Annotated in this window: 56 protein-coding genes (1 of these 56 cut by a window edge); 22 read left to right on the top strand and 34 right to left on the bottom strand. The window is 68.6% G+C overall.

Translation table 11 applies throughout. The features are described 5' to 3' along the window. On the top strand, positions 1-3,497 hold a 3,497-nt coding region (locus F3J18_RS09745), incomplete at its 5' end, for a cellulose synthase subunit BcsC-related outer membrane protein (protein WP_166912683.1). A 15-nt stretch (positions 3,498-3,512) separates the two neighbouring features. Here F3J18_RS09745 and F3J18_RS09750 read toward each other — a convergent pair. Further along, complete coding sequence (locus F3J18_RS09750) at positions 3,513-4,460, bottom strand: LysR family transcriptional regulator (protein ID WP_166912684.1); 948 nt, start codon at positions 4,458-4,460, stop codon at positions 3,513-3,515. Between the two features lie 126 nt (positions 4,461-4,586). On the opposite strand from F3J18_RS09750, the gene F3J18_RS09755 reads away from it, so the two are divergent. Then, entirely contained in the window at positions 4,587-5,804 is a 1,218-nt protein-coding gene (locus tag F3J18_RS09755; protein ID WP_166912685.1) for an L-dopachrome tautomerase-related protein, read from the top strand. Positions 5,805-5,846: 42 nt separating this feature from the next. On the opposite strand, the gene F3J18_RS09760 is transcribed toward F3J18_RS09755, so the two are convergent. The 8 genes from F3J18_RS09760 to F3J18_RS09795 form a co-directional block, all read right to left on the bottom strand. Next, positions 5,847-7,082, bottom strand: coding sequence for an MFS transporter (locus F3J18_RS09760; protein WP_025099172.1), 1,236 nt, complete (start codon positions 7,080-7,082; stop codon positions 5,847-5,849). Between the two features lie 345 nt (positions 7,083-7,427). Next, positions 7,428-8,087, bottom strand: a complete 660-nt coding sequence (locus tag F3J18_RS09765) for an FMN-binding negative transcriptional regulator (RefSeq protein WP_166912686.1) — start codon at positions 8,085-8,087, stop codon at positions 7,428-7,430. A gap of 88 nt (positions 8,088-8,175) precedes the next feature. Continuing rightward, a complete protein-coding gene (locus F3J18_RS09770; protein ID WP_166912687.1) occupies positions 8,176-9,045 on the bottom strand; it encodes a TauD/TfdA family dioxygenase in 870 nt (289 codons plus the stop codon). Positions 9,046-9,070: 25 nt separating this feature from the next. Next, on the bottom strand, positions 9,071-10,105 hold the full coding sequence (locus F3J18_RS09775) for a TauD/TfdA family dioxygenase (protein WP_166912688.1): 1,035 nt from the start codon (positions 10,103-10,105) through the stop codon (positions 9,071-9,073). A gap of 87 nt (positions 10,106-10,192) precedes the next feature. Continuing rightward, complete coding sequence (locus F3J18_RS09780; protein ID WP_166912689.1) at positions 10,193-10,753, bottom strand: FcoT family thioesterase; 561 nt, start codon at positions 10,751-10,753, stop codon at positions 10,193-10,195. 246 nt (positions 10,754-10,999) lie between these two features. Next, on the bottom strand, positions 11,000-12,130 hold the full coding sequence (locus F3J18_RS09785; protein WP_166912690.1) for a branched-chain amino acid ABC transporter substrate-binding protein: 1,131 nt from the start codon (positions 12,128-12,130) through the stop codon (positions 11,000-11,002). 23 nt (positions 12,131-12,153) lie between these two features. Beyond that, a complete protein-coding gene (locus F3J18_RS09790; protein WP_166912691.1) occupies positions 12,154-13,257 on the bottom strand; it encodes an ornithine cyclodeaminase in 1,104 nt (367 codons plus the stop codon). Positions 13,258-13,352: 95 nt separating this feature from the next. Next, positions 13,353-14,390, bottom strand: coding sequence for a histone deacetylase family protein (locus tag F3J18_RS09795; protein WP_105858696.1), 1,038 nt, complete (start codon positions 14,388-14,390; stop codon positions 13,353-13,355). A gap of 117 nt (positions 14,391-14,507) precedes the next feature. On the opposite strand from F3J18_RS09795, the gene F3J18_RS09800 reads away from it, so the two are divergent. Together F3J18_RS09800 and F3J18_RS09805 are read left to right on the top strand one after the other, a co-directional pair. Beyond that, entirely contained in the window at positions 14,508-14,996 is a 489-nt protein-coding gene (locus F3J18_RS09800) for an Lrp/AsnC family transcriptional regulator (protein ID WP_017918479.1), read from the top strand. 65 nt (positions 14,997-15,061) lie between these two features. Continuing rightward, positions 15,062-15,607: an ureidoglycolate lyase gene (locus F3J18_RS09805; protein ID WP_166912692.1), complete on the top strand. Its 546-nt coding sequence runs from the start codon at positions 15,062-15,064 to the stop codon at positions 15,605-15,607. A gap of 36 nt (positions 15,608-15,643) precedes the next feature. Here F3J18_RS09805 and F3J18_RS09810 read toward each other — a convergent pair whose 3' ends face one another. Further along, positions 15,644-16,684 carry a catalase family peroxidase gene (locus F3J18_RS09810; RefSeq protein ID WP_166912693.1) on the bottom strand — a complete coding sequence of 347 codons (1,041 nt, stop codon included), beginning with the start codon at positions 16,682-16,684 and terminating at the stop codon, positions 15,644-15,646. 183 nt (positions 16,685-16,867) lie between these two features. On the opposite strand from F3J18_RS09810, the gene F3J18_RS09815 reads away from it, so the two are divergent. Next, the gene (locus F3J18_RS09815) at positions 16,868-17,512 is read left to right on the top strand and encodes a MarR family transcriptional regulator (RefSeq protein ID WP_166912694.1); all 645 of its coding nucleotides are present in this window, start codon (positions 16,868-16,870) and stop codon (positions 17,510-17,512) included. Between the two features lie 99 nt (positions 17,513-17,611). Here the strand turns inward: F3J18_RS09815 and F3J18_RS09820 are convergent, their stop codons facing one another. The 3 genes from F3J18_RS09820 to F3J18_RS09830 form a co-directional block, all read right to left on the bottom strand. Beyond that, entirely contained in the window at positions 17,612-18,367 is a 756-nt protein-coding gene (locus F3J18_RS09820) for an SDR family oxidoreductase (RefSeq protein WP_166912695.1), read from the bottom strand. 86 nt (positions 18,368-18,453) lie between these two features. After that, complete coding sequence (locus F3J18_RS09825) at positions 18,454-19,230, bottom strand: SDR family oxidoreductase (protein ID WP_166912696.1); 777 nt, start codon at positions 19,228-19,230, stop codon at positions 18,454-18,456. Between the two features lie 18 nt (positions 19,231-19,248). Next, positions 19,249-19,866 carry an NAD(P)-binding domain-containing protein gene (locus F3J18_RS09830; protein WP_025099335.1) on the bottom strand — a complete coding sequence of 206 codons (618 nt, stop codon included), beginning with the start codon at positions 19,864-19,866 and terminating at the stop codon, positions 19,249-19,251. 164 nt (positions 19,867-20,030) lie between these two features. Here F3J18_RS09830 and F3J18_RS09835 point away from each other — a divergent pair, with 164 nt between their 5' ends. Next, positions 20,031-20,618 carry a TetR/AcrR family transcriptional regulator gene (locus F3J18_RS09835; protein WP_025099336.1) on the top strand — a complete coding sequence of 196 codons (588 nt, stop codon included), beginning with the start codon at positions 20,031-20,033 and terminating at the stop codon, positions 20,616-20,618. 49 nt (positions 20,619-20,667) lie between these two features. Here F3J18_RS09835 and F3J18_RS09840 read toward each other — a convergent pair whose 3' ends face one another. From F3J18_RS09840 to F3J18_RS09850, 3 genes are all read right to left on the bottom strand, one after another. After that, entirely contained in the window at positions 20,668-21,108 is a 441-nt protein-coding gene (locus F3J18_RS09840) for a hypothetical protein (protein ID WP_166912697.1), read from the bottom strand. Positions 21,109-21,269: 161 nt separating this feature from the next. Further along, complete coding sequence (locus tag F3J18_RS09845; protein ID WP_025099337.1) at positions 21,270-21,569, bottom strand: AzlD family protein; 300 nt, start codon at positions 21,567-21,569, stop codon at positions 21,270-21,272. Further along, entirely contained in the window at positions 21,562-22,308 is a 747-nt protein-coding gene (locus F3J18_RS09850; protein WP_166912698.1) for an AzlC family ABC transporter permease, read from the bottom strand. Before F3J18_RS09850 ends, F3J18_RS09845 begins: the two co-directional genes overlap by 8 nt. A 115-nt stretch (positions 22,309-22,423) precedes the next feature. On the opposite strand from F3J18_RS09850, the gene F3J18_RS09855 reads away from it, so the two are divergent. Further along, the gene (locus F3J18_RS09855; RefSeq protein ID WP_025099339.1) at positions 22,424-22,894 is read left to right on the top strand and encodes an Lrp/AsnC family transcriptional regulator; all 471 of its coding nucleotides are present in this window, start codon (positions 22,424-22,426) and stop codon (positions 22,892-22,894) included. Positions 22,895-22,933: 39 nt separating this feature from the next. Here F3J18_RS09855 and tam read toward each other — a convergent pair whose 3' ends face one another. Further along, positions 22,934-23,713, bottom strand: coding sequence for a trans-aconitate 2-methyltransferase (tam, locus tag F3J18_RS09860; RefSeq protein WP_166912699.1), 780 nt, complete (start codon positions 23,711-23,713; stop codon positions 22,934-22,936). A 249-nt stretch (positions 23,714-23,962) separates the two neighbouring features. Here tam and F3J18_RS09865 point away from each other — a divergent pair, with 249 nt between their 5' ends. Further along, a complete protein-coding gene (locus tag F3J18_RS09865) occupies positions 23,963-24,862 on the top strand; it encodes a LysR family transcriptional regulator (RefSeq protein WP_025099341.1) in 900 nt (299 codons plus the stop codon). Positions 24,863-24,939: 77 nt separating this feature from the next. Here the strand turns inward: F3J18_RS09865 and F3J18_RS09870 are convergent, their stop codons facing one another. Both F3J18_RS09870 and F3J18_RS09875 read right to left on the bottom strand, forming a co-directional pair. Continuing rightward, positions 24,940-26,592 (bottom strand): NRAMP family divalent metal transporter, encoded by a 1,653-nt coding sequence (locus F3J18_RS09870; protein ID WP_105850834.1) that lies wholly within the window; start codon positions 26,590-26,592, stop codon positions 24,940-24,942. A 534-nt stretch (positions 26,593-27,126) separates the two neighbouring features. After that, positions 27,127-27,375 (bottom strand): hypothetical protein, encoded by a 249-nt coding sequence (locus tag F3J18_RS09875; protein ID WP_166912700.1) that lies wholly within the window; start codon positions 27,373-27,375, stop codon positions 27,127-27,129. Between the two features lie 247 nt (positions 27,376-27,622). Here F3J18_RS09875 and F3J18_RS09880 point away from each other — a divergent pair, with 247 nt between their 5' ends. Beyond that, positions 27,623-27,844, top strand: a complete 222-nt coding sequence (locus F3J18_RS09880; protein WP_166912701.1) for a hypothetical protein — start codon at positions 27,623-27,625, stop codon at positions 27,842-27,844. A gap of 95 nt (positions 27,845-27,939) precedes the next feature. Next, the gene (locus F3J18_RS09885) at positions 27,940-29,424 is read left to right on the top strand and encodes a carbohydrate porin (RefSeq protein ID WP_029950616.1); all 1,485 of its coding nucleotides are present in this window, start codon (positions 27,940-27,942) and stop codon (positions 29,422-29,424) included. Positions 29,425-29,461: 37 nt separating this feature from the next. Here the strand turns inward: F3J18_RS09885 and F3J18_RS09890 are convergent, their stop codons facing one another. Continuing rightward, positions 29,462-30,637: an SGNH/GDSL hydrolase family protein gene (locus tag F3J18_RS09890; RefSeq protein ID WP_166912702.1), complete on the bottom strand. Its 1,176-nt coding sequence runs from the start codon at positions 30,635-30,637 to the stop codon at positions 29,462-29,464. 133 nt (positions 30,638-30,770) lie between these two features. Then, on the bottom strand, positions 30,771-32,909 hold the full coding sequence (gene katG / locus F3J18_RS09895) for a catalase/peroxidase HPI (protein ID WP_166912703.1): 2,139 nt from the start codon (positions 32,907-32,909) through the stop codon (positions 30,771-30,773). 552 nt (positions 32,910-33,461) lie between these two features. Between katG and F3J18_RS09900 the strand changes: the two genes are divergently transcribed. The 3 genes from F3J18_RS09900 to F3J18_RS09910 all read left to right on the top strand — a co-directional run bounded on the left by F3J18_RS09900 (position 33,462) and on the right by F3J18_RS09910 (position 36,782). Continuing rightward, complete coding sequence (locus F3J18_RS09900; protein ID WP_166912704.1) at positions 33,462-34,382, top strand: LysR substrate-binding domain-containing protein; 921 nt, start codon at positions 33,462-33,464, stop codon at positions 34,380-34,382. 301 nt (positions 34,383-34,683) lie between these two features. After that, complete coding sequence (locus F3J18_RS09905) at positions 34,684-35,466, top strand: ABC transporter substrate-binding protein (RefSeq protein WP_166912705.1); 783 nt, start codon at positions 34,684-34,686, stop codon at positions 35,464-35,466. Between the two features lie 200 nt (positions 35,467-35,666). Continuing rightward, positions 35,667-36,782, top strand: coding sequence for a succinylglutamate desuccinylase/aspartoacylase family protein (locus F3J18_RS09910; protein ID WP_013691574.1), 1,116 nt, complete (start codon positions 35,667-35,669; stop codon positions 36,780-36,782). A gap of 176 nt (positions 36,783-36,958) precedes the next feature. Here F3J18_RS09910 and F3J18_RS09915 read toward each other — a convergent pair whose 3' ends face one another. After that, on the bottom strand, positions 36,959-37,819 hold the full coding sequence (locus tag F3J18_RS09915) for a MetQ/NlpA family ABC transporter substrate-binding protein (RefSeq protein WP_084152529.1): 861 nt from the start codon (positions 37,817-37,819) through the stop codon (positions 36,959-36,961). Positions 37,820-38,078: 259 nt separating this feature from the next. On the opposite strand from F3J18_RS09915, the gene F3J18_RS09920 reads away from it, so the two are divergent. The 6 genes from F3J18_RS09920 to F3J18_RS09945 all read left to right on the top strand — a co-directional run bounded on the left by F3J18_RS09920 (position 38,079) and on the right by F3J18_RS09945 (position 42,801). Then, positions 38,079-39,236 carry a porin gene (locus F3J18_RS09920; protein ID WP_025099350.1) on the top strand — a complete coding sequence of 386 codons (1,158 nt, stop codon included), beginning with the start codon at positions 38,079-38,081 and terminating at the stop codon, positions 39,234-39,236. Positions 39,237-39,441: 205 nt separating this feature from the next. Next, positions 39,442-39,702, top strand: coding sequence for a DUF2866 domain-containing protein (locus F3J18_RS09925; RefSeq protein WP_025099351.1), 261 nt, complete (start codon positions 39,442-39,444; stop codon positions 39,700-39,702). 124 nt (positions 39,703-39,826) lie between these two features. Continuing rightward, a complete protein-coding gene (locus F3J18_RS09930) occupies positions 39,827-40,228 on the top strand; it encodes a DUF6232 family protein (RefSeq protein ID WP_025099352.1) in 402 nt (133 codons plus the stop codon). 409 nt (positions 40,229-40,637) lie between these two features. Further along, positions 40,638-40,862, top strand: a complete 225-nt coding sequence (locus tag F3J18_RS09935; protein ID WP_166912706.1) for a hypothetical protein — start codon at positions 40,638-40,640, stop codon at positions 40,860-40,862. Further along, on the top strand, positions 40,862-41,950 hold the full coding sequence (locus tag F3J18_RS09940; protein ID WP_166912707.1) for an iron ABC transporter permease: 1,089 nt from the start codon (positions 40,862-40,864) through the stop codon (positions 41,948-41,950). Before F3J18_RS09935 ends, F3J18_RS09940 begins: the two co-directional genes overlap by 1 nt. Before the next feature lie 23 nt (positions 41,951-41,973). Next, positions 41,974-42,801 (top strand): heme ABC transporter ATP-binding protein, encoded by an 828-nt coding sequence (locus F3J18_RS09945; RefSeq protein ID WP_025099354.1) that lies wholly within the window; start codon positions 41,974-41,976, stop codon positions 42,799-42,801. A gap of 44 nt (positions 42,802-42,845) precedes the next feature. On the opposite strand, the gene F3J18_RS09950 is transcribed toward F3J18_RS09945, so the two are convergent. The 6 genes from F3J18_RS09950 to F3J18_RS09980 all read right to left on the bottom strand — a co-directional run bounded on the left by F3J18_RS09950 (position 42,846) and on the right by F3J18_RS09980 (position 47,250). Then, positions 42,846-43,037, bottom strand: coding sequence for a type II toxin-antitoxin system RelE/ParE family toxin (locus F3J18_RS09950; RefSeq protein WP_166912708.1), 192 nt, complete (start codon positions 43,035-43,037; stop codon positions 42,846-42,848). Positions 43,038-43,137: 100 nt separating this feature from the next. Beyond that, a complete protein-coding gene (locus tag F3J18_RS09960; RefSeq protein WP_036028673.1) occupies positions 43,138-43,422 on the bottom strand; it encodes a type II toxin-antitoxin system ParD family antitoxin in 285 nt (94 codons plus the stop codon). A 236-nt stretch (positions 43,423-43,658) separates the two neighbouring features. Further along, positions 43,659-44,675, bottom strand: a complete 1,017-nt coding sequence (gene ltaE, locus F3J18_RS09965; protein WP_013691581.1) for a low-specificity L-threonine aldolase — start codon at positions 44,673-44,675, stop codon at positions 43,659-43,661. A gap of 167 nt (positions 44,676-44,842) precedes the next feature. After that, positions 44,843-45,301 carry a MarR family transcriptional regulator gene (locus F3J18_RS09970; RefSeq protein WP_227742705.1) on the bottom strand — a complete coding sequence of 153 codons (459 nt, stop codon included), beginning with the start codon at positions 45,299-45,301 and terminating at the stop codon, positions 44,843-44,845. A gap of 969 nt (positions 45,302-46,270) precedes the next feature. Next, positions 46,271-46,867 carry a YMGG-like glycine zipper-containing protein gene (locus F3J18_RS09975; RefSeq protein WP_166912709.1) on the bottom strand — a complete coding sequence of 199 codons (597 nt, stop codon included), beginning with the start codon at positions 46,865-46,867 and terminating at the stop codon, positions 46,271-46,273. A gap of 14 nt (positions 46,868-46,881) precedes the next feature. Continuing rightward, the gene (locus tag F3J18_RS09980) at positions 46,882-47,250 is read right to left on the bottom strand and encodes a hypothetical protein (RefSeq protein WP_013691584.1); all 369 of its coding nucleotides are present in this window, start codon (positions 47,248-47,250) and stop codon (positions 46,882-46,884) included. Between the two features lie 622 nt (positions 47,251-47,872). Here F3J18_RS09980 and F3J18_RS09985 point away from each other — a divergent pair. Genes F3J18_RS09985 through F3J18_RS09995 form a run of 3 tightly spaced genes read left to right on the top strand, consistent with a single transcriptional unit; the run spans position 47,873 to position 50,494 of the window. Further along, on the top strand, positions 47,873-49,297 hold the full coding sequence (locus F3J18_RS09985; RefSeq protein WP_013691585.1) for a cytochrome ubiquinol oxidase subunit I: 1,425 nt from the start codon (positions 47,873-47,875) through the stop codon (positions 49,295-49,297). A 38-nt stretch (positions 49,298-49,335) separates the two neighbouring features. After that, complete coding sequence (gene cydB / locus F3J18_RS09990; RefSeq protein ID WP_013691586.1) at positions 49,336-50,343, top strand: cytochrome d ubiquinol oxidase subunit II; 1,008 nt, start codon at positions 49,336-49,338, stop codon at positions 50,341-50,343. After that, the gene (locus F3J18_RS09995; protein WP_025099359.1) at positions 50,315-50,494 is read left to right on the top strand and encodes a hypothetical protein; all 180 of its coding nucleotides are present in this window, start codon (positions 50,315-50,317) and stop codon (positions 50,492-50,494) included. The genes cydB and F3J18_RS09995 overlap by 29 nt, the downstream gene beginning before the upstream one ends. A gap of 37 nt (positions 50,495-50,531) precedes the next feature. On the opposite strand, the gene F3J18_RS10000 is transcribed toward F3J18_RS09995, so the two are convergent. The 6 genes from F3J18_RS10000 to F3J18_RS10025 all read right to left on the bottom strand — a co-directional run. Further along, positions 50,532-51,455 (bottom strand): LysR family transcriptional regulator, encoded by a 924-nt coding sequence (locus F3J18_RS10000; protein WP_166912710.1) that lies wholly within the window; start codon positions 51,453-51,455, stop codon positions 50,532-50,534. A 187-nt stretch (positions 51,456-51,642) separates the two neighbouring features. After that, a complete protein-coding gene (locus F3J18_RS10005) occupies positions 51,643-52,353 on the bottom strand; it encodes an SDR family oxidoreductase (RefSeq protein WP_029950627.1) in 711 nt (236 codons plus the stop codon). 67 nt (positions 52,354-52,420) lie between these two features. Continuing rightward, on the bottom strand, positions 52,421-52,987 hold the full coding sequence (locus tag F3J18_RS10010) for an ester cyclase (RefSeq protein ID WP_166912711.1): 567 nt from the start codon (positions 52,985-52,987) through the stop codon (positions 52,421-52,423). Between the two features lie 67 nt (positions 52,988-53,054). After that, positions 53,055-54,155 carry an alkene reductase gene (locus tag F3J18_RS10015; protein ID WP_025099363.1) on the bottom strand — a complete coding sequence of 367 codons (1,101 nt, stop codon included), beginning with the start codon at positions 54,153-54,155 and terminating at the stop codon, positions 53,055-53,057. Positions 54,156-54,230: 75 nt separating this feature from the next. Then, on the bottom strand, positions 54,231-54,617 hold the full coding sequence (locus tag F3J18_RS10020; protein WP_166912712.1) for a VOC family protein: 387 nt from the start codon (positions 54,615-54,617) through the stop codon (positions 54,231-54,233). Positions 54,618-54,895: 278 nt separating this feature from the next. Then, positions 54,896-55,138 carry the final stretch of a phytoene/squalene synthase family protein gene (locus F3J18_RS10025; RefSeq protein WP_025099365.1) on the bottom strand. Its footprint extends 828 nt past the window's final position, so the window shows 243 of its 1,071 coding nt (coding positions 829-1,071); its start codon lies off the right edge, out of view; its stop codon occupies positions 54,896-54,898.

The following is a 55,138-nucleotide window of genomic DNA, read 5'->3' on the forward strand; positions in this document are numbered from 1 at the left end:
AGCGCCTGCGCGGCACCGCCGAGGCGGCCCAGGCGCGCGCCGCCGAGGCGCAGGGCGACCTGGGCCGCGCGCGCAGCCTGTTCGAGGATGCCCTGGTTGGCAGTCCGGACGATCCCTGGCTGCGCCTGGACCTGGCGCGCATCTACGTGCGCCAGGGCGCGGTGGCCTCGGCGCGCAGCATGATGGACGGCCTGCTCGCCGCGCATCCCGACATGCCCGACGCGCTCTACGCGGGCGCGCTGCTGGCCGAGCAGACCCACGATTACGGCGACGGCCTGCGCATGCTGGATCGCGTCGCGCCAGCCCGGCGCACCGCCGCGATGGGCGAGCTGCAGCGCCGCCTGTGGCTGGCCCAGCAATCGGCGCTGGCCGGGCAGATGGCCCAACGCGGCCAGAATGCCCAGGCGCTGGCGATGCTGCGCGCGGCCGAGCCGATGGCGCAGGCGGACCCGGCGATGATGGGCCAACTGGCCGGCGGCTACCTGGCGGCCGGCGATCCGGCGCACGCCATGCAACTGGTGCAGGGCGCGATGGCGGCCGCGCCGGCCGACCTCGGCCTGCGCCTGCAATACGCCAACCTGCTGCTGGCCAATCACCAGGACGGCCTGCTCGGCGACGAGATGCGCCGCCTGCAGGCCACGCCGATGAGCGCCGCGCAGCACGCCGAGTTCGATCGCATCAACCTCGCCATCGTGGTGCGCCGCGCCGACCTGGTGCGCCAGGGCGGCGACCTGGCCGGCGCCTACGCGGTGATGGCGCCCTGGCTCGCGGCGATGCCCGAGGACCCCGACCTGCAGGGCGCGCTGGCGCGGCTCTATACCTCGGCGGGCGACCCGGCCAATGCGCTGACCTGTTATCGCATCGCGCTCAGGCGCAACCCCGGCGATGCCGGCCTGAGGCTGGCCGCGCTCTACGCGGCCTCGGGCGCGCGCGCCTGGAGCGAGGCCGAGCAGCTCGCGCAGGCCGCCCTCGCCGCCGCGCCCGACGATCCCGTCACGCTGGCCGCGGTGGGCCGCATGTACCGCGCCGAAGGCAAGCTGCCGCTGGCCGCGCAATACCTGAAGCGCTCGCTGGTGGCGAGCTCGACGCCGGTCGGCGCGCGCGCGGCGACCGTCACGCTGCCGGGCGGGCTGCCCGTGCCGCGCGGCTGGGAGGCGCTGAGCCGGCCGATCGGCGCGAATCCGCTGCCCGGCACCAATCCGTTCGAGGGCAAGACCGCCGTCGACGTGGCACGCGACCCCGATGCGCCCAGCGGCAGCGCCGTGAATTTCTTCGCGCCGGCCGGCCCGGCGCTTCCCTCCTCGTTCAATCCTTCGTCATCCGTTCCGACCGTGCCTGCCTACCTGCCCCCGGCGCAACCCGCGCCCTACGTCGCGCCCGCCCCGGCGCCGCGCCCGCGCGCGAGCGTCGATACGGGCAGCGGTTATGGTCCCGACGGTTATGGCGGCGGCGAATCGGGCGGCCCGGCGCGGCCGCTGCAGCCCTATGCGCAGTACGCGCCCGAGGCACCGAACGCGGCGGCGGCGCCGGCTTATGCACAGGCAGGGTATGCGCAGCAGGGCTATGCATCGCAGCCGTATGCGCCGCAACCGGCTTATGCACAGCCGCAGGGCTATTCGCAGCAAGCCTATGCGCAGCCGCAGGGCTATCCGCAGCAAGGCTATGCGCCGCAGCCGTATCCGCAGCAGGGATATGCCCCGCAGGGCTACGCGCAGCAGCAGCCGTATCCGCAGCAAGCCGGCTACGCGCCTCAGGCTTATCCGCAGCAGGGCTACGCGCCGCAAGGCTATGCCCAGCAGCAGCAGGGCTATGCACCGCCGGCCCCGGCCTACACGCAGCAGCCCTACGGCACCACGCCCTGGCCGATGTCGCCGGCCGCGCAGGCGGCTTCGTCCGGTTATGCGCCGGGTTATGACGCCCCGGCCGCGCCGGCCCGCCCGCAGCCGGCACGACGCGGCACCGCGCGCAAGAACACCACGCGCGCCGCCGCGCAACCGGTCTACGCACAGCAGCAGCCCTATTACGGCCAGGCCCCGTATCCGCAGCAGCAAGCCTATGCGTCGCAGCCCTATGCACCGGGCGCCTATCCGCCACCGGCCTACCAGCCGCAGCCCTATACGCCGCAGCCGCCCTATCCGCAGCAGCAGGCAGGCGCCTACGCGGCACCCGCCTACATCCCGCCGCCACCCGCCGGCTACGCGCAGCCCTACGCGGCGGCGGCCGTGGCCGCGAACGGCGCGGGCGGCGTGCCGCCGGCCGCAGCCAACCCGCAGACGCTCGGCGTGGCCGACGAACTCGCGGCGATCAACCGCGACGAGGCCAGCACCGTGTCGAGCGGCCTGGTGTTCCGCAATCGCGCCGGCGAGGAAGGCCTGTCGAGCCTGACCGACATCGAGGCGCCGATCGAAGGCCGCATCAAGGCCGGCAATGGCCACGTGGTGGTGACGGCGACGCCCGTCACGCTCGACGCCGGCTCGGCCACCAACGACGTGCAGACCCACGCGCGCTTCGGCGCGGGCCTGGCCAACAACCTCGCACGCAGCGGCACCAGCTTCGGCTCGCAGACCGATACCGGCGTGGGCCTGTCGATCGGCTACGAGACGCCTTCGCTGAAGGCCAGCGTGGGCACCACGCCGGTCGGCTTCCGCTACCAGAACGTGATCGGCGATCTGCGCTACACCGGCCAGGCCAGCGACAAGGTCTCGTATTCGCTGGCGGTCACGCGCCAGGCGGTGACCGACAGCCTGGCCTCCTATGCCGGCGCGCACGACCTGAGCACGGGCCTGGACTGGGGCGGGGTGGTGAAGAGCGGCGCGCGCTCGGCGCTGGCCTGGGACGACGGCACCAACGGCCTCTACGTGAACGGCGAGCTGATGTACTACAACGGCCACCACGTGCGCAGCAACATCGAGGGCAAGGTGGGCGGCGGCTTCTACACGCGACTCTACAAGGACGCGCAGCAGACGCTGACGGCCGGCATCAACGGCACCTGGATGAGCTTCGCGCGCAACCAGTCGTACTTCACCTACGGCCAGGGCGGCTACTTCAGCCCGCAGCAGTACGTGATCCTGAATATCCCGCTCGAATACGCGGGCCGCAACGGGCCCTTCTCCTACGACGTGAAGGGCTCGATCGGCATGCAGCACTATCGCCAGAACTCGGTGCCCTACTTCCCGCTCGACGCGGGCCTGCAGGGCAGCGCGGCGGCCAACATGAACGCGGCGGTGGCCAATTCGACCACCTCCCTGGTGCTCGACCAGAACGCGATCTACCCGGGCCAGAGCAAGACCGGCGTGGCCTACTCGCTGTTCGCCAGCGGCGAGTACCAGCTCGCCCCGCAGCTCGCGGTGGGCGCGATGGCCTCCTACGGCAACGCCTACCAGTATCGCGAGTGGCTGGGGGCCGTCTACCTGCGCTACAGCTTCACCTCGCAGACGGGCACGCCGAGCTTCCCGCCCAGGACGCTCAAGTCGCCCTTCCTGGCCGACCTGCAATAAGGCGCGCGGCGGCGCTCAGGGCGCGCGCCGCGCCGGCTCCTGGTAGCCGACGTGGGCGCGCTGCGCCTCGGCCATCGGCGCGATGCGCTCGCGCAGCATCGCGTGCAGGTAGCGCACCGCGGGCGAGAACTGCCGGCGATGCGGGCAGACCAGGTTGAGCGGCGCGGGTTCGCCAGGCTGGTTCGGCACCAGCACCTCCAGGCGGCCGGCCCGCACGTCGTGATGCACGTCGAGCCAGGACTTGTAGGCCACGCCGAAGCCGTCGACGGCCCAGCGGCGCGCCAGGTCGGCGTCGTCGCAATGCAGGCCGCCGCCCACCGCCACCAGCCGCCGCCCCTCGCCCTCCGGAAACACCCAGCGGTCGTAGACGCGCCCGCCGCGCACGAACAGCAGGCAGCGATGCGCGCCCAGCTCGTCGAGCGAGGCGGGCCGGCCATGTCGCGCGAGATAGTCGGGCGAGGCCACCAGCACGCGCCGGTTGTGCTCGGCCAGCGGCAGCGCGACGAAGCTGCCGTGCTCGGCCACGCCGTAGCGCAGCGCCACGTCGACAGGATCGCGGAACACGTCGGCCAGCTCGTCCGACAGCGACAGCTTCAGCACCAGCCCCGGATGCGCCTCGCGAAACTCGCCGAGCCAGCGCGGCAGCACGTTGCGCCCGAGGTCGGACGGCGCCGAGATGCGCAGGCTGCCGCGCAGCACCTGGCGCTCGCCGTGCAGGCGGTCGCGGCCCTCGCTGAGCGTGGCGAGCACCTCCTGCGCATAGGGCAGGTACTGCTCGCCCTCGGCGCTCAGCTTCAGGCTGCGCGTCGAGCGCGCGAACAGGCGGATGTCGAGTTCGCGCTCGAGCCGCTGGATCGCCGCGCTGACCTGCCCCGGCAGCAGCCCGGCCTCGCGCGCCGCGTTCGAGAAGCTGCCCAGCGCCGCGGTGCGCACGAACAGGCCAAGGTCGTCGATCCGGATCATTTTCATTGCCACAGTGAAAGTGCTGCCCGATTTTCCCCGTTTTTGAGGAAAGCGGCACGACGGACAATGCGTTCCGTCTTGCTTCCCCGCTTCATGCATCCCTCGATTTCGACCCGGAGAATCCTCGTGCCAGCCATGCCTTCGACCTTCCCCCGCCTGCGCCACGGCCTGGGCGCCCTCGCATTCGCCTGCGCGACCGCGTTCGGCGCGCTGCCGGCCGCGGCGCTTGCGGCGACTCCCGCGGCACCGGCCGCCGCCTCGCTGGCCGTCGAGCGCAGCTACGGCGCGCTCGAGACGGTCGCCACCGTCCACGACGCGATGCCGACCGGCGTGACCGTCACCGAGACCGGCCGCATCTTCGTCAACTACCCGCGCTGGGGCGACGAGGTGCCGTTCACGGTCGGTGAGCTGAAGGACGGCAAGGTCGTGCCCTACCCCGACGCCGAGATCAATCGCGCCGATCCGCATCGCCCCGCCGACAGCTTCCTCAGCGTGCAGAGCGTGGTGGCCGACGGCCAGGGCAAGCTCTGGGTGCTCGACACGGCCGCGCCGAATTTCGCCAACCCGCTGGCCGGCGGCGCGAAGCTGGTCGCGATCGACCTGAAGACCAATCGCATCGCGAAGACCATCGTGTTCCCGGCCGAGGTGATGCGCGCGCGCACCTACGTGAACGACGTGCGCTTCGACTTCCGCGTCGGCCGTGCGGGGGTGGCCTATGTGACGGATTCCTCGTTGAGCGGCACGGGCGGCATCATCGTGGTCGATCTCGCCAGCGGCAGCGCGCTGCGCCGTCTCACGGGCGACCCTTCGACCTCGGCCGATCCGACATTCTCGCCGGTGTTCGACGGCGAGACCATAAAGCTGCGCCAGGCCGACGGCAGCAGCACGCCGCTGGCGATCGCCTCGGACGGCATCGCCCTGTCGCCCGACGGCAAGACGCTCTACTACTGCGCGCTGTCGAGCCGGCGCCTGTACGCGGTGCCCACTGCGCTGCTGCGCGATCCCGCGACGAGCGAGGCGCAGGTCGCGGCGGCGGTGGTCGATCTCGGGGAAAAGGGTGCCTCGGACGGGCTGGCCGTCGATGCGAACGGTGTGATCTACGCGGGCGACTACGAGCACGATTCGATCCGCAAGCTCGCGCCCGGCGGCGAGTGGACCACCATCGTGCACGACCCGCGCGTGCTGTGGCCCGACACGCTGTCGGTCGGCCCGGACGGCTACCTGTACTTCACGGCCAACCAGCTGGCGCGGCAGCCCGGCTTCCATGGCGGCCAGGACCAGCGGCAGAAGCCCTACGTGCTGTTGCGCACGCGCATCGGCGCGGGGCCGGCGCCGACGCGCTGAAGCCCGCGCGAGGGGCGCGCCGCGGCCGGCGCGCCCCTTGTCTCACATCGGCGGGGCCGGATGATGCTCGGGATGCCGGCGCATGTCGACCACCGCCCAGTGATGCACGGCCAGCCCGCAGATCGCCAGCAGCGCGCCGACCCAGCCCGTCGAGGACCAGCCCATGCCGGCGTCGATGGCGAGGCCGCCGAGCCAGGCGCCCAGCGCGTTGGCGATATTGAAGGCCGAATGGTTGAGCGCGGCGGCCAGCGTCTGCGCGTCGCCGGCCACGTCCATCAGGCGCGTCTGCAGGATCGCGCCGAGCGCCATCACGGTGCCCACCAGCAGCACGTTGATCGAGCCCGCCACCGCGTAGTGCGCGGTGAACCAGAACGCGCCGGTGACCAGCACGGTCCAGACCAGCACGTAGCGCGCGGTGCGATCGAGCGCGCGATCGGCGAAGCGCGCGCCGAGCAGGTTGCCGGCCACGGTGCCGATCCCGAACAGCGCCAGCACGATCGGCACGGCGGCCACCGGCAGGTGGGCGAGCTCGGTCATGGTGGGCTTGACGTAGCTGAACACCGAGAACAGCCCGCCGAAGCCGATCGCGCCGGTGGCGAGCGTGAGCAGCACCTGCTTGCGCCGCAGCGCGCCCAGCTCGCGCAGCGGGTTGGCGGCCGCGTCGCCGGGCATGAAGGGCACCCAGCAGCGCACCAGCACGGCGGTCAGCGCGCCGATCGCGCCGACGATCGCGAAGGCTGCGCGCCAGCCCAGCCATTCGCCGATCGCCGCCACCAACGGCACGCCGAGCAGGGTCGCGATGGTCAGCCCGAGGAACACGCTGGCCACCGCCTGCGCGCGCTTCTCGCGCGGCACCAGCCCGGCCGCCACCAGCGCCGCGACGCCGAAATAGGTGCCGTGCGGCAGCCCGCTCAGGAAGCGCGCCGCGGCCACGCCGGCGAAACCCGGCACGATCGCGCTGGCGAGATTGCCGAGCGCGAAGAACAGCATCAGCGCGATCAGCAGCGAGCGGCGCGGCCAGCGCGCGCCGAGCACGGCGAACACCGGCGCGCCGATCACCACGCCGAGCGCGTAGATGCTGATCAGGTAGCCGGCGCTCGGGATCGACACGCCCAGGTCGCTGGCCGCGTTGGGCAGCAGGCCCATGATCACGAATTCGCCGGTACCGATACCAAAACCGCCCACGCCGAGCGCGAACAGGGCGCGACGCGTGTGCCGCGGGGAAAGCTCGGCGGAAACGGAAATGACGTCGCCGGCGACGTCGGAACTGCCAGACATAGGGAATCCAGGACTGAAACTCGGGGTTGAAGAAGGACGCGCGGGCGGGACGGACACGCCGGGGCGCAGCGATGCGCGAGGTCGGCACTGTACACGAGGCGGGTGAGATCCGCGTGTCAGGCGGCCGGGCTCGAAGGGAGGACACGCATCAGGTGCCGGGGCTCGCGGCGGCTGCACCTTGCCGGTGCAGCGACGGCGGCAGTGCGCTCCCGACGTTTGGTCATCGAGCGTCACACTCTGCCAGCGGCGTGGCGGGGAAGGAAATGCTTTTTATCGATGGATCAATCTGTGGGATCGATCAATCGATGCAAGGCAGGCCGCCCCAAAGGCGGCCCGCGCTCCGGCTCAGCTCAACACCACCGGCTCGCCTTGCGGCGGCTGCTCGGCCATGATGCCGGCCACCGCCCGGCCCGCCGCCGACCCGGCCTCGCGCAGCCCGACCATGGCGCCGGCATGGTCCTGCAGCGAGGCGTACTGGCTCATCTTGCGCTTGCACTCGATGCGCTCGACATGCAGGTCGAAGCCGACGATGTGCTTGAGCATGGTATCGACATGATCGGGCGGCGCCTGCTCGACCGACCAGGGCTGCGCGCGCCCGGCTTCCTGCAGCTCGGTCATGCGCGTGATCACGTCGAGCACGCGCTCGCGATCCTCGTAGAACTCGAGCCGGCCATAGGCATGCACGGCCAGGTAGTTCCAGGTCGGCACCACGCGCCCGGTGGTGGCCGCGCTGGGATACCAGCTCGGCGAGATGTAGCTGTGCGGCCCGAGGAACACCGCCAGCGCCTGGCTGCTACCGGTATGGCGCCGCCATTGCGCGTTGTTGCGCGATACGTGTCCGCGCAGCGTGCCGTGCCCGGTCGGGCCGGGCGCGAGGAACAGCGGCACGTGGTTGGCATCGATGCCGTCGGCCTCGACGGTCACCAGGGTCGCGAGCCCGACTTCGCGGATCGTCGCGTGGATGGTGTCGAGATTGCGTTCTTCGAAAAGCGGAGGGAGGTACATGGCGATTCCATGGCAAACCGTTCTCGGAAAGCGGCGCGCGCCAGGCGGGCGCGCGCCGCGCTTCAGGTGCGATGCGATGACCGCCGCCTCAGGCGGCGGCGAGCCCCGGGTAGAACGCCAGGCCGTCGTAGACGCCGATCCGGTAGCTCACGCTGCTCTCGCCCTTCGGCGTCTCGGAAGCCTGGTGGATCAGCGTGCGGTTGTCCCACACCAGCATGTCGCCATGGCTCCAGAAGTGCTCGTGGATATGTTCCGGCTGCTCCACGAAGGCGAACAACTGCTCCAGCGCGTCGCGGCCTTCCTCGTGCGACATGCCCTCGAGCCCGGTGGTGAAACCGCGGCTGACGTAGAGCGCCTTCGCGCCCGTCACCGGATGCGTGATGACGGCCGGGTGGCGCACCGGCGGGGCGAGCCTGGACTTCTCCTCCAGGATGTCGATCACGGCGCGGTCGATGTCCTCGGCCTGGATCTTGTAGCGCCACTTGCCCTCGTGGATCGCGTCGCGTGCGTCGACCAGCGAACGCAGATGCGCCGGCAGCGCCTCGTAGACGCGCACCATGTCGATGTACTTGGTCGCGCGGATGCCCTTGGCCAGCACCTGCGGCAGCAGCGTGGTCAGCGGCAGCGGATCGGTCAGGAACTGGCAGTCGGTGTGCCAGTAGCGGCCGGTGCCGGCCACGCCGACCTTCTTGCCGTCCTCGGGCACGTTCGAGGACACGAAGATTTCCGGAAACTCGGGATGATGGTAGTTGCTCTGCAGGTAGACCTGCGGACGGCCGAGCGCGCGCGTGAAATCGACGTATTGCTGCTTGTCGAGATGCTGGCCGCGCAGGATCACGAGCTTGTGGCGATAGACGAGCTCGCGCAGGGTCTGGATGTCCTGGGCCGAAGGGGCGACGCCGTTGAAATCGTCGACCACGGCGCCGATTCGCTGCTCGGCGGGATGCTGGATTTGCATGAGGGGATGGATCTCGTGAAAGGGATCAGAGGGAATGGCTGCCGTCGCTCAACTGCTGCGCCGTCATCGGCGCGCGGAACGAGGCGAGGATCGAGCGCTTGCCCGAGAACACGCGCCGCCCGTGCGAGGCCAGCATGTTGTCGATGTAGACGATGTCCGAGGGCTGCCACTCCACCGCGAACTCCTGCTCCTCGTAGGCGCGCAGCACGGTGCGGATGTCCTCGTCGTCGAACGGCTTCCCGTCGCCGAAGTGCGAGTTCTGCCACATCTCGTCCTCGTCGCTGGGGTCGGCCGCGTCGGGGAAGGCGCGCTTGAGCACGTCGCGCCAGTAGACGGGATGCCAGAGCGCCAGCGTATTGAAGAACACCTCGTCGCCCGTCAGCGGATGGCGCCGGATCGCCGGCGTGTGCTGGCGCAGCTGCAGGTGATCGTCGGCCAGCCAGGTCGCGCGGATGCCGCGCTCGGCGCAGAACGCCTCGATCTCGCCATGATCGGTGGTGCCGAAGGTCTGCTCGATCGACTTCACCGGGCCACGCGGCGAGATATTGCGCGTGTACTGCACGCCGGTTTCGGCGAGCCGCGTGCGCAGCGCCGCGGGCAGGCTCTTCAGCAGGCGGCGCGCGTCGCAGATGGTGGTCTGGCCGCGATCCTCGGGCTGCTGCTCGCAGAAGAACAGCACGCGCATCGGCCAGTAGCCGCCGTAGGACATCTCGTTGTGCGAGGCGAGGCTGGCCTCGGGCGGCAGGTCGGTCGAGGTGAACACTTCCTCGGCCACGATGCGGCGCGGCCCGATGCCGCCCTTGTAGTCGATCGCCTTCGGCTCCAGCACGCGGGACACCTCGCTGAACGAATCGCGGTCGCATTGCAGGCCGCGGATCAGCACGGCGCCGTATTTCAGCAGGTTCTCGCGCAGGAAATCGCGATGCTGCCGCGCCCAGTCGGCAGGTGTTCCCGTGCCGGCCTCGGCCCGCACCATCATCATGAAATCGTGCTCGGGGCGCAGGATCTCCGTCTCGAGCGCGGCCGCCGACGCGGCGGCATCGCTTGCATGGGTCAACATATTTGCAGTCCTGATTGATAGGCTTCGCATCGCCGCCCTCGGCAAGGCGAGTCGCGAACGTGGAAGCGCGGGGAAAAGTGTCGGCGCTCAGTCGCGCGCGACGGCGAAGGTCACGTTGCCGTAGAACGACTTGTCGTCGACCTGGGAAAAGGAAAAATCGCAATCGAAGAAAATCAAGCCCATTTTCGACGAAATCTTCCGAATCCGGAATTGACCGAAGAAACCGGCGCCATCGATCGCCTTGCGGAATTTGGTGGACAACGACACGATAAACATATTGGCCAGTTGATTCGGGCCGAAATCCTCGAAGGCGAAATCTCCGACATCCGCCCAGAACGGATGCGAATCGCGCCGATTGAGAAAATCGGCAAATGTCACATAGGCGATCTGGTTCAGGCAGATATTCGCCTCGACCGCGTTGAAATGGCCGGTGGAATCGATATAGAACGATTCGCCGATCGAGAACTTCCCGCTCGTCGTGATGCTGCCCAGGGTCTTGTGGGACCAGGCCTGCTTCAGATACCGGCAATCCGGAAAATAGACCGACAACACTGAATCCATCAAGGAAAGCGGAATCAGCTGCAAATACTCATCAGCCACACCTGGAATACCGATTTCGCTTTCCTGCGAAATCGTCGTGCTCGACATGGGTACCTCCTTATCGGGATGAACGACGGATAGTTTCATATGCAACTGTTCCGAAGTTTAATCGTCGTTGATTTTGTTAGCGGATCCCGGATATGAAAAACCGCATAAAATTATGAACGACATCCCATTGTCGTCGAATCCTGTTACGCACAATTCCCAGGCAGTCCCGGATGTGACTCGCGGTACACAAATGAAAAAAGCGGCGCGAAATTCGCGCCGCCCGGATTGGCTCGTCACCGAAAAGACCTACAGCTTCACCACGTCGAGCAGCACCTTCCTGCCGTCGCGATAGGTGAACATCGAGATCGCGCCGTGCCTGAGATCGCCCTGCGCGGTGAAGCTGGTCTCGCCGATCACGCCGTGATAGTCGGTGGCCGGCATCGCCGCCAGCACCTTGGCGGGATCGGTCGAGTTGGCGCGCTTCATGGCGGCGACGATGATCTGCACGGCGTCATATGAGAACGGTGCATACACCTGCATCGGCTGGTGATAGCGCGCCTCGTACTTGCGCGCGAACTCGGCGCCGCCCGGCATCTTCTCCAGCGCCATGCCGGCCACCGAGCAGACGATATTGTCGGCCGCCGGCCCGGCCAGCTTGATCACGTCGGTCGAGCACACGCCGTCGCCGCTCAGGATCTTGCCGCGCAGGCCGAGCTGGCGAGCCTGGCGCGTGAACGGCCCGCCCGTCGCGTCCATCCCGCCGTACATCACGGCATCGGGATTCTCGCCCTTGATGCGGGTGAGGATCGCGCGGAAGTCGACGGCCTTGTCGTTGGTCGCGTCGCGCGAGAGCACCTTGATGCCGGCCGCCTGCGCGGCCTTCGCGAACGAATCGGCGAGGCCCTGGCCGTAGGCGGTCGCGTCGTCGACGATCGCCACCGTCTTCACGCCCATTGCCCTGGCCGCGTAGCTGGCGATCGCCGGCCCCTGCTGCGCGTCGGTGGCCACCACCCGGTAGGTGGTGCTGAAACCCTGCTGCGTGTAGCTGGGATTGGTGGCGGCCTGCGAGATCTGCACCACGCCGGCTTCCTTGTAGATGCGCGAGGCAGGGATCGAAGTGCCCGAGTTCAGGTGGCCGACCACGCCGACCACCTTGTCGTCGGCGAGCTTCTGCGCGACCTGGGTGGCGGTGCGCGGATCGCCCGCGTCGTCCTGCGCATCGAGCTGCAGCGTCACGCGCCGGCCCGCGATGATGAGGCCGCTCGCGTTGATCTCGTCGATCGCGAGCCGCGCGCCGTTCTCGCTGTCCTTGCCGAGGTGGGCCATGCCGCCCGTGAGCGGCGCGACGTGGCCGATCCTCGCCACGTCGTCGGCCTGGGCGGCGCCGGCCGCGCACGACAGGGCCGCGACGGCCAGGGTGGTTCTCAGGTATGGCATCTTGCTGTCTCCCATCGGGCTGGTCATTGTCGGGTGATCGCTTCGGCGCGCGCCGCCGGCGCCGTCCAGTTCGCGGCATGGCGCTCGCGCACGACGTCGCCGGCCTGTATCGATGCCGTCGCGTGGCCATACAGATCCTTCGGATCGCGCAGGGCCGGCACCAGCTCGAGATCGGTGCCGATGCCGCGCTCGCGCGTGGCCGCGTGCAGGTAGCGCAGCGCCGAGAAATCCTCCAGCGCGAAGCCGACCGAATCGAACACCGTCACCTGCGCCTCGGACTCGCGCCCCTTCTGCTCGCCGGACACGATGCGATGGAACTCGATCACCGGAAAGTCGGCCTCGAGCCGCTGGATGTCGCCTTCGATGCGCGTCTGCGGCTCGTACTCGACCACCACGCGCGCGCGGCGCAGCAGCTCGGGATCGAGCTCGGTCTTGCCGGGGCAATCGCCGCCGACCGCGTTGACGTGCATGCCGGCCTCGATCATGTCGGCGCTCAGGATGGTGGCGTTGGTCTTGTCGGCGGTCACGGTGGTGACGATGTCGGCGCCGCGCACGGCCTCGGCGGTCGAGCCGCAGCGCACGATGCGCAGGCGCCGGAACGGCGCGAGGTTCGCGACCAGCTTGTCGGTGGCGGCCGCGTCGACATCGAACACGCGCAGCTCCTCGATGCCGAGCAGCTCGTGGAAGGCGATCGCCTGGAATTCGGCCTGCGCGCCGTTGCCGACCAGCGCCATCGACACCGAATCGGGCCGCGCCAGGAAGCGCGCGAACAGCGCCGAGGTGGCGGCGGTGCGCACCGCCGTGGTCAGCGTCATCTCGCTCAACAGCAGCGGATAACCGGTGGCGACCTCGGCCAGCACGCCGAAGGCCATCACGGTCGGCAGCTCGGCACGCGTGTTCCCCGGATGGCCGTTCACGTACTTGAACGAGTAGTAGCGCGCGTCGGCGGTCGGCATCAGCTCGATCACGCCCTCGCTCGAATGGCTGGCGAGCCGCGCGGTCTTCTCGAAGCTGTGCCAGCGGCGGTAGTCCTGCTCGATATAGCTGGCCATCGAGCCCAGCACGCGCGCGATGCCCGCGTCCTGGATCAGTGCTGCAACATCGGCGACGTCGAGATATCGCGTCATGGTTCCTGCTCCTCCTGGTTGGCGGCTGCCGGGGCGCGCCCGCGCGAGCGGCGCGCGCTTCATGGGGCGGGCCCGCGTTCCGGGCCCGGGGCGCGTCAGGCGCGCGCCTCGAAACCCAGCAGCACGTTGACGGCGTTGATGCCGATTTCGTCGACCATGTAGCCGCCTTCCATCACGAACAGGGTCGGGATGCCGAGGCGCGCGATGATCCCGCCCACGCGCGGATAGTCGGCGCTGCGCAGGCGGAAATGGCTGATCGGGTCGTGTTCGAAGGTGTCCACGCCGAGCGACACCACCAGCAGCTCGGGCGCGTGCCGCGCGATTCGCTCGCCGGCCTGTTGCAGCGCCGTCGCGAAGCCGTCGATGGCGGTGCCCCTGGGCAGCGGCAGGTTCAGGTTGAAGCCCTCGCCGGCGCCGCTGCCGCGCTCGTCGGCGTAGCCCGAGAAGTACGGGAAGGACACCGAAGGATCGCCGTGGATCGAGGCGAACAGCACGTCGTCGCGGGCGTAGAAGATGTCCTGCGTGCCGTTGCCGTGATGGAAATCGATATCGAGGATCGCCACGCGTTTCGCGCCGCGCGTGATGGCGCGTTGCGCGGCGATCGCCGCGTTGTTGAGGTAGCAGTAGCCGCCCATGGTTTCGTGGCCGGCATGATGGCCGGGCGGGCGGCACAGCGCGAAGGCCGAGCGCGCGCCTTCGCCGTCGAGCAGCGTGTCGACGCCGGTCAGCGCGCTGTTCGCGCTGGAGCGGACGGCCTCCCAGGTGCCGGCGTTGATCGGCGAGCCGGCATCGATCGAGAAGAAGCCGAGCTGGCCGTCGATGAAGGCCGGCATGCGCGCCGAGGGCAGACCGCGCACCGGCCACACCAGCGGCAGGGCCTGGCAGTCGCGGCCGGTGGCGAGCCAGTCGCGCCAGGCACGGGACAGGAAATCGACGTAGCGCGCGCTGTGGGCGCCCACGTAGCTCGACGGATCGTAGTCGCGCGGCGCGATCACGTCGCCGAGCGAGGTGGCGTTGACGCGCGCCAGCACCGTCTCGGCGCGCAGGGGTTTCTCGAAGGATTCGGTGATCGCGCCGTCCTTCAGTTCGACGCCGCGGTGCAGGCCGTGGGCGCTGCTGTAGATGGTGAGCATGGAGGCAACCGGGTGAAAAGGCTGCGAAACAGTCTACGCATCCGGCACCGCAATGATTTTGCTTTCGCTTGCGCGGAAGTCTACACTTCTGGAAAAAACGCCTACCTAGCGACTCCCATGAGCACAAATCGCCCAAAAACCGAAATGGATGCCGTCGATCGTTCCATGCTGCGTCTGCTGCAGGACGACGGCGCGCTGTCGAACGCCGCGCTCGGCGAGCAACTCGCGCTGAGCGTCACGCCTTGCTGGCGGCGCCGCAAGCTGCTGGAGGACCAGGGCGTGATTACCGGCTACCAGGCCAATATCGATCGCCGCGCGGTCGGCCTGAACCTGCTGGCCTTCGTGCACGTGCGCTTCCACATTCACTCGGACAATACCGCCGACGATTTCGAGGCGGTGATCCGCAGCCGGCCCGAGGTGCTGTCCTGCCACAAGATCACCGGCGATGCCGACTACCTGCTGCAGGTGGTGGCGGCCGACCTGGACGCCTATGGCGAGTTCGTCGAGCGCGTGCTGCGCCGCCAGGCCGGCATCGCCTCGATCCAGTCGAGCCTGGCGCTGCGCGAGGTGAAGTTCTCGTCGCGGCTGCCGATTCCGGAGGCTTGAAGGGCGCGTCGTCAACCCCGGGCTTCGCGCGAACTCACCCCTTCCTTTCGATCCTGAACCCTTCCATGCCCAGCTCCGCCGCCCAGCCGCGCCCGATCCACGTCGAAACGCTCGACGCCGCCCGCTTCGAACCCTATGGCTGGAAACTCGGCAAGCCGGTGCGCGCGAACGGCGACGCGCCGGCCTTCCTGAGCCCGGCTTCCGATTTCTGGCGCGAGCATCTGTTCGATGCCGGCGCCGGCGGCCAGCCCGAGATCCTGTGGGTGAGCTATCGCAACCGCGAGATGCGGATCGCCTCGCTGGAACTGCATCGCGTGACGCAGCAGGCGATCGTGCCGCTCACCGCTCCCGTGGTGCACGTGGTGGCGCGCTCCGACGCGAGCGGCGCGCCCGATCCGGCCACCCTGCGCGCCTTCGAGATCCCGATCGGCGAAGGCGTCTGCATGGCGCCCGGCACCTGGCACGCCACGCGCGTGCGCGATCGCGAGGCGAGCTGCCTGATGCTGACGCGCGCCTCCACCACGCTCGACCTGATCGCGCATCTGAGCGCCGGGCAGCCGGCCGCCGAAAGCGAGATTCGCGCGATCGAGCCCTTGCTCGTCACGCTGTAGCTGCCGGGCTGACGCCCGGCCACCGGGCGCGACGCCTTACTTCTGGCGACGCGCGAACGACACCGGATACGCGGCGGAACGCGCCGTGATCATCGGGTCGGCCGGCTCGATGCCGGCCGGCAAGGCCGCCGGCAGGAACAGCAGGCGCTTCTGCGCGGCCGCGTTGTCCTCGTCGAGTTTGCTGATGGTGATGGTGCCGAGCTCGACGCGGCGTCGCGTATCGGGCCAGGCGATCGACGGATCGTCGAGCTTGTCGCCGGCCTGCGCGAGCTGCAGCATCAGCCGGAAGCGCAGCGGCCCCTGCTTCACGCGCTCGGCGATCTCCTTCTGCAGGTAGTCCGGCGCGGCCTTCGCCGTCTGCGCGTCGTCCAGGTAATGCGCGCCCGCCACCGGCACGAACTGGTAACGCCCGTAGGTGACCTTGCCCGCCGCATTGGTGAACTTGAAGGTGTTCACGCCGTAATAAGGCAGGCTCGCGTAGCTGACCGGCGCCGGCTTCGGCGCGGTGAGGAAGGCCTTCGCCACCGGGTGATCGGCCAGGTAGGCGTCGAGCGGCGTCGGCTTCGGCGCATCGGGGCCGCTCTTGCCGAGCGCGATCAGCAGGTCGCGGAAATCGTCGGCGGTCGGCGAGGGAAAGCCGTTGAACGAATGCGCGACGATGTCGCTCGCGCTGCCGTCGGGCAGCAGGAACTTGATCGCGAACCCGCGCGGCGACGCCAGCGCGTGATTGTCGGGAATATCGGGAATCCCGGCGAAATTCGAAAAACGCACCACCACCGGCACGCTCGCCTTCTGCAAGTGCGGCGCCTTGCTGATCGCATGCGCGCCGGCCGCCGGCGTGAAGGTCCCCTCCAGCACGATGCCCTTGGCATGCACGGCGCGCGCGCCGGCATGCTTGCCGAACACGCCGTTCAGCGCGTCGACCAACTGGGTGGGCGTCGAACCGGCTTCGCCGGGCGCGGTGGCGGCCGCCGGCGCGGCGGACGAGGCCGGCACCTGCGCGGCGGCCGTGCCGGCCAGCCAGGACAGGGTGGCGGCCAGGCAGGCCGCGCGCAGCAGGGAATTCGGGCGTTTCATGACGGGAGCTCCTTGGGGACCGTTCGATTGGGTGAGGGGTGAAGCCGGGGCCGCTCGGCGAGTCGAGCAGCGGCGCCAGCTTAACGCTTAACACCAATAACGACAACTACAATTGTCATTATTGTCGAAGCGCGGCCTGAACGGCCGTTCTATAATTCGCCGCTTGAGATTCAGGACGCCAGCGTGACGACCAAGAACGACATCCTCAGTGCCCTCCAGCGCGAACCGCTGACGGTGGTGCAGCTTTGCGAGCGCCTGGGCGTCACGCGCAATGCCATCAACGTGCAGTTGAAGCAGCTGGAAGCGGAAGGTCGCGTGCGGCGCCGCAAGGTGCTGCAGACCGGCCTGCCCGGCAAGCCGGCCGCGCTGTTCGAGGCCGCGCCGGGCAGCGAGGACAGCGCCTCGAGCGCCTATCGCGTGTTCCTGCTGGGGCTGCTCGGCGTGCTGGGCGAGCGCCTGTCGGGCAAGGAGCTGGAGAGCCTGATGGAAGAAACCGGCCGGCGGCTGGCGCGCGAGGGCGGCCTCGCGCCGGGCGCCGATTTCGCGGCCGACCTGGCGCGCGCGATGGGCGCGGCCGATTCGCTCGGCGCCAGCACCGAGGCGGTGCCGGTCGAGGACGGCGTGATGGTGCGCAACTACAGTTGCCCGCTGGGCGGCGCGACGCGCAGTGAGCCCTGCGTCTGCAAGGCGCTGGCCGCCTTCTTCTCGGAGGCGACCGGCAACCCGGTGACGGAATGCTGCCTGCGCGAGGATCGGCTGATCTGCCAGTACCTGGTGCAGGTCAAGCCGGAACGCAAGCCGGCCGCGAGGCGCAAGCGCGGCGCCTGAAGCACCTCCGGCACGCGACGGATAAAGCACAGGCCGCTGCCGTTCCGATGGCAGCGGCCTGTTCGTTTTCGGCGCCGGGCGGATCCGCCCCGGGCTGTCTCAGGCGGTATAACCGCCATTCACGTCGATCACCGAGCCGGTGATGTATCCCGCATCCGGGCCGGCCAGGAACACGATCGCGGCGGCCACCTCGTCGAGTTCCGCGATGCGCCGGATCGCATGCGAATCGAGCACGGCGCTCGGCAGCGCATCGCGCGCGCCGGCCGCCATGTCGGTATCCATGATGCCGGCCTGCACCACGTTGACGGTGATCCCGCGCGCGCCCAGATCGCGGGCCGCGCCACGCGTATAACCGACGATCGCGGCCTTGGTGGCGGCATAGTCGGTGGCGCCGGCGAACAGCACGCGCGTGCCCACCCCGGAACCCACCGAGATGATCCGCCCGCCTTCGGGCAGCACCCGCGCGGCCGCGCGGATCACGGCGATCACGCCGGCCGTGTTGACGGCCCATTGGCGGTCCATCGCGGCGTTGTCGATGGCGGGATCGTCGAGCGTCCTGCCCATCACGGCGATCGCCGCGTTGTTGACGACGATGTCGAGCCGGCCCAGCGCGGCGAGCACCTCGCGAACCAGCGGTTCGGCCGAGCCGGTGTCGCCCTGGTCGGCGCGGATCGCGACGGCGCGCACGCCGGTCTCGCGCAGCCGCGCCACCACCGCCTCGGCCTTCTCCTTCGATGCCACGTAGCTGATCGCCACGTCGGCGCCGCGCGCGGCCAGCGCCGCCGCCGTGGCCGCGCCGAGCCCGCGCGAGCCGCCCGTGACGAGCGCCACCTTGCCTTGCAATGTCTTGTCCATGTCTATTTCCTGGTCGAAATGCGCCGGCCGCGACCCATCCCCACGATGGGCGCCGGTCGATACGCAGTGAATGGGTGACTCGACGCTCACCAGGGCAGGCGTTCGTCGAGGAAGAAAAAGCCGCCGCTCGGGCCATCCTCGTCGAGGCTCGCGTAGCGGATCACCGTGATCGCGCCGTCCTCGACGCTCAGGTTCGCGCGCTCGCCCCCCATCCCGGTGCGCAGCCAGCCGGGATGGACGGCGTTGACCTTGATCCGCGTGTCGCGCAGTTCCCCGGCGATCAGGATCGTGAAGGCATTGAGCGCAGCCTTCGAACTGTCGTAGCCGAGCGCGCGGATCGGGTACACCGGCGATGATGGGTCGGACAGGTGCGCGAGCGATCCGCGAATGCTCGACACGTTCACCACGCGGCCGGCATCGGCGCTTCTCAGTAACGGAAGCAGCATCTGGGTGAGGAATACCGGCGCGAAGAAGTTCGCCTCGAAGCTGTCGCGCAGCACGTCGGGCAGGGCCTGGCTCGGCGGCCGCGTGGCCGGCGTGCCGCCGTCGGGGCTGTCGAGCAGCACGGCGGCGTTGTTGATCAGGATGTCGAGCCGGCCATGGGCACGCTCGATCGCCTCGCGCGCGGCCAGGCGGTCCGCCTCGCGCGTGATGTCGAGCCGCAGCGAGGAGGCCGCGAGGCCACGCTCGCGCAGCGTCGCGGCGACGGCTTCGCCCTGGTCCGCATCGCGCGCGCCGACGATCGCGTGGGCGCCGAGTTCGGCCAGGCGCTGGCAGACTTCGAGGCCGAGGCCGCGCGCGCCGCCGGTCACGAGCGCGATCTTGCCGGCCAGCGAGGGCACGGCCTTGATGGTGTCAGTCATGATGGATGCCCCCGCTGCTCAAGCCGCGTCCGCCGCGGGCAGCGGCGCCAGCAGATCGACGCCGCTGAACAGGCCGCCGAGCTCCATCTGGCGGCCGGCGGTCGCGAGCGGGCCGAGCACGATCGGGTGCAGCCCCGCATCGGACACCAGGGAGGCGGCCACGTCCAGGGCGTGGTCATCGTCGCCGGCCACGAACTGCACGCGCCGGTAGCCCGCCGGCACCGGCGCATAGAGCTTGGCGAACGGCAGCGTGTTGAAGGCCTTCACGACGCGCGCCGAAGGCGCGAGCCGCGCGATCAGCTCGCTGCCGGAATCGCCGTGGAGATCGTCGATACGAAAATCGGGCGCATAACTGAGAAAGATGTTGGTCGCGTCGACCAGGACACGTCCCCGCCAATCGATTCCGGCCGCGAGCAGGTCGCGCACGCCGGTCCATGGCAAGGCCAGCACCACCACCTCGCTGTCCAGCGCGTCGCCGAGATCCGCCGCCGCTGGCGGTGCACCCGCCTTGGCCAGGCTCGCGATGGCCGCTTCGCGGCCCCGGCGGTTCGCGACCCGCAACTCATGTCCCGCGGCCGCGAAACGCGCAGCCAGTGTCGCGCCGACCGTCGCGGCGCCGATGATGCCGATTCTCATGCCTGCTCTCCCTGAAGCGCGATCGAACGGCCTGCGCCGGCACGAGGCGTTCATTCGCAAATAAAATACCGATCATTATGATAACGGACGGTACTTTATTTGCGAGACGAGCGTCAAGCGTTTTATACTGATCGTTCTTGAAAATCGAAACAGGGAAGCAGGCGATGGGACGCCGCAGGGAATTCGACGAGGACGAGGCGCTGGAAGCCGCCTTGCTGGTGTTCTGGCAGAAGGGTTACGAGGGTGCCTCGTTCGACGATCTCACGCAGGCCACGGGCGTCGCGCGCCCCGGGCTCTATGCGGCCTTCGGCAACAAGGAGGCGCTGTTCCTCAAGGCGCTCGATCTCTATGAGACGCGCTACCTGGGTTTCATGAGCGCGGCGCTCGACGCGGCCAGCTCGCGCGAGGTGGTCGAGCGGATCCTGCACGGCTGCGCCCGGCTGCATACCATGAGCCATGCCCATGCCGGCTGCCTCGGGCTCAATGGTGCGCTGGCCTGCTCCGACGACGCCGCATCGATCCAGCACGAACTGAACCGGCGCCGCAACGCCTCGCAAGCGGCATTGCGCAAGCGCCTGGAGCGTGCCCAGCGCGAGGGCGACCTGCCCGCGTCGGCCGATTGCGCAACGCTGGCCGCATACGTGGCCGCCGTCACGCAAGGGATGGCGGTGCAGGCCAAGGCCGGCGCATCGCGCAAGACGCTCGAGGCACTGGCCGCGCATGTGCTCGATGGCTGGCCGGGATCGAGCTGAAGCCGGTTCGCGAAGGCCGGCAATCGCGACGCGCCGGCCTTCCCCGTCCTCACTTCCCCTTGTCGTGCTCGGCCAGCCCGATCGCCTTGTAGTCGTAGGTCGGGTAGAACTCGGTGCGATACGCGCCCCAGGCGGTGTCCTCGAGCACGCGGTTCACCTCGCGCACGCGCGAGGCCGGCAGGCGCAGCGTGATCACCTGCCCGATCCCCATCGCCACGTACCAGCTCACGACCTCCACGCCCGGCGGCGGAAACGCCTTGTAGAAACCCTGCTTCGCCAGTTGCGCGTTCAGCTCGCTGAGCGGGCGCGACTGGTCGTGCTTGAGAAAGATGGTCAGCAGGACCGCGTTGTCGGGCGTGGCGACCTGGCTGCCGACGGGCGGCGTGCCCGAGGGCTGGGCATGGCCGACGGCGGGAAGCAGCGCGGCCATGGCGGCGGCGCCGAGGGCAAGCAGACGGATGCGGCGATTCAATCCTGCAATAAACGGCATGTTCTCGCTCCTGGGTCGAAGCGGGCCGCGCGGGATACGCGGCCCGGGCGTCAGCCGGGCGAGCGTACACCCGATCGCTGTCATGAACCTGGCGCGTGGATGCCGGGGCGGTCACCCGCGGCGCGCGGCCGGTGCGGCCCGAACGCGCCGTGCAAGCGCCGTCAGCCCATCAGGTGCCGCAGCAAACCGGCGCTGGCAATGCCGACCAGCACCGTCGGCAGCAGGGACAAGCGCATCGAGGCGAGCAAGGTGATGGCCAGCGCCAGCAGGTCGGCCGGGTCGCGCGCCACGAAGGCGGGCGCGATCACCGAGATCAGCACGCAGCCGGGCACGTTCTCCATCACGGCGCGCAGGCGCGGCCCCGGCGTGCGATCGCGCAGCGCCACGTAGCCGAGGATGCGCGTCAGGTAGGTGGAGGCCGCCATCAGCACGATGGTGAGCAGGGTGGGCCAGTCAAGCATCGCGCGCCTCCATGCGCCAGGCCGCGATCGAGGCGGCCACCAGGCCCGCGCAGGCGCCGGCCGGCACGTACCAGGCCGCGCCCGGCGCCAGCCGGTAGACCACCGCCGCCACCACCAGGCTGACCAGCCAGGGATGGCAGGCGCGCACGCCCTTCCACATGCCGCGCAGCAACACCAGGAAGACGGCCGTGAAGGCCATGTCGAAGCCGTAGCGCTCGACATCGCAGAGCACCGGGCCGAGGCCGGCGCCCAGCGCCGTGAACGACACCCAGGTACCCCACAGGCACAGCGCGATGCCCGCGTAATAGCGCATGCTGACGCGATCCGAGCGGCGCGCGCCGGCATCGGCCAGCGCCATCGCCCAGCTTTCGTCGCACATCAGGAACAGCGCGGCAAGCGCGCGCGGCAGCGGCACGTGGCGCAGCAGCGGCGCCAGCGCCGCGCCCATCAGGATATGGCGCGCGTTGACCAGGAACGACATCGCGACGATCAGCGCGATATGCGGCGGCGAGGTCCACAGCCGCACGGCCGCGAACTCGGAACCGCCACCGAAATTCATGCCCGCCATCAGCGGCACCTCGAGCACGCTCAGGCCCTTGTGCGCCGCCTGCGCGCCGAGCACCAGCGCGAACGGAATGAAACCCATCATCACCGGCACCGCGGCCCGCATCCCGCGGGCAAATTCCGACGCGGCCACCGGCCCCTTCAATACAGCATCCGACGTAAGCAAACGACTCATCACTACCTCCTTGCGGGGTAGCATTCTCCGCCAAACGCCATGAAATCGGGTTGCGTAGTTGCCAGACAAACCCAATAATTTGGCACTGGATGCCAATGAATACGGAGATATTGGAATGAAAGGCCAATTCAAGCTCGATGCCATCGATCGGCGCATCCTGCAGGCGCTGCAGCGCGACGGGCGCATGCAGAACATCCGCCTGGCCGACGAGGTCGGGCTGTCGCCCTCGCCCTGCCTGCGGCGCGTGCGGCTGCTGGAGGAAGCCGGCGTGATCGAGAAGTACGTGGCGGTGGTGGATGCCTCGAAGGTCGGCAAGGCGCTCAGCGTGTTCGTGCGCGTCTGGCTCAAGGCGCAGGATTCGGAGACGGTCGACCGTTTCGCCGACGCGGTGCGCCTGCTGCCCGACGTGGTGGAGTGCCACCTGATGGCGGGCGACTGCGATTTCCTGCTGCGCGTGGTAGTGGCCGACCTGGAGGAATATCGGCGCTTCCAGGCCGAGCACCTGACGCGGATCCCCGGGGTGCAGAGCGTCAAGACCGAGATCCCGACGCAGAAGATCAAGCTGACCTCGGAAATCCCGATGTGAGCGCGAGCGCGGGCGGCCGCGCTCGGGGGCCGGGTCGTTTCAGCGCGTCGCGACGATGAACAGGCGCGGGAACGGCAGCAGCACGGTGCCGTCCTCGTGGATGCGATAGGCATCCGCGATCGCCTCGCGATAGCGGACCAGGAAGGCGGCCTGTTCCTGCTCGTCGAGCCGCGCCAGGAAGGGCCGCAGCGCGCTGCCCTTGAACCACTCGACCACCGCGTCGGCGCCGCCCTCGAGCTGGTGGTGATAGACGGTGCGCCAGACGTCGACACGCGCGGCCAGCGGCCGGAGCAGCGAGAAGTACCAATCCGCGCCGAAGCGCATGGTGCGTTCGGCGCCGCCGAGCTTCGCGGCCCAGGGGCCGTCGGCGGCCACCTCGCGCATGATGCGATGCGCGGGCTCGTCGAGGTTGTCGGGCATCTGCACCGCCAGCACGCCGCCCTCGGCGAGCTTGCCGAGCAGCTTCGGGAACAGCACCGGGTGGTCGGGCACCCACTGCAGCACCGCGTTGGCGAGGATCAGGTCGAACGGCCCGGGCGCGTCCCAGGCGGAAATGTCGACCTGCTCGAAGTTCAGCCGGGGCAGGCGCTGGCGCGCCGAGGCCAGCATGTCGGCCGAGCTGTCGAGGCCGCTCACCCGCGCTTGCGAAAAACGCGCGGCCAGCATCTCGGTGGAGTTGCCGGGGCCGCAGCCGATGTCGACCGCCTCGCGCACCGCGATGTCGGGCACCGCGAACAGCAGGTCGCGTACCGGGCGCGTGCGTTCGTCCTCGAACTTCCGGTACTGCGATGCGTAGTGTTGGTCGTGCCTGGTGCTCATGATCGGCTCCTGTCTCGGCGGATGGGAAGGATCGGCAAGCGGGCGGAGCATGCAGCAGCGGCGCGGACGAGGGGCTTCCGGCGGCATGATCGCCCTGTCTCGCGAACGCCTTCGCCATCTCGCCTCGGCCGCGCCCCGCCGGGTTCGCCGGATTCGATGGGCTGCAGTATAGTCGCGGCAAATCGGGCCGCGCATGCCCCGCGCGGCCACAATATTCATGACTGCCTGTCCTCAATCGCCGGAGCGCCCATGATCGGTCTCGACCTGCTCGCCTCGTTCGCCGCCGCGGCCCGTCACGCCAGTTTCGCGGCCGCCGCGCGCGAGCTGGGGCTCTCGCCGTCGACCATCGCCAAGAACATCGCGCGGCTCGAGGCGAGGCTCGGCGTGCGCCTGTTCCATCGCACCACGCGGCAGGTCACGCTCTCCAAGGAAGGCGAGGAAATCCACGCGCGCTGCCGGCTGATCCTGGAAGAAGTCGAGTCGCTGGAGACCGCCGCCATCGAGGCGCGCGGCGAAGTGCGCGGCACGCTGCGCATCGACATGCCGCTCAGCTACGGCAAGCAGGTGGTGATGCCGGTGCTCAGGCAACTGAACGCGCGGCATCCTGCGTTGACGATCGACGCGCGCTTTTCCGATCGCACGGTGGACGTCGTCAAGGACGGGCTCGACGCCGCGATCCGGATCGGCCCGCTGGCCGATTCGAGCCTGGTGGGCCGGCAGTTCGACGCGCAATACTTCTGCACCTACGCGAGCCCGGCCTATCTCGAACAGCACGGCGAACCGGCCTCGCCCGACGAGCTCGGCGAGCACACCTGCCTGCTGTTTCGCGTGCCTTCGACCGGCCGCGAGCGCGCCTGGCACTTCCGCAGCGGCCGCCGCGAGCGTTCGCTCACGCCCGACAGCCGCATGTATCTCGGCGACGGCGAGGCCCTGATCGAGGCGGCCGTCGCCGGGCTCGGGCTGGTGCAGACGCCGCGCTACCTGGCCACCCGGGCGCTCGAGAACGGCGAGCTGGTCGAGGTGCTCAAGCGCCATCGCGCGCCGCCGCTGCCGATCTCGCTGGTCTATCCCAGCCAGCGCCACGTGCCGCTGCGCGTGCGCGTCCTGCTCGACGCGCTGCTGGCGAGCCGCCGCGCCGTGCGCGCCTGATCGATCCACGCCGCTGAAACGCGAGGCGGCCGGCGCGCCCACCAGGGTCGCGCCGGCCGCCTCGCATCGGCACGCGATCAGTTCAGCGCCGAGCGCACGATCTCGTAGCCGATCATCGCCACCGCCACCACCAGGTAGCCGCGCAGCACCGCCATCCACAGCTTGCTCTCCATCGGCATCGAGGGCGCGGGCAGTTGCTCGATCGGCGCCATGCGCCAGACGCGCTTCTCCTCGTCGCTCCAGCGCGGCGCGCCGATCGCGCGCAGCGGGAAGCGGCTGTTGCGATAGAACAGCGTGCAGACGAAGCCGACCACGCCGAGCGCGCTGCCGCCCGCGAGGATGTCGACGATGGTCTCGCCGCTGATGTCGGGGAACACGGTGGCGGCGGTCAGCACGATCGACAGCATCACCAGCACCCACACGACCGCGCCGGTGAACAGGTTCAGCCACTTGCCGTTGCACCAGGGGCCGAGCACCGAGCGATCGTTGCAGAGCAGCAGCAGGAACACCGTCGCGCTGGGCAGCAGCACGCCGGCCAGCGCCTGCACGGCATTGGTCAGGAAGCCGAGGAAGGCGTCGCTCGACACCAGGGTGACGGTGGCGGCCAGCGCGATCAGGCCAGCATAGGCGACATAGAACCACTTCGCCTGGTGCACCGGGCGATGCAGCGAGTGACGCACGCCGAACACGTCGCCGACCGCGTAGGCGGTGGCCAGCGAGACGGCCGCCGCGCCGATCACGCAGGCATCGAGCAGCGCGATCGCGAACACCGTGGCCGGGTAGCTGCCCACGTACTTGTCGAGCGCGGCGAGCACGGCGCCCGCATCGGTGAAGTTGCCGAACTCGGGCTTGCCGGCGTACATCGCCGCGCAGAAGCTGATCATCGCCACCGCGCCGATCATCACCAGGCCGATGCCGAGCCAGAGATCGAGCTTCTCGTAGCGGCTGAAGGCCGGCGTGATGCGCTTGTCGACCACGTAGCTCTGCTGGAAGAACAACTGCCAGGGCGCCACCGTGGTGCCGACGATGCCGATCACCAGCAGCATCACGTCAGCCAGCTTCGAATGCGCGGGCCAGCCCGGCACCAGGAAGTCATGCAACATCCGCGAGGCGGGCGGATGCACCGCGTGCAGCACCGGCACCAGCAGCAAGCTGCCGGCCACCAGCACCAGCGCGAAACGCTCGAAGCGCCGGAAGCTGCCGGTGCAGACCGCCGCGATGGTGATCAGCGCCGCGCCGATCACGCCCGGCACCTTCGGCAGGCCGAAATAATGCAGCGCGAAGGTGACGCCGATGAACTCGGTGACGATGGTCAGCGCATTGAGCACGAACAGGTCGATCGCGCTGAACGCTCCCCAGAAGCGGCCGAAGCGCGCGAAGATCAGGCGCGCATGGCCCACGCCGGTCACCGCGCCCAGCCGCGCCACCATCTCCTGGTTCACGTAGAGCACGGGGATCAGCAGCATCAGCGTCCAGAGCAGGGTGGTGCCGTAGTTCTGGCCGGCCTGCGTGTAGGTGCCGAACGCGCCGGCATCGTTGTCGCCGACCATCACGATCAGGCCGGGGCCGAGGATCGCCAGCAGGGTGCGCCAGCGCGCGAGCCAGCCCTTGCGCGGCGCGGTGTCGTGCCGCTCGATGGTGCCGAGCGCGCCGCGGATGTCGCCCAGATGGGCCTCGTCGAGGACCGCGTGGTTGGCCTGCGTCGGCGGGAATTGCGAGGAAGTGGACATGTGGTGTCTCGTCGAAAGGACGCGACGACGCGGGCGGCATGCCGGGAATGCATGCCGCCTCGGGAGGTCGCGAAAACGATGGATCGATGGACGACGAAAACGGCATGCCCCGCACGCGATGACGGATGCGGATACGCAAGGCGGCAAGCCGCGGCGGGCTGCCGTTTCGGTCGTCGGATGGGCCGGCGCTGGCACGCGCCGGCCGGCGCCGGATCACGGGGATCGGCGCGGCTCGTCGTGGATCACTGTGCTGCGGGATATCGGCATGAAGCGGCGCGCGATATCGAACCCTCCCTTCGTATCGGCATCGATACGGGCGTGTTGATCCATACGGCCCGGGACGTCGCGAACGCAGGCATCCGGCAACGGACGTGCGTCGGCAACGGCTCGAGGCCGCACCAATGAGGGTGCACGGGAAGCAAGGGGAACTTCGGCGCGCACCGTCCTGCCTGCTGGCGGGACGGCGGCGAGATGGGAATCAGCGCGTGGAGTCCCGCCGGTCAGGCGGAAAGAGAGATCGGAGATCGACTACTGCTACTGTCCAAGATGGATGACCTTCAGTCGGAAAACGGGCGAATTCTGCGCGGTCGGATTCGAGGCGTCAACCGTCTTTCGCAGGATTTTTATTACGCCCTTCTTACGCGCTTCGCGCCGCCTTCGAGGCATGAAGCCGCCGCCGCGCGGCGCGCCGCCGACGATTCGAATATCCCCTGCACTGCGAAGCATTTTTTTGTTGCGCCGCGTGACGGACGCGGCATAGAATCCGCCCTGTCTCGAACCCAAGCCGATTCATCATGGAACCCCAGCCTAGTAGCGACAGTCGTTCGCCGGCCCTGCCCGGCGACCCCAGGACCAATACGCGCTAGCGCCTGCCTTTCCCGTAGCCGCTGCCCGTATTGACGGTGCAGCGCGCCTCCCCGGCCCGATCACGGCCGCCCCAGCACGCTCCCCTGCCTCGAACACCCGATGCGGCCCGCCCGCCTCGGCCATGGATCGCTTTCGCCCGACGCGGGCGAAGCGGAGGTGCATCATGTACGTGCAGCAATTCCTTTTCGTTTCGCATTCCTACTTTACCAACCGCGACGACGTGCTCGGCGGCTACCTGCCGCCCGCCGCCGATCCGCGAGCCTATGCCGCCCCGGCCCCGGCGCCGGCGCCGCGCCGTCATCAAGCCGTATCGGAACCGGTGCAGGATTCCCGCCAGGCGGACAGGCAGGACGGCACCGCAGCCGACGCGCCCCGGCGCAACTGAATCCCGCGTTACGCGCCTTGCGGGCGCCGCAGCCGATTCATGCCCGCGATGCGCGGCGTCCCCTCGTCGTCGATAACCACACTCCCTGCAAGCCGATGAAAACACTCGCCCTCAAGCAGCAGCCCACGCGTTCGCCGCGCGCATCCAAGTCCTTCGCTTCGGCCACGTCCTGCCAGCCTCGGCCGTTCGCGATGCTCGCCGCCACCGTCTCGATCCTCGCCGCCGCGTCGGCGCATGCGCAGGAGGCGCCTGCCGCCGCACCGGGCGGCGACGACGCCTCGCCTGCCGGGCTCTGGCAACGCGCCGCCCTGTTCGGCGACATGGGCGGGCTGCGCCCCGCGCTCGACACGCTCGGCATCACACTGGCGCTGCAGGAAACCAGCGAATACTTCCGCAACGCCAGCGGCGGCACGCAGCGGATCGGCGCCTACGACGGCCTCACGCAAGGCACCCTCAGCGTCGATACCGGCAAGCTGTTCGGCCTGGCCGGCGGCACCTTCAATGTCAGCGCGCTGCAGATCCACGGCAGCAACCTCAGCGCGCGCGCGCTGGGCGCCCAACAAGCCGTCAGCGGCGTGGAGGCGAACGCGGGCACGCGGCTCTGGGAGCTCTGGTACGGGCAGCAGTTCGCGGGCGGCGCGGCCGACCTGCGCATCGGCCAGCAGAGTCTCGACCAGGAATTCATGCTGAGCCAGTACGCGAGCAGCTTCGCCAATGCCACCTTCGGCTGGCCGGTATTGCCCTCGGTCGACATGCCCGGCGGCGGCCCCGCCTATCCGCTCTCCTCGCTCGGCGCGCGCCTGAAGCTCAAGCCGACCCCGGCGATCACGGTGCTGGCCGGCGTGTTCGACGGCTACCCGGGCGGCAGCGCGCAGAACGACGCGCAGCAAGGCAATGCACACGGCACGCGCTTCAACCTGCACGACGGCGCGCTATGGATCGGCGAGCTGCAATACGCGCTCAACCAGGCGCAGGGCGAGGCGCCCGATGCCCGGCCGAGCGGCTTGCCCGGCACCTACCGGCTCGGCTTCTGGTATCTCTCGGGACGTTTCGACGATCCGCGCCAGGACAGCAGCGGCCTGCCGCTCGACTCGCCGGCCTCGAACGGCATCGCGCGAACCCATCGCGGCAACTACGGCGCCTACGCGGTGGCGGACCAGATGGTGTGGCGCTCGACCGGCAACGCGGCGCGCTCGCTCGGCGTGTTCACGCGCGTGATGGGCGCGCCCGACGATCGCAATTCGGTGAGTTTCTCGGCACAGGCCGGCATCGCGTTGAAGGCGCCGTTCGACGGCCGCGACAACGACACGGCGGGCCTCGCGATCGGCTACACCAACGCCACGCTGAACGTGGACGCCGCGGCCGGCGCGGCGCTAGGCATCGCCGGCGCGAAGCGCATCAACGAGACGGTGTTCGAGGCGACCTACCAGTACCAGGTCGCGCCATGGTGGATGCTGCAGGGCGACCTGCAATACATCGTGCGGCCCAGCGGCGGTTATTACCTGCCCGCGAACGGCGGCTCGGCGCGCAGGATCGGCAACGAGGTGGTGGCGGGCTTGCGCACCGTGGTGAACTTCTGAGTCGGGTCATCGCCGGCGAGCCGCCGGCGATTCGCGCTCAACGGAATGCGCCGCCGCCCTCGAAGGCGCGCGCCACGAAGCGCTCGGCGATGCGCCGATGCGCCTCGCCATCGGGATGCAGGCGATCCGGCAAGGGCAGCTCGGCCTCGTCCTCGGCGCCGTACAGCGTGAGGCCATCGAGATAGTGCAGGTTCGGATCCGTGGCCGCGCGCTGCGCCACGATGCGCTGCAAGGCCTCGCGAATGACTTCGAGCGTGAGCTTGCCGGCCGCGCGCTCGCCCGGCTCGCCGGTGGCGCGAAACAGCACCTTGCCGCTCGCCAGCGCCTCCAGATCGAACGCGCCGGGGCCCGGCGTGCGCTCGTGGATCTCGCAATGGATCGGCGAGACCACCAGCAGCGGCGTGTCGGGATGACCATCGCGGATCGTGTCGAGAAAGCCGTGCACGGCCGGCGCGAACGCGCGCTGGCGCATCAGGTCGGCGTTGACGAGGTTGATGCCGAGTTTCAGGCTGATCAGGTCGGCGCGCGTGTCGCGAATCGTGCGTGCCACGAAGGAATCGAGCAGCGCGCTGCCGCCGAAGCCGAGATTGAGCAGGCTGACGCCGGCCCGCGCGGCGGCCAGCGCCGGCCAGATCGTCGAGGGGCTCGCCGCGTTCGAGCCCTGGCTGATCGAGCTGCCGTGATGCAGCCAGACGCGCCGGCCGTCGTCGCCGACCGGTTCGAGGGCGGCGTCGCTGCGCAGCGCCACCAGCAGCGTGGCCTCGTTGTGCGGCAGCCAGAGCTCGACGCGCTTGTCGTGCGTGGGCAGGCCGGCGAAGCGCAGCGTGGCGGCCGCGCCGGGTTCGTGGCTGGCCGCGCCCGTGCCGAGCGAGATCACCACGCTGTCGCCACCCTCGGCGCTGGCCTGCGCGACCCGCGCGCCGTCCACCAGCAGGTCGTAGACGCCGGGCGGCCGGGACGGCACGCCGGCATAGCGATAGCGCGTCGGCAGCGTGTCGAGTTCGATCTCGCTGGCACGCGTGCGGAACACCAGGCGCACGCCCGAGGGCTGCGCCTCGACCATCGCGAACTGCGCGTCGAGCCCGCGCGAGCGCGCCCAGGCCGGCAGGCGATGGACCAGCACGCCGCGCGCGGTGGTCTCGAGTTCGAGCGCGCCCTGCACCAGGGCGTCGGTGATCGGCGTCGCGATCGGCAGGATTTCGGCATTCGTCATCTGGTGGCTCCATCGATGGCGGCCCGGCGGCACCAAAAGAAAACGGCCGATCTTGCGATCGGCCGTCCTCGGCTTAGATCCGGGCCAGTCGGCCCGGCGGATCATACGCTCACTTCACGCTCGCGAGACCGGATCAGCCCAGATCGAAACGATCCAGGTTCATCACCTTGGTCCAGGCCGCGACGAAGTCCTCGACGAACTTGCGCTTCGCGTCGCCGCTCGCGTACACCTCGGCCAGCGCCCGCAGCACCGCATTGGAGCCGAACACCAGGTCCGCGCGGGTGCCGGTGTACTTCACCTCGCCGCTCGCGCGGTCGCGCCCTTCGTACACTTCGGCGCTCGCATCGGCAGCCTTCCACTCGGTGCCCATGTCCAGCAGGTTCGCGAAGAAGTCGTTGCTCAGCACGCCGACGCGATCGGTGAACACGCCGTGCTGGCTGCCGTCGAAGTTGGCGCCCAGCACGCGCAGGCCGCCGACCAGCACGGTCAATTCCGGCGCCGTCAGGGTCAGCAACTGCGCCTTGTCGACCAGCAGCGCCTCGGTCGACGGGCCGCCTTCCACGCGACGATAGTTGCGGAAGCCGTCGGCAACCGGCTCGAGCACCGACACGGATTCGACATCGGTCTGATCCTGGCGCGCATCGACACGACCCGGTGCGAACGGGACGTCGATCTTCACGCCCGCAGCGGCCGCGGCCTGCTCGACGCCAACCACGCCGGCCAGCACGATCACGTCGGCCAGCGATGCCTTGCCCGACGCGGCCTGGATGGCCTGCAGCTTGGGCAGCACGTCGACGGCGGCCTTGTTGACCGCCCAGTCCTTCTGCGGCGCCAGGGCAAGCCGGGCGCCATTGGCGCCGCCGCGCTTGTCGCCGCCGCGGAAGGTCGAGGCCGAGGCCCATGCGACCGAAACCAGCTCACCGACCGACAGCCCCGACGCGGCGATCTTTTCCTTCAGATCGGCGATATCGGCGGCGCTCGGCTGGTGCGTGGCAGCCGGCAGCGGGTCTTGCCACAGCAGGTCTTCCTTCGGGATTTCCGGGCCGAGGTAACGTGCCTTCGGGCCCATGTCGCGGTGGGTCAGCTTGAACCATGCACGCGCGAAGGCTTCGTTGAACGCCTGCGGATCACCCAGGAAACGACGCGAGATCTTTTCGAATTCCGGGTCGTAGCGCAGCGTGAGATCGGTCACCAGCATCGTCGGCTTGCGCTTCTTGGACGGATCGAACGGGTCGGGAATCAGGTCCGGCGCATCCTTCGCCTCGAACTGAATGGCACCCGCCGGGCTGCGCGTCTGCACCCATTCGTACTTGAGCAGGTTCTCGAAGAAGTAGTTGCTCCACTGCGTCGGCGTCTGCGTCCAGACCACCTCGAGGCCGGAGGTGATGGCGTCGGCGCCCGCGCCGCTGCCGAAGCTGCTGGTCCAGCCCAGGCCCTGCGTTTCGAGCGAGGCAGCTTCCGGATCGGCACCGACGTGGTCCGCCGAGCCCGCGCCGTGCGTCTTGCCGAGCGTGTGGCCGCCGGCGATGAGCGCGACGATTTCCTCGTCGTTCATCGCCATGTTGCCGAAGGTCGCGCGGATCGCCGGCGCCGCGGAAGCCGGATCGCCGCTGGCGTTCGGACCTTCCGGGTTCACGTAGATCAGGCCCATTTCGGTCGCGGACAGCGGATTGTCCTTGAGCGTTTCCGGATTGCGGTGCGACAGCCAGGCCTTCTCGTCACCCCAATTCACGTCCAGGTCCGGCTCCCACACGTCTTCGCGACCTGCCGCGAAACCGAAGGTGCGGAAACCCGAATTTTCCAGCGCGACATTGCCCGCCAGGATGATCAGGTCGGCCCACGAGATTTTCTGGCCGTACTTCTGCTTGACCGGCCACAGCAGACGACGCGCCTTGTCCAGGCTGACGTTGTCGGGCCACGAGTTCAGCGGTGCGAAACGTTGCTGGCCGCGCCCCGCGCCGCCGCGGCCGTCGACCATGCGGTAGGTGCCGGCGCTGTGCCAGGCCATGCGGATGAACAGGCCCGCGTAGCTGCCCCAGTCGGCCGGCCACCATGCCTGCGAGTCGGTCAGGACCTTCTTCAGGTCGGCCTTGAGCGCGCTGTAGTCCAGTTGCTTGAATTCCTTGCGATAGTCGAAACTCTCGCCAAGCGGATTGGAACGATTGGAATGCTGATTCAGCAGATCGACGCGCAGCTGCTTGGGCCACCAATCGCGATTGGTGGTGCCGCCGCCGGCCGAGTGGTTGAACGGACACTTCGCCTCATTCGACATCTGTATTCTCCTTGTTCGCTAACGCTTGCCCGGCTCGTGGGGGAGGAGGAGCCGGGAATGCCAGGTGCTCGTCAATCATCGTGCTGGTGAATACTAAACGCTGCATTTGCCGAGCGGAAATTGGATTATTTGATCGACGGGAATCGAAAAAACTAACACCCGGCATCTGGGACCCTGCAACCCGCACGTGCCGCGCAGCGTAGCCGCGCTTCATGTCGAAACGATGAGGGTCGAGGTTTTGCGGCGATGCATCAAAGCACGATCGACGGTGCGACGAAGCACGGACGTGCAGCATGACGGATCCGGCGAAATCGTGCCGCGAGGCGGGCGCGCCTGCCCGGCATTGCATTGCGAGGGGCAACAATCGCCGCAACAATGACGGCGTCGCGCGCCGCGATCATTGCTCGCCTCGATGCCCTGGCCGGCCGATCCGTCGCCGCTCGGATCGCCTCGCGTTGCGCTTGCCGCACGGCAATATGTTCCCGCGCGCAACCAAATCGCGGCGCGATGCGCCATGATGCTCGCGTGATGTCTTCACTCCGGACCGCCTCGATGACCCGTATTCGCAATCCTCTTAATCTCGCGCAGTTGCAGGCCTTCGTGGCCGCCGCGCATCATCGCAGCCTGCGCGCCGCCGCGCGCGAGCTCGGCGTCACGCAGCCGGCGATCACGCACACGATCCGCGAGATCGAGCACGCGCTGAACGCCGAGCTGATGGTGCGCAGCGTGCGCGGCGTCGAGCTGACCGCCTGCGGCCATGCCCTGCTGCCGCGCGCCGAGCAGTTGCTCGGCGACATGCGCCGCGCGGTGGAGGCGGTCGAGCAGGTGAAGGGCGAAATGTCGGGGCGCGTGGCGGTCGCCACCATGCCCTCGATCGCGCTGACCGCGCTGCCGCGCGCGGTGCAGAAATTCCGCGCCACCATGCCGAGCGTGCAGTTGCACCTGGCCGAGCTGTCGGTGCCCGAGGCCATGACGCAGCTCGGCAACGGCACGCTCGACCTGGCCGCGATCCATCACATCCCGGCGCTCGATCGCGAGTTCGTGCAGACGCCGCTGCTGTCCACCGAATTCGTGATCGTGATGCGCGCCGGCCATCCGCTCGCCAAGGCACGCAGCCTCGCCGAGCTGCTCGACGCCGAATGGATCGTGACGGTGGACGCCGAGGATTTTCCGCACAGCGTCATGATGGCGATGTTCACCACCCACGGGCTGCCGCTGCCCCGCCGCCTGCTGCGCGCACCCTCCTCGTTCTCGGTCACGCTCGGCCTGGTGTCGCGCTCGGACGTGATCGGCTGCTTCACCAAGCCGCTGGCCGAGATGGTCGCGCCGCTGGGAATCCGCATCGCCGCCGTCGAGGAGACGCTGCCGACCTACGAACTGTCGATCCTGTCGCGCCGCGACCTGCTGCCGACGCCGGCCGTCACGCAGTTCATCGCCTGCCTGAAGCAGGCGGCGGCCGATACGCTGGGCTGAAGGCCGAACTACGAGCCATGCACCCGCACGGTGCACGCGCTCGCGCCGAAACCGGTTTCGGCATCAATTACCGAAAGCTTCCTTACATTCTTTCGAAAAACTCAATAAAAACCGCCCCTCGCGGGCGCGTCCCGCTATCCGGGCTTCCACTAGGCACCCGCTGGGCTTTTTGTCTTGATAATGTTCCGCGAACGCTCGTCCGCATCGGGCGGGCGTTTCCAGTCAGCCCGGCAGCAGCCGCACCGGGCGGAGCGCACTGCGGCACGACCGCGCGCAAACCACCGTACAACGAGGAGTCATAGTGAAAAAAGTTCTGGCGGCCCTGACGGTTGCCCTGCTTGCCGTGTCGGCAGGCGGCGCCTACGCAAAAGACTGGTCGACGGTCCGCTTCGGCGTCGACGCGAGCTACCCGCCGTTCGAATCGAAGGGCGCGGACGGCAAGCTGGTCGGCTTCGACGTCGACCTGGGCAACGAAATCTGCCGCCGCATCGCCGCGAAGTGCGTGTGGGTCGAAAACGACTTCGACGGGATGATCCCGGCGCTGAAGGCTCGCAAGTTCGACGGCGTGCTGTCGTCGATGTCGATGACCCCGCAGCGCACCGAACAGATCGCCTTCTCGGCCAAACTGTTCAACACGCCGACGCGCCTGGTCACCAAGTCCGGCGCCAAGCTGCTGCCGACCGCCGATTCGCTCAAGGGCAAGACGGTGGGCGTCGAGCAGGGCACGATCCAGGAAACCTACGCGAAGACCTACTGGGCGCCCAAGGGCGTGACGGTGGTGCCTTACCAGAACCAGGACCAGGTCTACGCCGACCTGCTGTCGGGCCGCCTCGACGCCACGCTGCAGGATGCCGTGCAGGCCGAGATCGGCTTCCTGAAGACGCCGCGCGGCAAGGGCTACGCGTTCGCCGGTGGCGACATCGACGATCCGAAGACGCTCGGCGAAGGCGCCGGCGTGGGCCTGCGCAAGGAAGACACCGACCTGAAGGCGAAGATCGACGGCGCGATCGCCGCGATGCGCAAGGACGGCACGTACGACAAGATCGCCAAGAAGTACTTCGATTTCGACGTCTACGGCAAGTAAATCCCGCCGCGACGCGGCAGCCGACGGGCCCTTCGGGGCCCGTTGTCATTGGTGCGGCAGGTGCCCGCGCGAGCGCGCGCCCGGGCCGCCCGGCCGGGATCGTCCGCCCGGCGCCCCCGCTTGCCGCGCGCAACGTACAATCGTCGTTTCCCCGTTCCTGACGACTCCGCTCGGCGGCCCAGGCCGCCCGCCCCCCGATCATGCAAACGCTGACCCATCCGCTGATTTCCCCCGCGCTCGGCACCGAACGCCACATCACCAGCTTCCATTACGGTCCGCGCAGCGGGAAGAAGGTCTATATCCAGTCGTCGCTGCATGCCGACGAACTGCCCGGCATGCTCGTCGCGACCCTGCTGCGCCGCCATTTCGCTGCGCTCGAGGCGGCCGGGCGGCTGCGCGACGAAATCGTGGTGGTGCCGGTGCCGAACCCGATCGGCCTGTCCCAGCACGTGTTCGGCGACCATCTCGGCCGCTTCGAGCTGAACACCATGCAGAACTTCAACCGCAACTTCCATGACCTGGCCGCGCTGGTGATGCCGCGCATCGAGGGCCGGCTGGGCAAGGACGCGGCGCAGAACCTGCTGGCCGTGCGCGCGGCGGTGCGCGAGGCGCTCGACGAGCAGAAACCGCGCACCGAGCTCGAATCGCAGCGGCTCGCGCTGCAGCGCCTGTCGTTCGACGCCGACGTGGTGCTCGACCTGCATTGCGACAACGACGCCGTGATGCACCTCTATACGAACCCCGATCTGTGGGAGGACGTCGAGCCGCTGGCGCGCTACCTGGACGCCCAGGCCTCGCTGCTCGCGCTCAATTCGGTCGGCAACCCGTTCGACGAGGTGCACAGCTTCTGCTGGTCGGAGCTGCGCGAGCGCTTCGGCAGCCGCTTCCCGATCCCGAACGGCGCGATCTCGGTGACGGTCGAACTGCGCAGCGAGCGCGACGTGTCCTACGAATTCGCCGAGCGCGACGCGCAGGCGATCGTCGATTACCTGACCCTGCGCGGCTCGATCGACGGCACGCCGGCACCGCTGCCGCCGCTGGCCCATCCCGCCACCCCGCTGGCCGGCACCGAGCCGCTGGTGGCGCCGGTATCGGGCGTGCTGGTGTTCCGCACGCCGGTGGGCATCGTGGTGGAGCCGGGCCAGGAGATCGCCGATATCGTCGATCCGCTGACCGACCGGGTGGTCACGCTGAAGGCCAGCGTGCGCGGCGTGCTCTATGCGCGCCAGGTGGTGCGCTTCGCCACCGCCGGCATGGAAGTGGCGCGGATCGCCGGCAATACGCCGTTCCGCAGCGGCTCGCTGCTGTCGGCCTGAGCTCCGGCAGCCTCTCGCGCCCGGGTTTGCCGCCATCCTCGGCGGCCGCGATGCACAACGGCCGGCAACGCGTCGCTACGCGCGGCCGGCCGTCATGACCCACGGTCGATCCTCCCCGTCGCGGCCCATCACTCGGGCCGCTTTCCCCTGCCGGCCTTGCCCGGCAAGCCCCCCACTCAGAACGCCGGCACGATCGCGCCGTTGAACTTCGCGTCGATGAACTTGCGCACGTCGTCCGATTCGTAGGCCGCCACCAGCTTCTTCACCCAGGGCTTGTCGCGATCCTGCGCGCGCACCGCGATCAGGTTCGCGTAGGGGCCCTTGAGATCCTCGATCGCGATCGCGTCCTTGACCGGCGTGAGGCCCGCCTTGACGGCGTAGTCGGTATTGATCGAGGCGGCGTCCAGGTCGGGCAGCGCGCGCGGCAACTGGGCCGAATCGAGCTCGACGATGCGGATCTTCTTCGGGTTCTCGGCCACGTCCAGCGGCGTGGCGTTCACGCCGTTGCTGCCGACGCCCGGTTTCAGCTTGATGACGCCGTACTTCTGCAGCAGCAGCAAGGCGCGGTTGCCGTTCGAGGGATCGTTCTGGATGCCGACCTTGGCGCCCACCGGCAGGTCCTTCAGCGACTTGATCTTCCGTGAATAGAAGCCCATCGGCGCGGTATAGGTCAGCCCGACGCTGACGATCCTGTAGCCGCGCTGCTTGATCTGGCTGTCGAGGAAGGGCTGGTGCTGGAAGCCGTTGGCGTCGAGATCGCCCGAGTCGAGCGCCGCGTTCGGCTGCACGTAATCGTTGAATTCGATCACCTTGATCGGCAATCCGTCGTGAGCGGCCACTTTCGCCACTTCCGTCCAGATCTGCGCATCCGGTCCGCTCATGGTGCCGATCCGCAGCGGCGTGCCATCCGCCCGGGCCGCCGACATCAGCGCGACCGACAAGGTCCCGCCGACCACGGCAAGACGCGAAACCTGCGCGAACCACCCCGAAAAACGCCGCATTGCGATCCCCTCTTCTGTCATGAACGAGCGGCGCATGCTCGCATGACCGGCCGGTCGGTCCAACCAAGCATTGCTGATGGGCATCGATGCTGTTGCGCGAAAAGCAAACGCGGAATCGTCATATCGATTGCGGGCGCAACCGTCATATCGTCTGCTGTGGTGCGGGCGCTACATTCTGAACTATGACAATCACTGTCACATTCATTACCTGCCCCGCCGATAAAGTGCGGTCCGTTCCTTCCAAACGCCTTCAAGAGCGCGGAACCGCACAACCTTATTTCGCTCGGAGATTGCCTTGAACAAGAAACTGTTGACCATCGCCGTGCTCGCCGCCACGGCCAGCGCTGCCCACGCACAAAGCAGCGTCACGCTGTACGGGATCATCGACGCCGGTATCAGCTACGTTAACCACAGCAAGAACGCCGCCGGCGGTTCGGACAAGCTGTTCAAGTACGACGACGGCGTTGCCCAGGGCAGCCGTTGGGGCCTGCGCGGCACGGAAGACCTCGGTGGTGGCCTGAAGGCGATCTTCGTGCTCGAAAACGGCTTCAACAGCGGCAACGGCACGCTGGGCCAGGGCGGCGCGCTGTTCGGCCGTCAAGCCTACGTCGGCCTGAGCCAGACGCAATACGGCACGGTCACGTTCGGCCGCCAGTACTCGTTCTCGACCGACATCCTCGGTTCGAACTACTCGACGGGTGGCAACACGGTCGTCGGTAACTACGCTTACCACGTCAACGACATCGACCAGCTGACCTCGAGCCGCATCAACAACTCGGTCAAGTACCAGAGCGCGAACTACTACGGCTTCACGTTCGGCGCCTTGTACGGCTTCTCGAACCAGGCTGGCGCGTTCGCCGGCGCGAACTCGACGACGGTCGGCACGACCACCACGGCGGGCTCGTCGCGCGCCTACAGCTTCGGCGTGAACTACGCGAACGGTCCGGCATCGATCGGCGCGGCCTACACGGACATCCGCTTCCCGGGCCAGGCAACGCCGTCGTTCTCGACGACGATCGCCAACATCGGCACGGGCACGGTGCGTGACCTGCGCACGTTCGGCGTCGGCGGCCGCTACATCTGGGGCCCGGCAACGGCATGGCTGCTGTGGACGAACACGCAGTTCGACGCGATCAACCTGGCCGGCACCAAGTACAACGCGTACGAAGCAGGCCTGAAGTACGCGCTGACGCCGGCCCTGTCGGGCGCTGTCGGCTACACGTACTCGAGCGCCACGCAAGGCAGCAACTCGTACCACTGGAACCAGGTCAACGGCACGGTCGACTACGCGCTGTCCAAGCGTACCGACGTGTATGCCCTGGCTGTCTACCAGCAGGCTTCGGGCAAGGGCGTGCAAGCGCAGATCGGCTCGAGCACCAGCTACTTCAACACGTCGGGCACGGGTTCGAAGAACCAGATCGCTGCTCGCGTCGGCATCCGCCACAAGTTCTAAGCAAGCGCTTCACTCGCGAAGACACTACGGCAGAAACGCCCCGCCATCCGGCGGGGCGTTTTTTTTCGTCTTTTAAGTTTCATTTAATTCTGGATTGAGAGCATCCTCTCACCCCCCCTGTTGGCCGCCTGAGCATCGGCGGCTTTTTTTTTGATCGTATGCCGGGCGGCAGCCGCCACCGGACGAGACAGGACCGGAGGAAACGATGATCGAAGATATTGTTTTCAGCCACCTCCCCACGATTCTGACGCGCGAGCATGCGTTCCCGGTCCAGAGCTGCCGCGTCTCGGTGGCCATGCAACGTCCCTGGGGCCGACCTTATCGGCTGGTCGAGTGGACCATGCACCTCGACGCTCCCGCGCGACGCCGCATCGTCCCCGCCGAAAGCACCGACGAGCAGATCGCCGAGGCGGTCGCCTCGCACGTGCCGGGCCGGCTCTACGAGGACGGCGCCTCGCTGTTCTGACGCGCCGTTCACGGCCGCGCGGCATTCAGGTTTCCTGATCGTCATCATCCCGCCAGCCGGCCGTCACGGGCAGGCGCGGCGGGAATTCTGCTACCCTCCCCGTTTTCCGCTACGCATCTCATCCATGGAAAACGCATTCAACGAACGTGGCGTCAGCGTGACCCGCAACGGCCTGTCCTGCGCCGGGCTGGTGTTCCCGCTGCGCGAGATTCGCGACCTGGCCGTGGTCACCGTCAACAAGAACGCGGTCGTGCCGATCCTGATCTCGCTGATCGGCGTGGCCGCGATCGCGGCCGGCGCGGTCTATGCCGTCAGCGGCGGCATCGTCGTCGGCGCGATGCTGGCCGTGGTCGGCTACCTGACCTGGATCACCCAGGACGTCACCTACCGGCTGATGGTCGATACCGCCGAGGGCAAGCGCGAGGCCGTGGTCAGCGTCGAGCGCGAGTTCGTCGAACGGGTCGCCCAGGTGGTGCGCGACGCCAAGGCCGCGCAGCCGGCCGCCACGGCGGCAGCTGCGAAATAGGCCGGAACGTCGGGCCCGCGGGCTCGATTGGCCGCGTGAGCGGTTTGGCTTTGCCTTTGCATGGCCCGGAGCGATCCGGGCCATGTGTCGTTTACGTCCGCTTATCTTCGTTTATGCCCGGCATTTTTCCCGTCCTTGCCGGCTGGACGGCAACGGGGACGACGGGCTGGCGCCAGGCCGCGCCCCGGCTTGAAGTGGTGCGTCGCGACTGACCGTTAGTTGCTCATCAAGTCGATCAACTCGTGCCTTTGCCCACGAAATACGGTTATCCGGCGTTGTACTGATAATCATTCTCATCTAAGATCGCAGCTTTACGACTGTCTTTCGCCGGCCCGGCAGGCCGGCGGCACGCCAGCCAGGTGGATCTGCCACCGAGCCAGCCAAGCTCGACGCCTCAACGGGAGATCCCATGCACCGACATCCGCTGTTCCGCCGACTGCGCCGCGTGGCGCCGGCCGGCGCCTTCGACCTCCAGCAGCCCGGCACCGCCGCGGCGAACCCCGCTTCCGGCTCCGCCTTCGCGGTCGATGTGCATCAGGATCCGCTCGAGGCCGGCGGCGCCTCGTCCAGCGCGACCACCGGCCAGGGGCGCGATGCCTCGACCGCTGTCGTCACCGATCCGACCACCACCTGATGTCCGGCCTCTCCACGCTCGCCGGCAGCCGCCCGGCCGCTCACGCCGGCACCTCGGCGATCGCGCGGCGTCGCACGATCGCGCGCGCGATGCTGGCCGCCACCGCCGTCGCACTGCTGCTCGCGATGCTGGCCGCCTGCTGCATCGGCGCCTATCGCCTGACGCCCGCGCAACTGCTGGCCGCGCTGTTCGCGCCCGATGCCTCGCTGCAGCAGGCGCGCGCGGTCCTGCTCGAGATCCGCGCGCCGCGCGTGGTGCTCGCGGCCCTGGTCGGCATCGGTTTCGGCACGGCCGGCGCGGCGATGCAGGCGCTGTTCCGCAATCCGCTCGCGGATCCTGGCCTGGTCGGCGTGTCGAGCGGCGCGGCCCTTGGCGCGGCCGGCCTGATCGTGCTCGGCCCGATGCTTGCGTCCACAACCATTCCGGCCGGCTGGCTGCCGCTGGCCGCGTTCGCCGGCGCGCTGGCGGTAGCCGCGCTGGTCTATCGGCTCGCCGCCACGCGCGGCCGGCTCGCGCTGCCGCTGCTGCTGCTGGCCGGCATCGCGATCAATGCACTGGCCGGCGCGGCGATCGGCCTGCTCACCTATATCGCCAGCGACGCGCAACTGCGCTCGCTGACCTTCTGGAGCCTCGGCAGCGTGGGCGGCGCGCAATGGTCGACGCTGGCGGCGGTAGCGCCCTTGGCGCTGGCCGGCACCGCCTGGCTCGCACGCGAACGCGATGCGCTCAATGCCCTGCAGCTCGGCGAGGCGGAGGCGCTGCACCTGGGCGTGCCGGTGCAGCGCGTCAAGCGCGGCGTGCTGGTCGCCACCGCGCTCGGCATCGGCGCGCTGGTTTCCTGCACCGGCGTGATCGGCTTCATCGGCCTGGTCGCGCCGCATTGCGTGCGGCTCGTCTGCGGGCCCGACCAGCGCGTGGTGATGCCGGGCGCGGCCCTGCTCGGCGCGCTGCTGGTGGTGGTGGCCGACCTGGTCGCGCGCACCGTGGTCGCGCCCGTCGAGATTCCGCTCGGCATCCTGACCGCGCTGATCGGCGCGCCGTTCTTTCTCGCGCTGCTGCGCAAGAGCCGCGACGCGCTCGGCGGCTGACGCGGCGCACTTCGAGTCCTCTCATGCTGATCGCCGATCGTCTCTCCATCGCCCGCGGCCGCACCGAAGTGCTGCGCGGGCTCTCGCTGCGGCTCGTGCCGGGCGCCGTGACCGCCTTGCTGGGCCGCAACGGCGCCGGCAAGAGCACCTTGCTCAAGGCCCTGGCCGGTGAATTCCACGGCGCGGGCGCCGCGCGCCAGGTGCGCCTGGGCGGGCGCGTGACGCTGAACGGCGAAGCGCTCGAGCATCTCGGCGCCGCCGCGCTGGCGCGCCTGCGCGCGGTGCTACCGCAAGCCGCGCAGCCGGCCTTTCCCTTCGTCGCCGACGAACTGGTGATGCTCGGGCGTTATCCGCATACGCGACGCGCCGGCGCGATCGCCGCGCGCGACCACGAGATCGTGCGCGAGTCGCTGGTGCTGGCCGGCGCCGGCGCACTGGCCGGCCGCGACGTGACGACCCTGTCGGGCGGCGAGCTCGCGCGCGTGCAATTCGCGCGCGTACTCGCGCAGCTCTGGCCCGAGCACGACGCGCGGGACGCCGGCGCCGCGCCGCGCTATCTGCTGCTGGACGAGCCGACCGCGGCGCTCGACCTCGCGCACCAGCACCATCTGCTCGGCACGGTGCGCGAGTTGGCGCGCGACTGGCGGCTCGGCGTGCTGACGATCGTCCACGATCCGAACCTGGCCGCGCGCCATGCCGATCGCGTCGCGCTGCTGGCCGACGGCGAGGTGTTGGCCGAAGGCACGCCGGCCGAGGTGATGCGGCCGGCGCTGATCGAGCGCTGTTTCGGTTTCGCGGTGAAGATGGTCGAGACGGGCGACGGGGCGCCGCCGGTGATGGTGCCGGCCTGAGGGGCCGGTGGAGGGATTCGGGCAGCGGTCAGATTCGGAGCTGCTCAGGAGTCGAAACCATCCTGATCGACGATTGTGGCCAGATCACGGGCGCCATGTAATACACGCACGACAATGACGGCCTGATCGTCCGAACGGTAATAAATGGAGTAGGCGCCGTAAAACAGTACGCGCAGGTCGGGAGCGAGTTGCCGCCGTTCGGGCAGCCAAGCGGAAAGATCAATAGCTGCTGACAAGCCTCGTGGAGACTGGTGACAAACCGATCAGCCGTTGCCTCCGATGCTTCTTCGGCAAGATATGACCAGATTTCCGCCAGGTCGAATTCAGCACGCTCGGTTATCTGGAGCGCTCGGCTAATAACTGCCTCCCTCGCTCGATGATGTTCTGAGGATCGAACTTCTTTACCCGGCCTGCAGCAACATCAGCGAGACCCTGGTCGATCTCCGCCTTGAGCTCGGCCAGTTCGCCAAGCATCAGTTGACGCCGTGTCTTCCACTCCCGCAGCGCTTCGCGCACGACCTCGCTAGTCGATGCATAGTCGCCGTCTTCAACAGCCTGCCTGATGGCGCCCGCCATTTCAGGAGGCATCGTAATCGTCAGGCGTTCCAGGGTCGCGGACATGGGAAACTCCGGCTCAGATCACAAAATCATACTTTATCATACTGATACCGAGGCACCGTCCAGGACTTCGCCCTTGCACTGGATCACAATGACTTGTGCCGCGCGTTGCATTCGTGCGGACCACACCTGGACCAGAAAACAAAAACCCCGCGAGCCAGGAATTCTCGCGGGGTTTCCGGATGACGACGGACGTGACCGGATAAACCAAGCCTATCCGGCCATGGGAAGCGCATCGCTCAGCCGCGCCCCTTCTGCGCGAAGTACGCGCCCACCGCCTCGACGAAGGTATCGATATCATCGCCCGACACGTCGCGATGCGTGACGAAGCGCGAGGCATAGAGCATCTGCGTGAGGATCCCGCGCGTTTTCAGCCAGGCTTCGAGCGGCGCGCAGTCGGCCTCGGGGAATTGCGCGAACACCATGTTGGTGGCCTGCGAGAGCACCTTCACCTGCTCGATGCGCGCCAGGCCCTCGCCCAGGCGCGCGGCGTTCGCGTGATCCTCGGCGAGGCTCTCGACATGATGGTCGAGCGCGTACAGACAGGCTGCCGCCAACACGCCCGACTGGCGCATCCCGCCGCCGAGCACCTTGCGCCAGCGCGCGGCGCTCTCCAGCAGCGCGCGGCTGCCCACCAGCACCGAGCCGACCGGTGCGCCGAGCCCCTTCGAGAAACAGATCGAGATGGTGTCGAACGGCGCGCACAGCGCCGCGAGCGGCTTGCCGCTCGCCACCGCCGCATTGCACACGCGCGCGCCGTCCAGGTGGGTGGCCAGGCCCTTGCCGCGCGCCAGCGCGGTGGCCTCGTCGACATAACCGGCCGGCAGCACCTTGCCGCCGATGGTGTTCTCGAGCGCGAGCAGGCGCGTGCGCGCGAAGTGGTTGTCGATGGGCTTGATCGCGGCGGCGATCCGCTCGAGCGGCAGCGTGCCGTCGGCGGCATTGTCGATCGGCTGCGGCTGGATGCTGCCGAGCACCGCCGCGCCGCCGCCTTCATATTTGTAGGTATGGGCCTGCTGGCCGACCAGGTATTCGTCGCCGCGCCCGCAATGGGCCATCAGCGCCGCGAGATTGCTCTGCGTGCCGCTCGGAAAGAACAGGCCGGCTTCCTTGCCGGCCCGCTCGGCCACCGCGGCCTGCAATCGTGCGACGGTCGGATCATCGCCCCAGACGTCGTCGCCGAGTTCGGCGGCAGTCATCGCGGCCAGCATCGGCTGGCTCGGGCGAGTCACGGTATCGCTACGTAGATCGATCATCGGGGCGTCCTCGGAGAAGCGCCGGCATCGCCGACGCGTGAACCTGGAAAAAATCCGAGTGTACGCAATTCACTGCGCGCTTGCGTGCCGAGGCATGAAAACGGGCAGTGAACCCAGAAACAATACAGACCGGTATCCCTCGCGATGAAACCGGCGATCGCGAACGATCAGGCGTTTTCCTCGCAACAGACATGCAGGTCGCGGCCCGTGCCATCGGCCTGCACCGCGCGTTCGAGATTCGCGTTGACGCGGCATAGCAGGGTGGCGAGCTGCGCGCGCTCGTCCTCGCTGAAGCCATCGAGCGCGATGCGCCCGGCCTCGTCGAGCACGGCCTTGCCCTCGGGCAGCTTGCGCATCGCATCCTCGGTCAGGGAGATCAGGCGGCTGCGCTTGTCGGCCGGATCGGGCACGCGACATACCAGGCCGTCGCGCTCCATGCGGTTGAGCAACTGCGCCATGCTCGGCTGCTCGACCTGCATGCGCCGGGCAAGCTCGGCCTGCGACAAGGCACCGGAAACCTTCAAAAGGCCCAGCACCGGGACCTGGCTGAGCGCGAAACCGAGTTCGCGCAAGGGCCTGTCGACGACGCGCGTATAGAGCCGCGTGGTGAGGCCTACCAGTTTCAATGGAGGTGTCGATGAATCTTCCATCTCGCGGAGCATCTCTCGGAAATTAGTTGATTAAAAAATGGTAATCGATCGTCCCGGCTTTTCCCATATACGACTGTAAATAACCGTTACCAAAACCGTGAAATGTGTGAAACGAGGATTAGCCGCTGCCGCCAAAAATGCCGGCCGATTCGAACCGCGCCACGCCGGCCCTCGCACGATCGCAGTGCATCCGCCCGCACCGGAGGTGCACCGATTCAAAACGTCGGGCCGCGCAGCGCATCGACGCCGCACGATACCGTGAGCGGACGCACGGCGCGTTCCCGCCTACGAATACCCGCAATATCGACACGTGCCCCTTACGCTAAAGCTCCTTATTTGCAGACAACTTGAGCTTGATCAAAGTCTTGACGTGCGAACCCTCGGGGTCGGAGCCAACCCGTGCTTCGAAAACATTGCATATGCATGGTTTATCCCGAGGTTTATCGGGTTCGTGGCCATCCGCATGCGCTCACGACTGCCCAGGCTTCAGCGGAAATTGGCAAGCCGGCGGGATGGATGATGGCGAAAAATGCGAATGGGTTGCAATATCAGTTGCGCGCGCAACTGATATTCCCGGAAAGAAGACATAAACCATACATGCGTTCCGAAATTCGACACGATAGGTCGCGGGACCTTGCGAAGGCCTCTCGCCGAAATCTCGAAGTTTGTGATTACTAGCGTGAGAAGCTAATGCCGGCACGATAAAAGACCGGATTACGAAAAATTACCGAGGGGAGATGAAGAGGCGGGGAAATGCGTGGAAGCGCTCGGACGAGGTGCCTCGTCGAGGGTATCGTCGCTTGTCGTGGTCGGAGGAAAGCGCGTGACGATGCGAGATGCGTCGCCCCGCATGATGCCGTCGAACCCGCCGCAGCGATTCGACGCGATGTGATGCGATGCGCGGCGCGCATGCATCACATCATGCCGGGTCATGCGACAGGTCAATCAATCCGGTGGCGGCATGTCGGGCGGCGGAGGCGGTGTATATCCGCGATTGCCGCCATAAGCACCGCCCTGGTAGCCCGCGTTCGGCGGCGGTCCGCCATACGCGCCGCCACCATAGCCACCGCCGTTGCCACCATAGGCCCCGCCGCGCACGCGGCCCGGCACCGGCACGCGATCGCCGGCCGCGTACATGCATTGCATGTACGCGTAGTCGTAACGACGCTGCACGTCGTAAGCCGAGCCCTGCGCGGTACCCATGCCGACCACGCTGCCCGCCAGCAAGCCGGCACCCGCGCCGACCGCCGCGCCGCGTCCGCCGTTGAAGGCCGCGCCGGCCGCCGCGCCGAGCGCGGTGCCGATCGCCGCGCTGCCGACCGCGCTCGCGGTGGCCGCCTGGTTGGCCGACACGCCGCCGACCTGGTTGGCGGCGTACTGACGGCAGTTGCCGTCGTCGACCTGGAACTGGTCGAAGCTCTTGCCGGTGCCGGGCAAGGCCATCACGCTGGGTCCGGGCGGCATCACCGCGCAGGCGCTCAGCAAGCCGACGCCGGCCGCGGCGAACGCCCAGCGCCCGCCATTGCGAATTTCGAATCTCATGGCTCGCCTCGTCATCATTGCGGCGGCCGGGCCGGCACTTCACGCCAGCCCGACGAACAGGTCTTCACATAGGGGTAGTAGCGACGCGAGGCGTTGCAGTAATACCAATAACCCGGCTGCAGCGGCGGCGCGCCGGCCTCGGGCGGCGGCGGCGCCGGTTCGGGCTGGCCCTGCTCGACATACTCGGGCGGCGGCGCCGGCTCGACCGGCACCGCGACCAGCGGCGGCGGCGCGTAGTAGATGGGCGGCGGTCCCCAATACGGCCCCCAGCCGGGACCCCAGCCTGGGCCGATGAACACTCCCACCCGCGCCGCATGGGCGGCACTCGTGGCGGTCACGGCGGCGATCGCCGCGACGCCGAGCACGATCTTCAGTTTGCTCACTTCACGCTCCGGGATACACGGGACACTGGCCCCGCGATTGTCGATACCCGAGACGCTACTCGCGCGTGCCGCGACTTCAATTACGAGTCTGCGCAAGGATTTTGCCGGTCGTTACAAGCGTGTCGAGATGATGGCGGAATGGTCTTTCATCGTTCGATCCGCATTACCCGGTAACGCGCGGAAATATTTGGGAAGGCGACCCGGCATGCCAGCTCGGCGGCTTCGTCAGCGCAGTGGAAGCGATACGACAGGCAAGCGAAAATACCCGCCCGCCGCCGCTGCTTCGCACTGCATATGGCTCGCCCGATGCCGCGCTGTCGCAGCCTCGCGCCTTGCCCCGCCACCCTCCCGGATATAGCGGTTGATTGCCGCAGGTGCGGCGCGCCACCGCACCCAGGCCCTCGCTGATCGGCCGCCATTTTTTTGATGCTTATCAAAGCGTTATCTCGATATTGATCGAGAGCAGGAAAACTGCGCGCACAAAGTGCGACGAGTTGGCACATTTCACCGAGGAATCGCGATCCCGATACTGCCCACATCCCCGGTGCCGCGACGTATCGCGCGGCGAAGGGAGGGCCGCCCGGCACCCGCCCGCGGCCGTCGCACGATCGGTCACACGCTCATGGAAACCGCCCTGTCTGCCCTGGATCTGGCCCGCCTGCAGTTCGCCTTCACGGTCTCGTTCCACATCGTCTTCCCCGCCCTCAGCATCGGCCTCGCGAGCTTCATCGCGGTACTCGAGTATCGATGGCTGAAGACCGGCGAGCCGCACTACAAGACGCTTTGCCTCTACTGGTCGAAGATCTTCGCGGTGGCCTTCGGGATGGGCGTGGTATCGGGCGTGGTGATGAGCTACGAGTTCGGCACCAACTGGGGCGGCTTCTCTAGCTTCGCCGGCGCCGTCACCGGCCCGCTGCTGATGTACGAGGTGATGACCGCCTTCTTCCTCGAGGCCGGCTTCCTCGGCATCATGCTGTTCGGCTGGAACCGCGTGAGCCCGCGCGCCCACTTCGGCGCGACCCTGATGGTGGCGATCGGCACCCTGATCTCGACCTTCTGGATCCTCGCCTCCAACAGCTGGATGCAGACCCCGCAGGGTTTCGAGATCGTCGACGGCCGCGTGGTGCCGACCGACTGGCTCAAGATCATCTTCAATCCCTCGTTCCCGTACCGGCTCGCCCACATGGCGATCGCGGCCTTCATCGTCGCCGCGCTGGTGGTGGCCGCCACGGGCGCCTGGCACCTGCTCAAGGGCCGCCGCGACAAGACCGTCACCACCATGTTCTCGATGGCGCTGGGCCTGCTGCTGATCCTCGCGCCGATCCAGGCGGTGGTCGGCGACCAGCACGGCATCAACACGCTCAAGTACCAGCCGGCCAAGATCGCCGCGATCGAGGGCCTGTGGGAAACCGAGCAGGGCGGCACCGCGCTGAACCTGTTCGGCATCCCCGACATGCAGGCCGAAACCACCCATTACGCGCTCAAGGTGCCGCACCTCGGCAGCCTGATCCTCACGCACAGCTGGGACGGCGAGATCCGCGGCCTGAAGAGCTTCCCGGCCGAGGACCGGCCGAACTCGACCCTGGTGTTCTGGACCTTCCGCGTGATGGTCGGCCTGGGCTTCGCGATGATCGGCCTGGCACTGGCCGGCTGGCTGCTGCGCCGCCGCGGCCGCCTCTACGAGGCGCGCTGGTTCCACAAGCTCGCGCTGGTGATGGGGCCGACCGGCTTCATCACGCTGCTGGCCGGCTGGATCACCACCGAGGCCGGCCGCCAGCCCTGGGTCGTGTACGGCGTGATGCGCACCGCCAACGCCGCCTCGCCGCTGACCACGCAGCAGGTCGGGCTGTCGCTGCTGACCTTCATCTGCGTCTACTTCCTGGTGTTCGGCACCGGCATCTACTACCTGCTGAAGCTGATCAATGCCGGCCCGGCGCTGCCGGATGCGCCGCAAGGCCCGCACGGCGACGACGGCGGCAAGCGCCACGGCGAGCAATCGGGCCGCCGCCCGCTGTCCGCGCCCGAGCAGATGATCGACGCGGCCTGAACGCCTCGGCCACGACAGAACACGCACAAGGAACCATCATGGACATCACCGTCATCTGGGCAGCGATCATCGCGCTCGGCCTCTTCATGTACGTGGTGCTCGACGGCTTCGACCTCGGCATCGGCATCGTCTTCCCCTTCTTTCCCGACGAACGCGAGCGCGACCTGATGATGAACACCGTCGCGCCGGTCTGGGACGGCAACGAGACCTGGCTGGTGCTGGGCGGTGCCGGGCTGTTCGCGGCCTTCCCCGTCGTCTACTCGACGGTCTTGTCGGGGCTCTACCTGCCGCTGATCTTCATGCTGGTCTGCCTGATCTTCCGCGGCGTGTCCTTCGAGCTGCGCGCCAAGGCGCGCCGCACCAAGCATCTGTGGGACCTGGCCTTCATCGGCGGCTCGGCCGGCGCGACCTTCTTCCAGGGCATCGCGCTGGGCGCCTACCTGCAGGGCATCCCGGTGCGCGACGGCCAGTTCGCCGGCGACCCGTTCGGCTGGCTCAGCGCCTTCTCGCTGCTGACCGGGCTGGGCCTGGTGGCCACCTACGCGCTGCTCGGCTGCTGCTGGCTGGTGGCGAAGACCGAGGGCGACCTGCAGCGCCGCCTGCATCGCGTGGTGCTGCCGCTGACCCTGGTGCTGCTGGCCTTGATCGGCATCGTCAGCCTGTGGACGCCGCTGCAGGAGCCCGCCGTGGCGCAGCGCTGGTTCGGCTCGGGCCTGTTCGTCTACCTGATGCCGGTGCCGTTCCTGGTGGTGGCCTGCGGGGCCTGGATGGTTCGCGCGGTGCGCCAGCGCCGTGATACGCTGCCCTTCGTGCTCGCGCTGGCGATCGTCGCGCTCGGCTACATCGGCCTGCTGGTGAGCCTGTTCCCGTATGCGATCCCGCGCAGCGTCACGATCTGGCAGGCGGCCGCGCCGCATTCGAGCCAGGTCTTCACCCTGGTCGGCGCGGCCGTGATCATCCCGATCATCATCGCCTACACGACCTTGGGCTACTGGGTATTCCGGGGCAAGATCCGCCATGAAGACCAGCACTACTACCACCACTGAACACCGCGCCGCCGCAGCCGGCGGCAAGCGCCGACTGCCGGGCTGGCTGTGGTTCGTCCTGCTCTGGATGGGCGGCGTGGCCGGCGCGGTCGCGCTCGGCTACGCCTTCAAGATCTTCATGAACCTGACGCTGTTCGCCGTCACCAGGTAGGCCCGGGCGCTTCGGCGCCGACGCCGCGGCGCGCCGCTCAACGCAGGAACGGCGCGATCTCCTCGGCGGCCTCGCCGAACCGTTCCTGCAGGAAGTCGAGCAGCGCGCGCACCCGCGGCGCCAGGTACTGGCTGCGCTGGAACAGCGCGTGCACCGGCATCTCGGGGCAGCGCCACTCGGGCAGCAGCATCACCAGCCGCCCCGCGCGCAGATCCGCGCCCACATCCCAGATCGACTTCATCACCGCGCCGCGTCCCTCGATCGCCCATTCGCGCGCCAGCGCGCCGTCGTTGGTCTGCCGGGCGCGCGCCAGCGGCGCGCTCACCTGCACCGTCTCGCCCTCGCGCGAGAACTTCCACTGGTTCGCCACCCCCGCCGAGGAGCTGAGCAGCACGAAACGATGCTCGCCGAGTTCCTCGGGATGGCGCGGCGCGCCATGCTCGGCCAGGTAGGCGGGCGAGGCGCACAGCACGCGGCGGTTGTCGGCCAGGCGCTTGGCGACCATGCCGCTGTCGGCCGGCACGCCGAAGCGGATCGCCAGGTCGATGTCGTCGTGCAGCAGGTTCGACAGCGAATCGGCCAGCACCAGGCTCAGCGCCACCTGCGGATGCAGGTCGTTGAATTCGTCGAGCCAGCGGCGCAGCACCACGCGACCGAAATCCGAGGTCGCCGACACGCGCAGCGCGCCGCCGATCGAGGCGCGCCCGAGCTGCAGCGCGCTGCGCGCGTCGTCGAGCGTCTGCAGCGCGTGCTGGCAATGCGCGAGATAGAGCCGCCCCTCGTCGGTCAGGCGCAGCTTGCGCGTCGAGCGCTCGAACAACTGCGTGCTCAGCGCTCCCTCCAGCTTGATCAGCCGCGCGCTGGCCGCCGCCGGCGAGAGGCCGAGCTTGCGGCCGGCCGCCGACAGGCTGCCGAGGTTCGCGGCTTCCACGAAGAGACGGATGTCGCCGAGATTGTCCATGCTGGCGGGTCGCGTGATGGCGGGAGCGTGATCGGGCCGGGCACGGCAGCGCCCGGGCGGCGCCGCGCAGCGCTTCGGCGCGGCAGGGGCATGGTAACGCGACGCGCGCGCCACACGAACGGGCGCGCGGGAGAAATCGGGCGGGCCTCGCATCCATGCGCGGCCCGCCCTTCGCCCTTGCCTCGCCTCAGGCGATCGCGCCGCCGCCGTCGACCAGCACGGTCGAGCCGGTCGCATAAGGCGTCGCGGCGAGATAGACGATCGCGTTCGCGACATCCTCCGGCTGCCCCACGCGCCTCGCCGGCAGGCGCGCCGCCGCGCCCGCGTACATCTTCTCGCGCGCGGCCTCGTCGAGCTTCGACCACAGCGGCGTCGCGATCATCCCCGGCGAAACGGTATTGACGCGCACCGGCGACAGCTCCAGCGCGAGGCCGCGAGCCAGCGCCTCGAGCGCGGCATTGATCGCCCCCTGCAGCACCGACGCGCTGCTCGGCCTCACGCTGAGGAAACCCGAAACCAGCGTGAGCGAGCCGCCCTCGCGGATCCGCGCCGCCCGCGCGACGCGATAGGCGCCCCAGAACTTGCTGTCCATCGCGGCCTGCGCGTCCTTCAGTTCGAGACCGCGCACCGGGCCGGTGGCCGTCTGCGCCGCCGACACCACCACATGGTCGAACTCGCCCGCCGCATCGAGGAAGGCGCGCACGCTCGCCTCGTCGGTGATGTCCATCACGCCGGTGCGCACGCCCTGGCCGATGCGCGCCGCGCTGGCGGCCAGCTTGCCGCTGTCGCGCGAGACGATGGTCACCGTCGCGCCGCGTTCGACGAAGGCGCGCGCCGCCGCCTCGCCGATGCCCGAGCTGCCGCCCACCACCAGTACCTGCTTGCCGTCGAAATTCATGATGCCTTCCTCCCTTCGATGATTGCCGATGGACGCCCGCCCGGGCGCCCTTGCGATGCGCCCTGGTTCAGGGCTTCACGACGCCCAGTTGCCGCAGGAACGTCAGGTTGTCCTCCAGATGCCAGTTCTCGGCGATCCGGCCGTCGCGGATCCGGTAGATGTCGGTGGCGATGAAGTCGACCGGCTGGCCCTTGCCCTGCACGCCCTGGAAGCTGCCGCTGAAGTGTCCGCGAAAGCGCAGGTGCGTGATCACGCGGTCGCCGGCCACGATCATCTGCTCGACCTCGGCATGCACGTCGGGCACCGCGGCATGAAACCCCTTCGAGGCCGCCAGCGGCCCGGCCAGGCCTTGCGGCCGACCCGGCGGCAAGGTGCGGTCCATGAAGTCGGGGGCAAGCGCCTCGCGTGCCTGTGCCTCGTCGCCGGTGGTCCAGAACGTGTCGTAGAGCCGGGCCGCGCGAATCTGCGCGGCCAGTTGTTGCGGCGGCAGGCTATGGTCGACGATCAACTGCCTGGGCTGCACCAGTTGATCGTCGCCGTTCGAGGCGGCGATGGCCGGCGACGCGAAGGTCGTCGTCAACGCCAGGGCCGCGGCTGCCAGCCCCGCGCGGGCAGGTATCGATCGGGTTTTCATCCTGGATTCCCTCCTTGTTCCATCGCTCGTGAACTTCGCGAATCGTGATTCGAGAGCCGCGCGCCGCTCAGCGGGCCAGCGCCGGGTAGTCGCTGTAGCCGCGCTCGTCGCCGCCGAACAGCGTGGCGCCGTCGAAATCGGCCAGCGGCAGGCCTTCGGCGAGCCGTCGCGGCAGGTCCGGATTGGCGACGAACTTGCGTCCGAACGCGATGAAATCGGCATAACCGTTCGCCAGCACCCAGTTGGCGCGCTCGAGGTCGTACTTGCCCGCCACGATGATCGGCCGCGCGAAGCGCTCGCGGATCTCGCGGCGGAAGCTTTCGGTGAATTGCGGGGCATCGTCCCAGTCGGCCTCGACCAGGTGCAGGTAGGCGATGCCGCGCGCCTGCAGCCAGGCCGCCGCGTCGAGGATGGTCGGCAGGATGTCGGGGCAGGCCATGCCGCGCGCGGTCAGGAACGGCGCGAGGCGGATTGCGGTGCGCTCGGCGCCCACTTCCGCGGCCACCGCGTCGACCACCTCCTGCAGGAAGCGCAGGCGGTTCTCGCGCGAGCCGCCGTATTCGTCCTCGCGTCGGTTCGAGGTGGTGCGCAGGAACTGATCGACCAGGTAGCCGTTCGCGCCGTGGATCTCGACGCCGTCGAAGCCGGCCTCGATCGCCCTGCGCGCGGCCTGGCGGAAGTCCTGCACGATCTGCCGGATCTCCTCATGGCGCAGCTCGCGCGGCGTCGGGCAGTCCACCATCGCGCCGATGCCGGTGGCCGGATCGACCTTCCAGATCTGGCCGTCGAAGGGCACCGCCGAGGGCGCCACCGGCAGTTCGCCGCCGTGGAAATCGGGATGCGACATGCGCCCGACGTGCCACAGCTGCAGGAAGATGCGGCCGCCCTCGGCATGCACGGCATCGGTCACCAGGCGCCAGCCTTCGCGCTGCGCATCGCTGTGGATGCCGGGCGTGAACGAATACCCCTTGCCCTGCGGCGTGATCTGGCTGGCCTCGGTCACGATCAGCGCCGCCGAGGCGCGCTGCGCGTAGTAGCGCGCATTCATCGCGTTCGGGATGTCGCCGGGCTGGGTGCTGCGGGCACGCGTCATCGGCGCCATCACGATGCGGTGGGCGGTGTCTCGACCGGCCAGTCTGGCGGGATTGAAAAGTTCTGCAGTGCTCATGATCGATGTGTTCCTGGTGAGAAGTGGATCGGTCTGGATTCGGGTTTGGGAAGACGGAAGCGGCCTGCGCGGGGCTCAATGCGCGGCCGGGCCCAGCGCGGTGACGAATTCGAAGGCGACGCCGGGCGCGAGCGCCACGAACAACTGCAACTCGTTCGACAGCGGCACTTCGCTGAGCTGGTAGCCGATGCCGCGATGGTCCAGGCGCTCGACCAGGGCATGCCATTCGTCGCGATCCTCGATGCGCAGCGCGACATGATCGATGCGCGGCACGCTGCGCGCGGCCGTGGCCGCCACGGTGGCGCGCACCACGTGGATCACCGGGCGGCCGGCGGCATAGAACCAGCCGCCGTCCACCGCGAACGGCGGACGCGCGCCGCGCGTCAGGCCGACCACCTCGGCCAGGAAGCGGCAGGTGCTGTCGAGCTGGTCGGTGACGATGGTCGCGTGATCGAGTTGCATGATTCGCCCTGGGCGGTGAAGAACTGGTGCCCATTCTGAATACGGCGGTCGATATTGATAATTAGGCCAACGCTTGAAGTATTTTCAAATTTTTTGGAAAGATCGCGGAGGCCGAGCAAGCGACGGGCGACGGAAGGGAAAAGCGGGAGGGAGGAGCGAGGCTTCGGGCGAATGCCGAAGCGCTCGAGATCGAGGCAGGCGAGGATGCAGGGCGCAGGGCGCGCCGCTGTTCGACGATATCGAGGCCGGCCGGCTCACCGCGCCGGCCGCGCCTCGTCTCAACGGTGACGCGCGACCACGGCGGCGTCGAGCACTCGCTCGATATCGCCGAGCAGGCGATCGAACCAGCGACGCAGCGAGCCATTCGAGAGCGAACGCGGGATCGACCACGCCACCGCCTTGTAGACCTCGTTGCGACGCACCTTCGAGGCGCGGCCCGGCTCGATCCAGTTCGGGTTCGACACCAGCAGCCGCAAGGTCATCAAGCCGATCACGATCGGCCAGATGCAGGCCAGCCGCAG

This window comes from Burkholderia sp. Ax-1720 (assembly GCF_011753035.1).
In the GTDB taxonomy this organism is placed as follows: Bacteria; Pseudomonadota; Gammaproteobacteria; order Burkholderiales; family Burkholderiaceae; genus Burkholderia; species Burkholderia gladioli.

What these genes read in the sequence shown, in the direction of transcription:
- F3J18_RS09940 (WP_166912707.1), top strand. Translation starts at nt 40,862, where the DNA reads ATGTCCGGCCTCTCCACGCTCGCCGGCAGCCGCCCGGCCGCTCACGCC.
- cydB (WP_013691586.1), top strand. Translation starts at nt 49,336, where the DNA reads ATGGACATCACCGTCATCTGGGCAGCGATCATCGCGCTCGGCCTCTTC.
- F3J18_RS09855 (WP_025099339.1), top strand. Translation starts at nt 22,424, where the DNA reads ATGAAAGGCCAATTCAAGCTCGATGCCATCGATCGGCGCATCCTGCAG.
- F3J18_RS09885 (WP_029950616.1), top strand. Translation starts at nt 27,940, where the DNA reads ATGAAAACACTCGCCCTCAAGCAGCAGCCCACGCGTTCGCCGCGCGCA.
- tam (WP_166912699.1), bottom strand. Translation starts at nt 23,713, where the DNA reads ATGAGCACCAGGCACGACCAACACTACGCATCGCAGTACCGGAAGTTC.
- F3J18_RS09795 (WP_105858696.1), bottom strand. Translation starts at nt 14,390, where the DNA reads ATGCTCACCATCTACAGCAGCGCCCACGGCCTGCACCGCGGCGTCGAA.
- F3J18_RS10000 (WP_166912710.1), bottom strand. Translation starts at nt 51,455, where the DNA reads ATGGACAATCTCGGCGACATCCGTCTCTTCGTGGAAGCCGCGAACCTC.
- F3J18_RS09900 (WP_166912704.1), top strand. Translation starts at nt 33,462, where the DNA reads ATGACCCGTATTCGCAATCCTCTTAATCTCGCGCAGTTGCAGGCCTTC.
- F3J18_RS10020 (WP_166912712.1), bottom strand. Translation starts at nt 54,617, where the DNA reads ATGCAACTCGATCACGCGACCATCGTCACCGACCAGCTCGACAGCACC.
- F3J18_RS09880 (WP_166912701.1), top strand. Translation starts at nt 27,623, where the DNA reads ATGTACGTGCAGCAATTCCTTTTCGTTTCGCATTCCTACTTTACCAAC.
- F3J18_RS09945 (WP_025099354.1), top strand. Translation starts at nt 41,974, where the DNA reads ATGCTGATCGCCGATCGTCTCTCCATCGCCCGCGGCCGCACCGAAGTG.
- F3J18_RS09750 (WP_166912684.1), bottom strand. Translation starts at nt 4,460, where the DNA reads ATGATCCGGATCGACGACCTTGGCCTGTTCGTGCGCACCGCGGCGCTG.
- F3J18_RS09830 (WP_025099335.1), bottom strand. Translation starts at nt 19,866, where the DNA reads ATGAGAATCGGCATCATCGGCGCCGCGACGGTCGGCGCGACACTGGCT.
- F3J18_RS09890 (WP_166912702.1), bottom strand. Translation starts at nt 30,637, where the DNA reads ATGACGAATGCCGAAATCCTGCCGATCGCGACGCCGATCACCGACGCC.
- F3J18_RS09910 (WP_013691574.1), top strand. Translation starts at nt 35,667, where the DNA reads ATGCAAACGCTGACCCATCCGCTGATTTCCCCCGCGCTCGGCACCGAA.
- katG (WP_166912703.1), bottom strand. Translation starts at nt 32,909, where the DNA reads ATGTCGAATGAGGCGAAGTGTCCGTTCAACCACTCGGCCGGCGGCGGC.
- F3J18_RS09935 (WP_166912706.1), top strand. Translation starts at nt 40,638, where the DNA reads ATGCACCGACATCCGCTGTTCCGCCGACTGCGCCGCGTGGCGCCGGCC.
- ltaE (WP_013691581.1), bottom strand. Translation starts at nt 44,675, where the DNA reads ATGATCGATCTACGTAGCGATACCGTGACTCGCCCGAGCCAGCCGATG.
- F3J18_RS09995 (WP_025099359.1), top strand. Translation starts at nt 50,315, where the DNA reads ATGAAGACCAGCACTACTACCACCACTGAACACCGCGCCGCCGCAGCC.
- F3J18_RS09985 (WP_013691585.1), top strand. Translation starts at nt 47,873, where the DNA reads ATGGAAACCGCCCTGTCTGCCCTGGATCTGGCCCGCCTGCAGTTCGCC.
- F3J18_RS09870 (WP_105850834.1), bottom strand. Translation starts at nt 26,592, where the DNA reads ATGTCCACTTCCTCGCAATTCCCGCCGACGCAGGCCAACCACGCGGTC.
- F3J18_RS09915 (WP_084152529.1), bottom strand. Translation starts at nt 37,819, where the DNA reads ATGCGCCGCTCGTTCATGACAGAAGAGGGGATCGCAATGCGGCGTTTT.
- F3J18_RS09770 (WP_166912687.1), bottom strand. Translation starts at nt 9,045, where the DNA reads ATGCAAATCCAGCATCCCGCCGAGCAGCGAATCGGCGCCGTGGTCGAC.
- F3J18_RS10015 (WP_025099363.1), bottom strand. Translation starts at nt 54,155, where the DNA reads ATGAGCACTGCAGAACTTTTCAATCCCGCCAGACTGGCCGGTCGAGAC.
- F3J18_RS09825 (WP_166912696.1), bottom strand. Translation starts at nt 19,230, where the DNA reads ATGACTGACACCATCAAGGCCGTGCCCTCGCTGGCCGGCAAGATCGCG.
- F3J18_RS10005 (WP_029950627.1), bottom strand. Translation starts at nt 52,353, where the DNA reads ATGAATTTCGACGGCAAGCAGGTACTGGTGGTGGGCGGCAGCTCGGGC.
- F3J18_RS09865 (WP_025099341.1), top strand. Translation starts at nt 23,963, where the DNA reads ATGATCGGTCTCGACCTGCTCGCCTCGTTCGCCGCCGCGGCCCGTCAC.
- F3J18_RS09775 (WP_166912688.1), bottom strand. Translation starts at nt 10,105, where the DNA reads ATGTTGACCCATGCAAGCGATGCCGCCGCGTCGGCGGCCGCGCTCGAG.
- F3J18_RS09840 (WP_166912697.1), bottom strand. Translation starts at nt 21,108, where the DNA reads ATGCCGTTTATTGCAGGATTGAATCGCCGCATCCGTCTGCTTGCCCTC.
- F3J18_RS09765 (WP_166912686.1), bottom strand. Translation starts at nt 8,087, where the DNA reads ATGTACCTCCCTCCGCTTTTCGAAGAACGCAATCTCGACACCATCCAC.
- F3J18_RS09850 (WP_166912698.1), bottom strand. Translation starts at nt 22,308, where the DNA reads ATGAGTCGTTTGCTTACGTCGGATGCTGTATTGAAGGGGCCGGTGGCC.
- F3J18_RS09805 (WP_166912692.1), top strand. Translation starts at nt 15,062, where the DNA reads ATGCCCAGCTCCGCCGCCCAGCCGCGCCCGATCCACGTCGAAACGCTC.
- F3J18_RS09780 (WP_166912689.1), bottom strand. Translation starts at nt 10,753, where the DNA reads ATGTCGAGCACGACGATTTCGCAGGAAAGCGAAATCGGTATTCCAGGT.
- F3J18_RS10010 (WP_166912711.1), bottom strand. Translation starts at nt 52,987, where the DNA reads ATGAAAACCCGATCGATACCTGCCCGCGCGGGGCTGGCAGCCGCGGCC.
- F3J18_RS09960 (WP_036028673.1), bottom strand. Translation starts at nt 43,422, where the DNA reads ATGTCCGCGACCCTGGAACGCCTGACGATTACGATGCCTCCTGAAATG.
- F3J18_RS09820 (WP_166912695.1), bottom strand. Translation starts at nt 18,367, where the DNA reads ATGGACAAGACATTGCAAGGCAAGGTGGCGCTCGTCACGGGCGGCTCG.
- F3J18_RS09785 (WP_166912690.1), bottom strand. Translation starts at nt 12,130, where the DNA reads ATGCCATACCTGAGAACCACCCTGGCCGTCGCGGCCCTGTCGTGCGCG.
- F3J18_RS09930 (WP_025099352.1), top strand. Translation starts at nt 39,827, where the DNA reads ATGGAAAACGCATTCAACGAACGTGGCGTCAGCGTGACCCGCAACGGC.
- F3J18_RS09800 (WP_017918479.1), top strand. Translation starts at nt 14,508, where the DNA reads ATGAGCACAAATCGCCCAAAAACCGAAATGGATGCCGTCGATCGTTCC.
- F3J18_RS09810 (WP_166912693.1), bottom strand. Translation starts at nt 16,684, where the DNA reads ATGAAACGCCCGAATTCCCTGCTGCGCGCGGCCTGCCTGGCCGCCACC.
- F3J18_RS09845 (WP_025099337.1), bottom strand. Translation starts at nt 21,569, where the DNA reads ATGCTTGACTGGCCCACCCTGCTCACCATCGTGCTGATGGCGGCCTCC.
- F3J18_RS09925 (WP_025099351.1), top strand. Translation starts at nt 39,442, where the DNA reads ATGATCGAAGATATTGTTTTCAGCCACCTCCCCACGATTCTGACGCGC.
- F3J18_RS09975 (WP_166912709.1), bottom strand. Translation starts at nt 46,867, where the DNA reads ATGAGATTCGAAATTCGCAATGGCGGGCGCTGGGCGTTCGCCGCGGCC.
- F3J18_RS09835 (WP_025099336.1), top strand. Translation starts at nt 20,031, where the DNA reads ATGGGACGCCGCAGGGAATTCGACGAGGACGAGGCGCTGGAAGCCGCC.
- F3J18_RS09790 (WP_166912691.1), bottom strand. Translation starts at nt 13,257, where the DNA reads ATGACGCGATATCTCGACGTCGCCGATGTTGCAGCACTGATCCAGGAC.
- F3J18_RS09760 (WP_025099172.1), bottom strand. Translation starts at nt 7,082, where the DNA reads ATGTCTGGCAGTTCCGACGTCGCCGGCGACGTCATTTCCGTTTCCGCC.